This window comes from Pseudomonas corni, assembly GCF_057128765.1.
On the sequence record NZ_JBSKHW010000011.1, the window covers coordinates 130805 to 186378 of the forward strand.

Annotated in this window: 51 protein-coding genes and 2 pseudogenes (1 of these 53 cut by a window edge); 32 read left to right on the forward strand and 21 right to left on the reverse strand. The window is 59.6% G+C overall.

Annotation, left to right across the window (positions count from 1 at the left end; genetic code table 11):
- From ACWKV9_RS17815 to ACWKV9_RS17865, 11 genes are all read left to right on the forward strand, one after another.
- Positions 1-118 carry the 3' portion of a chemotaxis response regulator CheY gene (locus ACWKV9_RS17815; protein WP_483837452.1) on the forward strand. It extends 257 nt beyond the left edge of the window, so the window shows 118 of its 375 coding nt (coding positions 258-375); its start codon lies off the left edge, out of view; it ends in the stop codon at positions 116-118.
- Between the two features lie 19 nt (positions 119-137).
- Positions 138-926 (forward strand): protein phosphatase CheZ, encoded by a 789-nt coding sequence (locus tag ACWKV9_RS17820; RefSeq protein WP_483837453.1) that lies wholly within the window; start codon positions 138-140, stop codon positions 924-926.
- Positions 927-1045: 119 nt separating this feature from the next.
- Positions 1046-3301, forward strand: coding sequence for a chemotaxis protein CheA (locus ACWKV9_RS17825; RefSeq protein ID WP_483837454.1), 2256 nt, complete (start codon positions 1046-1048; stop codon positions 3299-3301).
- 49 nt (positions 3302-3350) lie between these two features.
- Complete coding sequence (locus ACWKV9_RS17830) at positions 3351-4514, forward strand: protein-glutamate methylesterase/protein-glutamine glutaminase (RefSeq protein ID WP_483837455.1); 1164 nt, start codon at positions 3351-3353, stop codon at positions 4512-4514.
- On the forward strand, positions 4514-5254 hold the full coding sequence (locus ACWKV9_RS17835) for a flagellar motor protein (RefSeq protein ID WP_483837456.1): 741 nt from the start codon (positions 4514-4516) through the stop codon (positions 5252-5254). Before ACWKV9_RS17830 ends, ACWKV9_RS17835 begins: the two co-directional genes overlap by 1 nt.
- A gap of 10 nt (positions 5255-5264) precedes the next feature.
- Positions 5265-6146 carry a flagellar motor protein MotD gene (gene motD / locus ACWKV9_RS17840; protein WP_483837457.1) on the forward strand — a complete coding sequence of 294 codons (882 nt, stop codon included), beginning with the start codon at positions 5265-5267 and terminating at the stop codon, positions 6144-6146.
- Positions 6147-6186: 40 nt separating this feature from the next.
- Positions 6187-6975: a ParA family protein gene (locus ACWKV9_RS17845; protein WP_483837458.1), complete on the forward strand. Its 789-nt coding sequence runs from the start codon at positions 6187-6189 to the stop codon at positions 6973-6975.
- A 114-nt stretch (positions 6976-7089) separates the two neighbouring features.
- A complete protein-coding gene (locus ACWKV9_RS17850; RefSeq protein WP_483837459.1) occupies positions 7090-7983 on the forward strand; it encodes a CheW domain-containing protein in 894 nt (297 codons plus the stop codon).
- Positions 7984-8055: 72 nt separating this feature from the next.
- Positions 8056-8535 carry a chemotaxis protein CheW gene (locus ACWKV9_RS17855; protein ID WP_349798945.1) on the forward strand — a complete coding sequence of 160 codons (480 nt, stop codon included), beginning with the start codon at positions 8056-8058 and terminating at the stop codon, positions 8533-8535.
- Positions 8536-8931 (forward strand): DUF2802 domain-containing protein, encoded by a 396-nt coding sequence (locus ACWKV9_RS17860; protein ID WP_483837460.1) that lies wholly within the window; start codon positions 8536-8538, stop codon positions 8929-8931.
- 195 nt (positions 8932-9126) lie between these two features.
- Complete coding sequence (locus tag ACWKV9_RS17865) at positions 9127-9261, forward strand: hypothetical protein (RefSeq protein WP_483837461.1); 135 nt, start codon at positions 9127-9129, stop codon at positions 9259-9261.
- 387 nt (positions 9262-9648) lie between these two features.
- Here ACWKV9_RS17865 and ACWKV9_RS17870 read toward each other — a convergent pair whose 3' ends face one another.
- Both ACWKV9_RS17870 and fliK read right to left on the reverse strand, forming a co-directional pair.
- Complete coding sequence (locus ACWKV9_RS17870) at positions 9649-9969, reverse strand: EscU/YscU/HrcU family type III secretion system export apparatus switch protein (RefSeq protein ID WP_483837462.1); 321 nt, start codon at positions 9967-9969, stop codon at positions 9649-9651.
- The gene (gene fliK, locus ACWKV9_RS17875) at positions 9969-11564 is read right to left on the reverse strand and encodes a flagellar hook-length control protein FliK (RefSeq protein ID WP_483837463.1); all 1596 of its coding nucleotides are present in this window, start codon (positions 11562-11564) and stop codon (positions 9969-9971) included. Before fliK ends, ACWKV9_RS17870 begins: the two co-directional genes overlap by 1 nt.
- A 167-nt stretch (positions 11565-11731) precedes the next feature.
- On the opposite strand from fliK, the gene ccmA reads away from it, so the two are divergent.
- The 10 genes from ccmA to ACWKV9_RS17925 all read left to right on the forward strand — a co-directional run bounded on the left by ccmA (position 11732) and on the right by ACWKV9_RS17925 (position 19295).
- The gene (gene ccmA / locus ACWKV9_RS17880) at positions 11732-12367 is read left to right on the forward strand and encodes a cytochrome c biogenesis heme-transporting ATPase CcmA (RefSeq protein WP_483837464.1); all 636 of its coding nucleotides are present in this window, start codon (positions 11732-11734) and stop codon (positions 12365-12367) included.
- On the forward strand, positions 12364-13035 hold the full coding sequence (ccmB, locus tag ACWKV9_RS17885) for a heme exporter protein CcmB (RefSeq protein ID WP_483837543.1): 672 nt from the start codon (positions 12364-12366) through the stop codon (positions 13033-13035). Before ccmA ends, ccmB begins: the two co-directional genes overlap by 4 nt.
- A gap of 101 nt (positions 13036-13136) precedes the next feature.
- Entirely contained in the window at positions 13137-13925 is a 789-nt protein-coding gene (locus ACWKV9_RS17890) for a heme ABC transporter permease (RefSeq protein WP_483837465.1), read from the forward strand.
- The gene (gene ccmD / locus ACWKV9_RS17895) at positions 13922-14098 is read left to right on the forward strand and encodes a heme exporter protein CcmD (RefSeq protein WP_483837466.1); all 177 of its coding nucleotides are present in this window, start codon (positions 13922-13924) and stop codon (positions 14096-14098) included. The genes ACWKV9_RS17890 and ccmD overlap by 4 nt, the downstream gene beginning before the upstream one ends.
- A complete protein-coding gene (gene ccmE, locus ACWKV9_RS17900; RefSeq protein WP_483837467.1) occupies positions 14095-14562 on the forward strand; it encodes a cytochrome c maturation protein CcmE in 468 nt (155 codons plus the stop codon). Before ccmD ends, ccmE begins: the two co-directional genes overlap by 4 nt.
- 5 nt (positions 14563-14567) lie before the next feature.
- The gene (locus ACWKV9_RS17905; RefSeq protein WP_483837468.1) at positions 14568-16541 is read left to right on the forward strand and encodes a heme lyase CcmF/NrfE family subunit; all 1974 of its coding nucleotides are present in this window, start codon (positions 14568-14570) and stop codon (positions 16539-16541) included.
- The gene (locus ACWKV9_RS17910; RefSeq protein WP_483837469.1) at positions 16538-17074 is read left to right on the forward strand and encodes a DsbE family thiol:disulfide interchange protein; all 537 of its coding nucleotides are present in this window, start codon (positions 16538-16540) and stop codon (positions 17072-17074) included. Before ACWKV9_RS17905 ends, ACWKV9_RS17910 begins: the two co-directional genes overlap by 4 nt.
- A gap of 140 nt (positions 17075-17214) precedes the next feature.
- Positions 17215-17661: a cytochrome c-type biogenesis protein gene (locus tag ACWKV9_RS17915; RefSeq protein ID WP_483837470.1), complete on the forward strand. Its 447-nt coding sequence runs from the start codon at positions 17215-17217 to the stop codon at positions 17659-17661.
- Positions 17658-18863, forward strand: coding sequence for a c-type cytochrome biogenesis protein CcmI (gene ccmI, locus ACWKV9_RS17920; protein WP_483837471.1), 1206 nt, complete (start codon positions 17658-17660; stop codon positions 18861-18863). Before ACWKV9_RS17915 ends, ccmI begins: the two co-directional genes overlap by 4 nt.
- A gap of 24 nt (positions 18864-18887) precedes the next feature.
- A complete protein-coding gene (locus ACWKV9_RS17925) occupies positions 18888-19295 on the forward strand; it encodes a hypothetical protein (RefSeq protein WP_483837472.1) in 408 nt (135 codons plus the stop codon).
- 283 nt (positions 19296-19578) lie between these two features.
- On the opposite strand, the gene ACWKV9_RS17930 is transcribed toward ACWKV9_RS17925, so the two are convergent.
- The 5 genes and pseudogenes from ACWKV9_RS17930 to ACWKV9_RS17950 form a co-directional block, all read right to left on the reverse strand.
- Positions 19579-20577: a sulfate ABC transporter substrate-binding protein gene (locus ACWKV9_RS17930; RefSeq protein WP_483837473.1), complete on the reverse strand. Its 999-nt coding sequence runs from the start codon at positions 20575-20577 to the stop codon at positions 19579-19581.
- A 103-nt stretch (positions 20578-20680) separates the two neighbouring features.
- Entirely contained in the window at positions 20681-21547 is an 867-nt protein-coding gene (locus tag ACWKV9_RS17935) for an ion transporter (RefSeq protein ID WP_483837474.1), read from the reverse strand.
- 26 nt (positions 21548-21573) lie between these two features.
- Positions 21574-22471, reverse strand: a pseudogene (locus tag ACWKV9_RS17940) (urea transporter); the annotation flags it as partial.
- A 156-nt stretch (positions 22472-22627) separates the two neighbouring features.
- Complete coding sequence (locus tag ACWKV9_RS17945; protein ID WP_483837544.1) at positions 22628-23362, reverse strand: methyl-accepting chemotaxis protein; 735 nt, start codon at positions 23360-23362, stop codon at positions 22628-22630.
- A gap of 120 nt (positions 23363-23482) precedes the next feature.
- Positions 23483-24259 (reverse strand): annotated as a pseudogene (locus ACWKV9_RS17950) (cache domain-containing protein); the annotation flags it as partial.
- 606 nt (positions 24260-24865) lie between these two features.
- On the opposite strand from ACWKV9_RS17950, the gene ACWKV9_RS17955 reads away from it, so the two are divergent.
- Positions 24866-25258, forward strand: a complete 393-nt coding sequence (locus tag ACWKV9_RS17955) for a response regulator (protein ID WP_483837475.1) — start codon at positions 24866-24868, stop codon at positions 25256-25258.
- Between the two features lie 30 nt (positions 25259-25288).
- Here ACWKV9_RS17955 and ACWKV9_RS17960 read toward each other — a convergent pair whose 3' ends face one another.
- A complete protein-coding gene (locus ACWKV9_RS17960) occupies positions 25289-25897 on the reverse strand; it encodes a TetR/AcrR family transcriptional regulator (RefSeq protein WP_483837476.1) in 609 nt (202 codons plus the stop codon).
- Between the two features lie 137 nt (positions 25898-26034).
- On the opposite strand from ACWKV9_RS17960, the gene ACWKV9_RS17965 reads away from it, so the two are divergent.
- The 3 genes from ACWKV9_RS17965 to ACWKV9_RS17975 all read left to right on the forward strand — a co-directional run bounded on the left by ACWKV9_RS17965 (position 26035) and on the right by ACWKV9_RS17975 (position 27801).
- Complete coding sequence (locus ACWKV9_RS17965) at positions 26035-26976, forward strand: DUF808 domain-containing protein (RefSeq protein ID WP_483837477.1); 942 nt, start codon at positions 26035-26037, stop codon at positions 26974-26976.
- A 27-nt stretch (positions 26977-27003) separates the two neighbouring features.
- A complete protein-coding gene (locus tag ACWKV9_RS17970; RefSeq protein ID WP_483837478.1) occupies positions 27004-27231 on the forward strand; it encodes a hypothetical protein in 228 nt (75 codons plus the stop codon).
- Positions 27232-27477: 246 nt separating this feature from the next.
- Positions 27478-27801, forward strand: a complete 324-nt coding sequence (locus ACWKV9_RS17975) for a hypothetical protein (RefSeq protein WP_483837479.1) — start codon at positions 27478-27480, stop codon at positions 27799-27801.
- A 56-nt stretch (positions 27802-27857) separates the two neighbouring features.
- On the opposite strand, the gene ACWKV9_RS17980 is transcribed toward ACWKV9_RS17975, so the two are convergent.
- The 7 genes from ACWKV9_RS17980 to puuE all read right to left on the reverse strand — a co-directional run bounded on the left by ACWKV9_RS17980 (position 27858) and on the right by puuE (position 35104).
- Entirely contained in the window at positions 27858-28646 is a 789-nt protein-coding gene (locus tag ACWKV9_RS17980; RefSeq protein WP_483837480.1) for an outer membrane protein OmpK, read from the reverse strand.
- Positions 28647-29017: 371 nt separating this feature from the next.
- A complete protein-coding gene (locus ACWKV9_RS17985; protein ID WP_483837481.1) occupies positions 29018-30373 on the reverse strand; it encodes a nucleobase:cation symporter-2 family protein in 1356 nt (451 codons plus the stop codon).
- Positions 30374-30572: 199 nt separating this feature from the next.
- A complete protein-coding gene (locus ACWKV9_RS17990) occupies positions 30573-31886 on the reverse strand; it encodes a urate hydroxylase PuuD (protein ID WP_483837482.1) in 1314 nt (437 codons plus the stop codon).
- A gap of 47 nt (positions 31887-31933) precedes the next feature.
- Positions 31934-32437, reverse strand: coding sequence for an ureidoglycolate lyase (locus ACWKV9_RS17995; protein ID WP_483837545.1), 504 nt, complete (start codon positions 32435-32437; stop codon positions 31934-31936).
- Between the two features lie 182 nt (positions 32438-32619).
- Entirely contained in the window at positions 32620-33615 is a 996-nt protein-coding gene (alc, locus tag ACWKV9_RS18000; protein WP_483837483.1) for an allantoicase, read from the reverse strand.
- 41 nt (positions 33616-33656) lie between these two features.
- A complete protein-coding gene (gene uraD / locus ACWKV9_RS18005) occupies positions 33657-34172 on the reverse strand; it encodes a 2-oxo-4-hydroxy-4-carboxy-5-ureidoimidazoline decarboxylase (protein ID WP_483837484.1) in 516 nt (171 codons plus the stop codon).
- The gene (gene puuE / locus ACWKV9_RS18010; RefSeq protein ID WP_483837485.1) at positions 34169-35104 is read right to left on the reverse strand and encodes an allantoinase PuuE; all 936 of its coding nucleotides are present in this window, start codon (positions 35102-35104) and stop codon (positions 34169-34171) included. The genes uraD and puuE overlap by 4 nt, the downstream gene beginning before the upstream one ends.
- Before the next feature lie 384 nt (positions 35105-35488).
- Here puuE and uraH point away from each other — a divergent pair, with 384 nt between their 5' ends.
- Positions 35489-35842, forward strand: coding sequence for a hydroxyisourate hydrolase (gene uraH, locus ACWKV9_RS18015; RefSeq protein ID WP_483837486.1), 354 nt, complete (start codon positions 35489-35491; stop codon positions 35840-35842).
- Positions 35843-36041: 199 nt separating this feature from the next.
- Here uraH and ACWKV9_RS18020 read toward each other — a convergent pair whose 3' ends face one another.
- Together ACWKV9_RS18020 and ACWKV9_RS18025 are read right to left on the reverse strand one after the other, a co-directional pair.
- Positions 36042-36668, reverse strand: a complete 627-nt coding sequence (locus ACWKV9_RS18020) for a LysE family translocator (protein WP_483837487.1) — start codon at positions 36666-36668, stop codon at positions 36042-36044.
- Between the two features lie 165 nt (positions 36669-36833).
- Complete coding sequence (locus ACWKV9_RS18025) at positions 36834-38180, reverse strand: NCS2 family permease (protein ID WP_483837488.1); 1347 nt, start codon at positions 38178-38180, stop codon at positions 36834-36836.
- Between the two features lie 344 nt (positions 38181-38524).
- On the opposite strand from ACWKV9_RS18025, the gene ACWKV9_RS18030 reads away from it, so the two are divergent.
- Positions 38525-39289, forward strand: a complete 765-nt coding sequence (locus ACWKV9_RS18030) for a GntR family transcriptional regulator (RefSeq protein ID WP_483837489.1) — start codon at positions 38525-38527, stop codon at positions 39287-39289.
- Between the two features lie 192 nt (positions 39290-39481).
- Here the strand turns inward: ACWKV9_RS18030 and guaD are convergent, their stop codons facing one another.
- From guaD to xdhA, 4 genes are all read right to left on the reverse strand, one after another.
- Entirely contained in the window at positions 39482-40795 is a 1314-nt protein-coding gene (guaD, locus tag ACWKV9_RS18035; protein WP_483837490.1) for a guanine deaminase, read from the reverse strand.
- Positions 40796-40948: 153 nt separating this feature from the next.
- Entirely contained in the window at positions 40949-41788 is an 840-nt protein-coding gene (gene xdhC, locus ACWKV9_RS18040; RefSeq protein WP_483837491.1) for a xanthine dehydrogenase accessory protein XdhC, read from the reverse strand.
- Positions 41789-41933: 145 nt separating this feature from the next.
- Positions 41934-44339, reverse strand: coding sequence for a xanthine dehydrogenase molybdopterin binding subunit (xdhB, locus tag ACWKV9_RS18045; RefSeq protein ID WP_483837492.1), 2406 nt, complete (start codon positions 44337-44339; stop codon positions 41934-41936).
- The gene (gene xdhA, locus ACWKV9_RS18050) at positions 44332-45795 is read right to left on the reverse strand and encodes a xanthine dehydrogenase small subunit (protein ID WP_483837493.1); all 1464 of its coding nucleotides are present in this window, start codon (positions 45793-45795) and stop codon (positions 44332-44334) included. The genes xdhB and xdhA overlap by 8 nt, the downstream gene beginning before the upstream one ends.
- Positions 45796-46089: 294 nt before the next feature.
- Between xdhA and ACWKV9_RS18055 the strand changes: the two genes are divergently transcribed.
- The 5 genes from ACWKV9_RS18055 to ACWKV9_RS18075 all read left to right on the forward strand — a co-directional run bounded on the left by ACWKV9_RS18055 (position 46090) and on the right by ACWKV9_RS18075 (position 55232).
- The gene (locus ACWKV9_RS18055) at positions 46090-46749 is read left to right on the forward strand and encodes a GntR family transcriptional regulator (protein WP_483837494.1); all 660 of its coding nucleotides are present in this window, start codon (positions 46090-46092) and stop codon (positions 46747-46749) included.
- 3 nt (positions 46750-46752) lie between these two features.
- Positions 46753-50241 (forward strand): chromosome segregation protein SMC, encoded by a 3489-nt coding sequence (gene smc / locus ACWKV9_RS18060; RefSeq protein WP_483837495.1) that lies wholly within the window; start codon positions 46753-46755, stop codon positions 50239-50241.
- A gap of 254 nt (positions 50242-50495) precedes the next feature.
- The gene (gene zipA, locus ACWKV9_RS18065) at positions 50496-51344 is read left to right on the forward strand and encodes a cell division protein ZipA (RefSeq protein ID WP_483837496.1); all 849 of its coding nucleotides are present in this window, start codon (positions 50496-50498) and stop codon (positions 51342-51344) included.
- Between the two features lie 173 nt (positions 51345-51517).
- Entirely contained in the window at positions 51518-53881 is a 2364-nt protein-coding gene (gene ligA / locus ACWKV9_RS18070) for an NAD-dependent DNA ligase LigA (RefSeq protein ID WP_483837497.1), read from the forward strand.
- A 184-nt stretch (positions 53882-54065) separates the two neighbouring features.
- Complete coding sequence (locus ACWKV9_RS18075; protein ID WP_483837498.1) at positions 54066-55232, forward strand: zinc-binding metallopeptidase family protein; 1167 nt, start codon at positions 54066-54068, stop codon at positions 55230-55232.
- Positions 55233-55574: the final 342 nt, after the last annotated feature.

A 55574-nucleotide genomic window follows, 5' to 3' on the forward strand; every position in this document is an offset into this window, starting at 1 on the left:
GCGTGAGCAGATCATCGAAGCCGCCCAGGCCGGGGTAAACGGCTACGTGGTCAAGCCTTTCACAGCGCAAGTGCTGAAAGAAAAAATCGAGAAGATATTCGAGCGCGTCAATAGCTGATGTTCGCTGCGAGGGCGCTATGGATTCCAAAGATTCGACAATGGGTGACTTTGAGTCGACCCTGAAGAAACACGCACAAGAGCTGGTCGCAAGCCTTGAAAAAGGTAAGTTCGGCGAAGCCGTGCAACTGATCCATGAGCTGAACCAGACCCGCGATCGCGGCCTGTATCAGGAAGTCGGCAAGCTGACGCGTGAGCTGCACAGCGCCATCGTCAACTTCCAGATCGACCCGACCATGCCCCAAGCCGAAGAAGTGTCGCAGATCACCGACGCCACTGAACGCTTGTCGTACGTGGTCCGGCTGACCGAAAACGCGGCCAACCGCACCATGGATCTGGTGGAGCAAAGCACCCCCTTGATGAACGGACTCACGGCCGACGCCAAAGCGTTAAGCGCCGATTGGGGCCGCTTCATGCGTCGCGAAATCGGTGCCGAGGAGTTTCGCGATCTGGCTAAACGTGTCGACGGTTTCCTGACACGCAGCGAGCAGGAAACCCACGAGGTTGCCGGCCACCTGAACAACATCTTGTTGGCTCAGGATTACCAGGACCTCACCGGTCAGGTGATCAAGCGCGTGACCCAGTTGGTGACCGAAGTCGAAAGCAATCTGCTCAAGCTGGTGCTCATGGCCAGCCAGGTCGACCGCTTTGCCGGCATCGAACACGACCAGGAATTGTTCCGTCAGCAAAAAGAACAAGAAAAACTTCATTCCAAGGGTGAAGGTCCGCAGATTCATGCCGATAAACGTGAAGACGTCGTATCCGGTCAGGATGATGTAGACGATCTGCTATCCAGCCTGGGTTTCTAGGTTCTGAGTCAGAAAGCGTTGTGAGCCTGTTGCCTGTTGATTGACCGCACGGCTCACCCGCTGACGACTTCGCGCATGACCTGGATCGGTTGACGGTTAATTTTAGGAGCACCCCCCCAATGAGCTTCGGCGCCGATGAAGAAATCCTTCAGGATTTTCTGGTTGAGGCCGGCGAGATTCTGGAGCAACTGTCCGAGCAACTGGTCGAGCTGGAAAGCCGACCGGATGACGCTGACTTGCTCAATGCAATTTTTCGCGGTTTTCACACTGTAAAAGGGGGCGCCGGCTTCCTCCAGCTCAACGAGCTGGTTGAATGCTGCCACATCGCGGAAAACGTCTTCGACATCCTGCGCAAAGGTGAGCGCCGGGTCGATTCCGAGCTCATGGACGTGGTGCTTGAAGCGCTGGATGCGGTCAATGCGATGTTTGGCGAAGTGCGCGAGCGCACCGACGTCACCCCAGCAACGCCTGAGCTGCTCGCCGCACTGGCGCGTCTGGCCGAACCTGCGTCTGCTGATCAAGTCGCGGCTGCACCGGTGGTGGCCGAGCCTGTGGCTGAAGCGTCCGATGACATCACTGACGACGAATTCGAACAACTGCTGGACTCGCTCAATGCGGTCAAGGCACAGGCTGCCGGCGGCAATGTGTCTGCGCCGATTGCTGCACCTGTCGCCCCTGCTGCGCCCGCCGCAACTGCCGCAGCTGCGAGCGACGACATCACCGACGCTGAATTTGAATCGCTGCTCGACCAGCTGCACGGCAAAGGTCAGTTCGCCGTAGACGCCGTTGCGGCCCCAGCGCCCGCTGCTGCGGTGGCCCCGGTCGCCAATACTTCGTCGGATGAAATCACCGACGACGAATTTGAAGCGTTGCTGGATCAGTTGCACGGCAAGGGTAGTTTTTCCGCCGAGCCCGTCGCGAGTGCCCCGGCGGCTGCGTCTGCACCCGCCACGCCTGTTGCCCCCGCTGCGCCTGTCGCTGCCAGTGGCAAGCCGTCGGACGAAATCACCGACAACGAATTCGAAGACTTGCTCGACCAACTGCACGGCAAAGGCAAGTTCGAGCCGGATGCCATCGTCAGTGCCCCAGCTCCCGTCAAGAAAGCTGAGCCTGCCAAGGTCGAACCGGCAAAAGCTGCTGCTCCCGTTGCCAGACCTGCTGTGGCACCGGCGAAAGCCGCCGCGCCGGTTGCCGAGAAGTCAGAGGCCGAAACCACCGTGCGCGTCGACACCGCGCGGCTGGACGAAATCATGAACATGGTCGGCGAACTGGTGCTGGTGCGTAACCGCCTGGTGCGCCTGGGTGCCAACAGCTCCGACGAAGCCATGTCCAAGGCCGTGTCCAATCTGGACGTGGTCACCGCTGATTTGCAGACCGCCGTGATGAAGACGCGGATGCAGCCGATCAAGAAAGTCTTCGGCCGCTTCCCGCGACTGGTTCGCGATCTGGCACGTCAGTTGAAGAAAGAAATCGCCCTGGAATTGGTGGGTGAAGAAACCGACCTGGACAAGAACCTGGTTGAAGCGCTGGCCGACCCGCTGGTCCACTTGGTGCGCAACGCCGTCGACCACGGTATCGAGTCGCCGGAGGAGCGCGAGGCGTCGGGCAAGCCCCGAGGCGGCCGCGTCATTCTTTCGGCCGAACAGGAAGGCGATCACATCCTGCTGTCGATTTCCGATGACGGCAAAGGCATGGACCCGGCTGTGCTGCGGGCCATTGCCGTCAAGCGCGGCGTGATGGACAAAGACGCTGCCGACCGCCTGAGCGACAGCGACTGCTACAACCTGATTTTCGCGCCGGGCTTCTCGACAAAGACCGAGATCTCCGACGTGTCGGGCCGTGGCGTGGGCATGGACGTGGTGAAAACCAAGATTGCCCAGCTCAACGGCTCGATCAACATCTACTCGACCAAGGGCCAGGGCTCGAAGATCGTGATCAAGGTGCCGTTGACCCTGGCGATCATGCCGACGCTGATGGTGATGCTGGGCAATCAGGCGTTCGCGTTCCCACTGGTCAACGTCAACGAAATCTTCCACCTGAACCTCTCGACCACCAACGTCGTCGACGGTCAGGAGGTGGTCATCGTCCGCGACAAGGCGCTGCCATTGTTCTACCTCAAGCGCTGGCTGGTCAGCTCTGCCGCTCACGAAGAGCAGCGCGAAGGGCATGTGGTGATCCTCTCGGTGGGTACGCAACGCATCGGCTTTGTCGTCGATCAGTTGGTGGGCCAGGAAGAGGTGGTCATCAAACCGCTGGGCAAGATGTTGCAGGGCACGCCGGGCATGTCGGGCGCCACCATTACCGGTGACGGACGCATCGCGTTGATCCTCGATGTACCGAGCATGCTCAAGCGTTACGCCACGCGGCGTATTTGATTCTGGGCGAACGGGCCTCTCAAAGGTCCGTGGGCTCTATGGAGTGTTTATGGCAGTCAAGGTTCTCGTCGTCGACGATTCAGGGTTTTTCCGTCGCCGTGTCTCGGAAATTCTCTCGTCGGATCCGACCATCCAAGTGGTCGGTACAGCGACTAACGGCAAGGAAGCCATCGAACAAGCCTTGGCGCTCAAGCCTGACGTGATCACCATGGATTACGAGATGCCAATGATGGACGGCATCACGGCGGTGCGTCACATCATGCAGCGCTGCCCGACACCGGTTCTGATGTTTTCCTCGCTGACTCACGAAGGGGCGCGCGTCACTCTTGATGCGCTGGACGCCGGTGCGGTGGATTTCCTGCCGAAAAACTTCGAAGACATCTCGCGCAACCCTGACAAGGTCAAGCAGATGCTCTGCGAAAAGGTCCATTCCATTTCGCGCAGCAATCGCCGCTTCGGCGGTTATTCCAGCACGCCAACACCGGCTGCCATGTCTGCGCCCGCGACGGCCTCGCCGTCAACGACCAGCTCGCTGCACAGCGCTCCCGCTACAACACGCCATGTGCCAACGCCTGCGCCACGTTCAACTGGCCACTCCGCCCATGGCGCATCGGCGCCTCACGCGCCGTCTTCGCCCGCACCTAAACGCAAGGCCTACAAGCTGGTTGCAATTGGCACCTCCACTGGCGGTCCGGTGGCGCTGCAGCGGGTGCTGACGCAACTGCCAGCGAACTTCCCGGCGCCCATTGTGCTGATCCAGCACATGCCGGCGGCATTTACCAAAGCGTTTGCCGAGCGTCTGGACAAGCTGTGCCGCATCAGCGTCAAGGAAGCCGAGGATGGCGACATCCTGCGTCCGGGCCTGGCTCTGCTGGCGCCGGGTGGCAAACAGATGATGGTGGACGGACGCGGCGCGGTGAAAATCCTGCCGGGTGACGAGCGCTTGAACTACAAGCCGTGCGTGGACATCACTTTCGGCTCTGCTGCCAAATCCTATGGCGATAAAGTGCTTGCGGTGGTGTTGACCGGCATGGGCGCAGACGGCCGCGAAGGCGCTCGTCTGCTCAAGCAGGGCGGCGCTCACATCTGGGCTCAAGACGAGGCCAGCTGCGTGATCTACGGCATGCCGATGGCCATCGTCAAAGCCGATCTGGCGGACGCGGTTTACAGCCTGGATGACATCGGTCGCCACCTGGTTGAGGCCTGCATCTGATGGACGTTTTAAGCCTGATCGGGATCATCCTCGCGTTCGTCGCCATCATCGGCGGCAACTTCCTGGAAGGCGGGCATCTGGGCGCGTTGCTCAATGGCCCGGCGGCCTTGATCGTGCTCGGTGGCACCTTGGCGGCTTGCCTGTTGCAGACGCCCATGAGCGCGTTCAAACGGGCGGTCCAGATTTTGATCTGGGTGCTTTTTCCGCCGCGCGTGGACATGGCCGGCGGCATTGATCGTGTCATCAACTGGAGCCTGACGGCGCGCAAGGAAGGCTTGCTGGGTCTGGAATCCATCGCCGATTCCGAACCCGACCCTTACTCGCGCAAAGGCCTGCAACTGTTGGTAGACGGCGCCGAGCCAGAAGCCATTCGCGGCATTCTGGAAGTGGACTTCATCACCCAGGAAACCCGCGATATCCAGGCCGCCAAAGTCTACGAAAGCATGGGCGGCTACGCGCCGACCGTGGGCATCATCGGCGCCGTCATGGGTCTGATCCATGTCATGGGCAACCTGGCCGATCCCAATCAACTGGGCAGCGGTATTGCCGTGGCATTCGTCGCCACTATTTACGGCGTGGCATCGGCCAACCTGATCCTGCTGCCGGTGGCCAACAAGCTCAAGGCCGTTGCGATTCGTCAGTCGCGCTATCGCGAAATGCTGCTCGAAGGCCTGCTGTCGATTGCCGAGGGTGAGAACCCGCGCTCCATCGAACTGAAGCTGCAAGGCTTCATGGAGTGATGGACTGACCATGGCCCGACGTCGGCGGCACGAAGAACACGAAAATCACGAACGCTGGCTGGTGTCCTACGCGGACTTCATCACCTTGCTGTTCGCGTTCTTTGTGGTGATGTACTCGATTTCGTCGCTCAACGAAGGCAAGTACAAAGTGCTGTCCGAAGCGCTGGTCGGGGTGTTCAACGAGCCTGAGCGCAGCGTCAAGCCTATCCCCATTGGCGAACAGAAACCCCAGACCGTCAGGCCCGCCGATCCTTTGGTGGTCGACAGCGAGCAGACCGACGCGGCACTGGGGCAGGCCGCGGACGATCCGTTGAAAAAAATGGCCGACGACGTCAACGCCGCGTTCGGCGATCTGATCGCCTCCAAACAGATGACCGTGCGTGGCAACGAGCTGTGGATCGAAATCGAGCTCAACTCCAACATGCTGTTCGGCAGTGGCGACGCGATGCCCAGCGACAAGGCCTTCGACCTGATCGACAGAGTGGCGAAAATCGTCAAGCCGTTCGACAACCCGATCCACGTCGAAGGCTTCACCGACGACCAGCCGATCAATACTTCGCAGTTCCCGAGCAACTGGGAGCTGTCGTCGGCCCGCTCATCAAGCATCGTGCGCATGCTCGCCATGGACGGGATCAACCCGGCGCGTCTGGCGTCAGTCGGTTACGGCGAGTTTCAGCCCTTGACCTCCAACGCGACCGCCGATGGAAGAGGGCGTAATCGTCGCGTGGTGCTGGTGATCTCACGCAATCTGGAGGTGCGCCGCAGCCTGACCGGTTCCGGCACCGCCGCCAACGCAAAACCCGATGCCGCATTGCGCCGGGCTGGCACACAAACTGCACCGGCACCAGCCAAGCCGCCGCAAGGCGTCAAATCTTCGTCATCCGCCCCATAATCAGTCTCGGTCGTGGTTTGACCGGCGGGAAAAACGAAACATGAGAGTGTGGGCAATCGCCAATCAGAAAGGGGGAGTCGGTAAGACCACCACCTCAATCGCCTTAGCCGGTCTGCTGGCTGATGCGGGCAAGCGCGTGGTCGTTGTCGATCTCGATCCCCATGGCTCGATGACCAGCTATTTCGGGCACAACCCCGACGAGCTAGAGCACAGTTGCTTCGATCTGTTTTTGCACAAGGGCGTGGTCCCGGACGGCCTGCCGGGTCAGTTGCTTCTGCCTACCAGCGACAGCCGTATTTCGCTGCTGCCGTCGAGTACCGCGCTGGCGACCCTTGAGCGTCAGTCGCCGGGGCAGAGTGGTCTGGGCCTGGTGGTTGCCAAAAGCCTGGCGCAGCTGTGGCAGGATTTCGATTACGCGATCATCGACAGTCCGCCGTTGCTGGGCGTACTGATGGTCAACGCCCTGGCCGCCAGCCAACAGTTGGCGGTGCCGGTGCAGACCGAGTTTCTGGCGGTGAAGGGCCTGGAGCGCATGGTCAATACACTGGCAATGATCAACCGCTCGCGCAAAGTGCCGCTGCCCTACACCATCGTTCCGACCTTGTTCGACCGCCGAACGCAGGCGTCCATGAGCACCTTGAAACTGCTGCGCGACAGCTTCCCCGAGAACGTCTGGAATGCCTATGTGCCCGTCGATACGCGCTTGCGTGACGCCAGCCGTGCCGGTGTGACCCCTTCGCAGTTCGACAACAAGAGCCGTGGCGTGATGGCCTATCGGGCGTTGCTCAAACATATGCTCACCGAGCAACTCGTCGGGCAGGTGGCTTGAAGTGGCCGCTGATCATTTATCGCTGCGCAACGTCATGCGCCATTCAAGTCAGCCGACCCTCCAGCCGATACAGCATTCAGGCGGCAATCGCGTTACTTATTTTCGGGCTCCACTATGAACCGCCCCCTGGACATTGCATCACGACCACAACTGGCGCTGCAGAACTACCTTGATGCGTTGCTTCAGGACGCGACCGAGGAACTGCTGGCAGAGCCTGTTGCCGTCGACGATTTTGAAGCGGCCGTGCGCGAAGAGCAGGCCCATGACGCCCGTTTGCGCGCGGTTGTAAAACCGGTGGCGGTGGCTATCTCGGCGGCAACGCCTGCTCCCGTGATGGCGGCGGCCTTGATGACTGACGCCGTTCGTCCTGCTCCGGTCGCTGTTCCGGCTTCGGTGGTCACTCGGACTGTTGAAGAAGCGCCGGTGATCATTAGCCCGGTCCTGCCGGTGATGGAAATACCCGCGCTGATCGAGCCGGTAGCGGATGTTCATCTGCCGTCCCAGCGCAACCCGACGCCTCCGCCTACTCCGGATGCACGCCCGGCGTGGGCCGCCGAGCCGTTTGAATGCCTGTTGTTCGACGTCGCTGGGCTGACATTGGCGGTGCCGCTGGTGTGCCTGGGGTCGATTTATCCGTTGGCCGGTCACGAGCTGACGCCATTGTTCGGGCAGCCGAACTGGTTCCTGGGGATTTTGCCCAGTCAGGCCGGCAACCTGAAGGTGCTGGACACGGCGCGCTGGATCATGCCGGATCGCTACCGCGACGATTTCCGTCAGGGACTGCAATACGTGATTTCGGTGCAGGGCTACGAATGGGGGCTGGCGGTGCATCAGGTCAGCCGTTCGTTGCGCCTGGACCCGAACGAGATCAAATGGCGCTCCCATCGCGGGCAGCGGCCATGGCTGGCGGGCACGGTGATTGAACACATGTGCGCGCTGCTGGATGTTTCCGAATTGGCCGAGCTGATCGCCAGTGGTGCGGTCAAGCAGATGCACACCATTAAGTAAACACAATCAAATACACACAGGCCGGCATGTTGAATGCCGTCCGCACCGCACAATACGCAAGGGGTTGGGGTTATGAATAAGTCGTCAGCACAGGGTTCCGAAGATCCGATTCTGCAGTGGGTCACCTTCCGCCTGGACAACGAGTCGTACGGCATCAACGTGATGCAGGTCCAGGAAGTGCTGCGTTACACCGAGATCGCACCGGTCCCGGGAGCGCCGAGTTACGTGCTGGGCATTATCAACCTGCGCGGTAACGTCGTGACGGTGATCGATACCCGTCAGCGCTTTGGTCTGCCGCCGGTTGAAGTCAGCGATAACACGCGTATCGTGATTATCGAGGCCGACAAGCAAGTGGTCGGGATCATGGTCGATAGCGTCGCTGAAGTGGTTTATCTGCGTCAGTCGGAAGTCGAAACCGCGCCAAACGTGGGCAACGACGAGTCGGCCAAATTCATCCAGGGCGTGTGCAACAAGAACGGCGAACTGCTGATCCTCGTCGAACTGGACAAAATGATGTCCGAAGAAGAGTGGTCCGAGCTGGAGAGCATCTGATTGATTCTTGAGGTTGCGGTAATTTTTCTGGCGGTGTTGTGGGTCGCGAGCGTCGTGATGTTCATGGCCCACACCAAACGCCAGCGCATATTGGCTACGCAGCAGCTCGAAGCCGATTCGCTGCGTGACCAACGCATCCGCGAATTGGCGCGACGCCTGGAAAACTACCAGGGTGGCACGGTCAGAATGGGTGAAGAACTCCACGAGCTGCGTGCCATCGTTGCGCCGTTGCCGGACAAAATCACTGTCCTCGAACAGCGCGATCCCTCTACTTTGTCCTTCGCCCAGGCCGCCCGCCTGGTCACCATGGGCGCCAGCATCGACGAACTCACCCAATCCTGCGGCCTGACCCAGGCCGAGGCGCAGTTGATGACTAAGGTGCATGGGAAGGGGTAATCGGTGGGAATGCATCCCTGGACGCTCCGCGTCCGATCCGAGCACTGGGATTGGGTGAATATCCGTTATCGCGGGTGTTGCTGATATCGGTTCCGCCCTCACGGCGGGTCACTTTTTTTTCGGAAAAAGTAACCAAAACCATTTGCTCCCGGTTTGGCCCGACTTCGTCGGGTTCCCTCACTCCGGCGACGCTCCGTGGGCACGCGCCGAACGGGCATCCATGCCCTGACGGCGCTTGGCGGGCGTCCTGCCGGCCAGCCCACTGCGCATCGCCTGCGTTCGGCCTGCACCCAGGTCGCGATTGGCAGTGTCTGGACTGGTGTGGACTAAGATCAAAAGCAAATAAGAAAGCTCGATCGTTCCTCACGCTCCGCGTGGGAATGATCAAAAGTGCTTAACGGCCGATTAGCCAGACGCTGATCTCAATGCCTACCTGTAGGAGCTGACGAGCAACGCGAGGCTGCGATGCGGAACATCTGACCCACCGCAATCCGTCGAGCGCGACCCCGGAGCCTTCGGCAGCTCCTGCAACTATGTTGTGTTGACCACCAGGCCCACACAAACCCGTGGGAGCGGACCTGTCCGTGAAGGGGTCGGTACAGCCGACGTATCTGTGGCGTCTGTTCCCCAGTCTCGCGGACAGGTCCGCTCCCACGGTTATTTGGTGAGTTGTGGCCGTCTCGCGAACAAGTTCACTCCTACAGAGAGCTGCATCGCTCACCCCGGCGTGATATCCCGCTCCACCGGCCCGGCGTTAGGGTCGAATCCCACCGGGAATTTGCCTTTGAGCTGCCAGGCGAACGCGATGATTTCGGCGATGGTCAGGTACAGGGCTTCGGGGATGCTGTCCCCCAGCTCCATGCGAGCCAGCAGTTTTACCAGTTCGGCGTTCTCGTAGATCGGGACTTTGTATTCCCGGGCGATGGCCAGGATCGCTTCGGCCAGGGCGTCGTCACCTTTGGCGGTCAGCGTTGGCGCTTGTTGGCCGTCGTAGTTGAGGGCGACGACCTGGCGGGGTGGGGCGTTAGGTGTACTCATCAGGCGTTCTCATCGACCCAGCGTTGTTCAAGCACGGTGCGCGTGCCTTGGGGCGGTACGCCGGGATTGCATGCCAAATCGCCGACGTTCAAACCGCAAGCCACCAGACGCGCTCTCAAATTCCCCAGTTCGCTGTCGATCAGCGCTGCACTGGTTTCGCGCTCGGCCCACATCTGGCTCGACAGACTGCCGCCCACCAGTTGCGCCTGAACCTGCAACGGCCCAAGCGGCTCAAGATCGAAGGCCAGCTCAACGCGCCAGAGTTTTTCTTTCTCTTTCGCCTCGCGCTCGTCCTTGGGGGACTCGCGTTCCGGGGTGTCTTCGCGCTGCACTTTTACCTGCAACGGCACGATGTCATGGGCGTTGCGCATCGGGATCTCCAACTGCCAAGTCGTGACCTGCGTGCCATCGGCGGTGGTGCGGGTCTGTTCCAACCCGCCCAGTTGATGACTTTGCAGGCGCGACACCGCCGCCGCTGCCAGTTTGAGCAGGGTTTCCAGATCGTCTTCGTTTTCCGGACTGCCCAGCGAACGGGCCGGCAATGGAAAGCTGGTGGGCGGTGTGCGTGCAGCGACCTGGCCCAGCATGCCCAGCGCGCTTCTGACCATGTTGGGCATCGCACGCGCCAGTGTGTTGGCGGCTGCGGCGGCGTTGTAATTCACGTTGTCTGGCAGCCCCGGCAGAATTTGCGAAATCAGCCGCAGCAGGTTGGCCTTGGTGTCAGGCACCAGCGTGGGGTTGAGCCCGGCCAGCAAGCGCGATTCCATGAACAAGCCACTGCCGTTGAGCGCCTGAGCCACCCCCTTGGGCGTGGTCATCTGCTGGACATCCGGCAAGTCGGCCAGCAGTTGGTCGATGCTCGCCCGCAGCGCCACGGGCATGTCGCTGGTCTGCGACAGATTCTGCAACGCCCCCAGCAAACCCTGCAGCGAGCCCTGACGGCTTTGCTGAGTGGACAACTGCTGCGCCAGCGCCAATTCATCGAAACGGTTGGGCAGGGCGACGAAATTCAGCGCCTGGCTGTTCTGCACCTGAGCGCTGAGCAGACTCCCCGCTCTGAGCGGCTGCGGGCTTTCGATGATCAGGTTGCTGCCCGCCAGCGCGCTGTTGAGCAAGGTAACGATCGAACGGTACGCCCCCGGCTGACCGGAATTGGCTGGCAGTGGCTGCCCGTTCAACGGATTAATGAGTTGCGTGGTCAGCACCTTGGCCTGCAGCAACGTGCCCACCGGCAGTTGTTGGGTATTGATCGTGGTCAGGCTGTTGGCAACGGATTTTTGCAGGTCAAGGGGGCTGATGGTCAGCGTGCCCGCCGAGCCCTGGGCGACGTTGACGCTGGTGCCCGGGGATAGCGGCAGCGTGCTGGTGACGGGAAACGTGGTCTGCCGGCCATTGTTCAACGTCAGTTTGAGCAACAGTTGAAAGTCCTGATCGAGCTGTTTGAGGCTCACAACCTCGGCGTCGGCCGTCTGTCCGGCAGGCAGCAGCCCATCGCGCGGCTGCAGCAATTGCAGCACTTGCGCCGGCGGCACACCGGCGCGCAACAAGGCCGTAGCAGCAGTCACCGGGGAGAGATTGGGAATATCGCCTGTCATCGAATACCGACCTGTGAAAAATTTGCCATCTTGGTGGCCGCAGATGGCATGTATAATCGCGCCGGCCGTCGCCAGCGCAGGCAATGTCAGCCTGCACCAGTATAACGGCCGCCCCGATGGCTACTTGAACCGCTGTTGAATACCCGCGATCAGAAAAGAAGGTCCGCATGCCGATCCCTGTCCTGGAAGCCTCGGCGCTTGCTTGCGAGCGCGACTGGCGAATGCTGTTCGAGAACCTCGAACTGCGGGTGACGGCGGGCGACATGCTCCAGATCAGTGGCCCCAACGGTAGCGGCAAAACCAGCCTTCTGCGCCTGTTGTCCGGCCTGATGCAGCCCACTTCGGGCGATGTGCTGTTCGACGGTCAACCGCTGACCCGGCAAAAAGCGCAATTGGCGCACAACCTGTTATGGATTGGCCACGCCGCTGGCATTAAGGATTTGCTCACCCCCGTTGAAAACCTCACCTGGCTGTGCGCGCTGCACACTGGCGCGGCCACCGAGGCCATCTGGCAAGCGCTCGATGCCGTGGGGTTGCGCGGCTTTGAAGACGTGCCGTGCCACACCCTGTCGGCAGGGCAGAAGCGTCGAGTCGCGTTGGCCCGCCTTTATTTGCCGGGACCGGCGCTGTGGATTCTCGACGAGCCCTTCACGGCCCTGGATAAACAAGGCGTCTCGCAACTGGAGCAGCATCTGGCTGAACACTGCGAACGAGGCGGAGCGGTGGTGCTCACCACCCATCACACATTGAGCCGCGTGCCCGCCCGTTACAAAGATATCGATCTGGGGCAATGGGCCGTATGAGTCATGTGTTTACCCTGCTGATCGCCCGCGAAGCGCGCTTGCTGTTTCGCCGTCCTGCCGAGCTGCTCAACCCCCTGGTGTTCTTCGCCATCGTGATCGCGCTGTTCCCGCTGGCGGTCGGCCCCGAGACCCAATTACTGAAAACCATCTCGCCGGGACTGGTCTGGGTCGCGGCCCTGCTGTCCGTGCTGTTGTCGCTCGATGGGCTGTTTCGCAGTGATTTCGAAGACGGTTCACTTGAACAGTGGGTGCTTTCGTCGCACCCTCTGGCGCTGCTGGTGCTGGCAAAAGTGCTGGCACACTGGGCGTTTTCCGGTCTGGCGCTGGTGTTGCTGGCCCCGGTGCTGGCGCTGATGCTCGGCTTGCCGACTGAGTGCCTGCCGGTGCTGTTGCTCTCGTTGCTGCTGGGCACGCCAGTGCTGAGCTTGCTCGGCGCGGTCGGCGCAGCGCTGACGGTCGGGCTCAAGCGTGGCGGCCTGTTGCTGGCGCTGGTGATTTTGCCGCTGTACATCCCCGTCCTGATTCTGGGCAGCGGCGCCTTGCAGGCCGCCCTTCAAGGCATGCCCGCGACCGGTTATCTGCTTTGGCTTGGCAGCCTGACGGCACTGGCGGTAACCCTGACACCTTTTGCAATTGCTGCTGGCCTGAAGATCAGCGTCGGCGAATAATCGGGCTTTGACTGAGCGGACAACTTTTCCCGCTCGTCGCCTTAATAAAGCTTCAGCCAAAAGAAGCGCTTTCAACGAACACCGTGATCAAAGGCAGCGTGATGAACACAAGCGCCAAAGCTAAAAACGGCATCAGTTGGGCCTGGTTTAACAAGCTGGGCTCACCGAAATGGTTCTACGGCATCAGCGGCCGTCTGTTGCCGTGGCTGAGCATTGCCGCCGCGTTGCTGATCGGCATCGGCGTGGTCTGGGGCCTGGCCTTCGCGCCACCGGATTACCAACAAGGCAACAGCTTTCGCATCATTTATATCCACGTGCCATCAGCCATGCTGGCGCAGTCCTGCTACGTGATGCTGGCGGTCTGCGGCGTGGTCGGTCTGGTCTGGAAGATGAAGATGGCTGATGTCGCGCTGCAATGCGCCGCCCCCATCGGCGCCTGGATGACCGCCGTAGCTTTGGTGACCGGCGCGATCTGGGGCAAACCGACCTGGGGTTCGTGGTGGGTCTGGGATGCGCGCCTCACATCGATGCTGATCCTGCTGTTTCTGTACTTCGGTCTGATCGCCCTGGGCAACGCAATCACCAATCGCGACAGCGCCGCCAAGGCCTGTGCGGTGCTGGCAATCGTCGGCGTGATCAACATCCCGATCATCAAATACTCGGTGGAGTGGTGGAGCACGCTGCATCAGGGTGCAACGTTCAGCCTGACCGAAAAGCCAGCGATGCCTGCTGAAATGTGGCTGCCGCTGCTGTTTACGGTGCTGGGGTTCTACTGCTTCTTCGGCGCCGTGCTGTTGCTGCGCATGCGCCTGGAAGTGCTCAAACGTGAAGCCCGCGCCAGTTGGGTCAAGGATGAAGTCGTCAAAAGCCTGAAAGGACGCGCCTCATGAGTTTCGATTCATTGGGCGATTTCCTCGCCATGGGCAAACACGGTCTGTTCGTCTGGAGCGCTTACGGCATCTGTCTGGCCGTGCTCATCATCAATGTGGCGCTGCCGATAACGGCGCGTCGGCGTTACCTGCAACAAGAGGCGCGTCGTTTGCGCCGGGAGAGCTCCAAGTGAATCCGCTGCGCAAAAAGCGACTGTTGATCATCGTAGCGATTCTCGCCGGTGTCGGCATCGCCGTGACCCTGGCCCTCAGCGCCCTGCAAGAAAACATCAACCTGTTTTATACCCCGACGCAGATCGCCAGCGGCGAAGCGCCCCATGACACGCGGATTCGCGCCGGTGGCATGGTGGAGAAGGGCTCGCTGGAACGTTCCGGCGACTCGCTGGACGTCAAATTCGTGGTCACCGATTTCAATAAATCAGTGACCATCACTTACCGTGGCATCCTTCCGGACCTGTTCCGTGAAGGGCAGGGCATCGTCGCCCTCGGCAAGCTCAACGCAGATGGCGTGGTGGTTGCCGATGAAGTGCTGGCCAAGCACGACGAGAAATACATGCCGCCCGAAGTCACCAAAGCCTTGAAAGACAGCGGCCAACCAGCGCCGGGTTCGTCTTCCATGCCAGCCAAACAGGGTTAAAAACGATGATTCCTGAACTCGGCCATCTGGCCATGATTCTGGCGCTGTGCTTCGCCATCGTGCAGGCCGTCGTGCCCTTGATCGGCGCCTGGCGCGGCGATCGTTTATGGATGAGCCTGGCGCAACCAGCGGCGTGGGGGCAGTTTGCGTTCCTGTTGTTCTCGTTTGGCTGCCTGACCTACTCGTTCATGGTCGATGACTTTTCCGTCGCCTACATCGCCGAAAACTCCAACAGCGCTTTGCCTTGGTACTACAAGTTCAGCGCGGTGTGGGGCGCTCACGAAGGTTCGTTGCTGCTCTGGGCCTTGATTCTCGGTGGCTGGACTTTTGCCGTGTCGATATTTTCCCGGCAGTTGCCGCAAGTGATGCTGGCCCGGGTATTGGCCGTAATGGGCATGATCAGCATCGGTTTTCTGCTGTTCCTGATCCTCACCTCCAACCCGTTCAACCGCATCCTGCCGCAGATTCCACAGAACGGTCGTGACCTCAATCCATTGCTGCAGGATATCGGCCTGATCGTCCACCCGCCGATGCTGTACATGGGCTACGTCGGGTTTTCCGTGGCCTTTGCCTTCGCCATTGCCGCGCTGCTCGGTGGTCGGCTTGACGCGGCGTGGGCACGCTGGTCACGGCCGTGGACCATTGTCGCGTGGGCGTTCCTGGGTATCGGCATCACCTTGGGTTCGTGGTGGGCGTATTACGAACTTGGTTGGGGCGGCTGGTGGTTCTGGGACCCGGTGGAAAACGCCTCGTTCATGCCTTGGCTGGTGGGCACCGCGCTGATTCATTCGCTGGCGGTGACCGAGAAGCGCGGCGTGTTCAAAAGCTGGACCGTGCTGCTGGCAATCGCAGCGTTTTCCCTGAGCCTGCTGGGCACCTTCCTTGTGCGCTCGGGGGTGCTGACGTCGGTGCATGCGTTCGCTTCGGACCCGGCGCGCGGCGTGTTCATTCTGATCTTCCTGCTGATGGTGGTCGGCGGATCGCTGACGCTGTTCGCTATCCGCGCCCCGGTGGTCAAAAGCCACGTCGGCTTCGGCCTGTGGTCGCGAGAAACGCTGCTACTGGGCAACAATCTGGTGTTGGTGGTGGCCGCGTCGATGATTCTGCTCGGCACGCTGTATCCGTTGGCGGTCGATGCCCTGAGCGGGGCGAAGATGTCGGTGGGTCCTCCTTATTTCAATGCGTTGTTCGTGCCGCTGATGGGGCTGTTGATGGCCGTCATGGCCGTGGGCGTGCTGGTGCGCTGGAAAGACACACCGGTCAAATGGCTGCTGGGCATGCTGGCGCCGGTGCTGGTTGGCAGTGCTGTGCTGGGCACAATCGCCGCTTTTGCCATGAGCGATTTTCACTGGGCGGTGCTGGCGGTGTTTATGCTCGCCGCATGGGTGTTGCTGGCCGGTGTGCGTGACTTGCTGGACAAGACCCGACACAAGGGCCTGATCAAAGGCGCGCGCTCGCTGACCCGCAGCTATTGGGGCATGCAATTGGCGCACATCGGCATCGCAGTGCTGGCGCTGGGCGTGGTGCTGTCGAGCCAGAACAGCTCGGAGCGCGACCTGCGTCTGGCCCCTGGCGAGTCCATGGAACTGGGCGGTTACATGTTCGTGTTCGAGGGCGCCCAGCATTATCAGGGCCCGAACTTCACGTCTGATCGCGGGACAATCCGGGTGCTGGAAGACGGCAAGGAAGTCACCGTACTGCACCCGGAAAAACGTTTGTACACAGTGCAGCAATCGATGATGACCGAAGCCGGTATCGACGGCGGTTTCACTCGCGATTTGTACGTCGCACTGGGTGAGCCGCTGGACAACGGCGCCTGGGCGGTGCGGGTGCACGTCAAACCGTTCGTGCGCTGGATCTGGTTCGGCGGACTGATTACCGCGCTGGGCGGTTTGCTGGCAGCGCTGGATAAACGTTATCGGGTCAAGGTGCGCAGCAAGGTGCGTGACGCGCTGGGCATGTCGGGAGCAGCGGTATGAAGCGTTGGGTGTTGTTGATTCCGCTGGCGTTGTTTCTGGGGATGGCGGCGTTTCTGTATCGTGGGATGTATCTGGACCCGACGGAGCTGCCGTCGGCGCTGATCGACAAGCCGTTCCCAGAGTTTTCGCTGCCAGCGGTGCAGAGCGACAAGCTCATTACCCGCGCCGATCTGCTGGGCAAACCGGCGCTGGTCAACGTCTGGGGCACTTGGTGTATTGCCTGTCGCGTGGAGCATCCGGTGCTCAACAAGCTAGCGCAACAGGGCGTGGTGATTGTCGGGATCAACTACAAAGACGTGAATGCCGATGCCTTGAAGTGGCTGAGTGAATTTCACGATCCGTACCAGATGAACATCCGCGATGAAGCCGGCAGCCTGGGGCTGAACCTTGGGGTCTACGGCGCGCCGGAAACCTTCCTGATCGACAGCAAGGGCATCATTCGCTACAAGCACGTCGGCGTGATCGACGAAACCGTCTGGCGCGACAAGCTGGCCGGTCAGTATCAGGGTCTGGTTGATGAGGCCAAGCCATGAAGCGGGTGCTGCCATTTAAGAATCGTGGGAGCGGACCTGTCCGCGAAGAGGCCCGTGAGCCCAAAACATCTATGGGGGGCGGTAGATGGCATTCGCGGACAGGTCCGCTCCCACGGATTTATCGCGTCGTACTTGCGGGCATGTTTGCATTGGTATTTGCGGGCGCAGCCCACGCCGCCATCGATGCCTACACTTTCAAAGATGAGGCTGAGCGCGCGCGATACAGCGAGCTCACCAAAGAGCTTCGCTGCCCCAAATGCCAGAATCAGGACATCGCTGACTCCAACGCGCCTATCGCTGCCGATCTGCGCAAAGAGATCTACCGCATGCTCGGTGAAGGCCAGAGCAATCAGCAGATCATCGATTTCATGGTCAACCGCTATGGCGAGTTCGTGCGTTACAAGCCCGAATTGACCGCGCGCACCTGGCTGTTGTGGTTCGGGCCTGCCGGGTTGCTGCTGGGCGGTATGGTGGTGATCGGCGTGATGGTCAGACGTCGTCGCGCCAAACGCACTACCGAAACCGATGAGCTTTCCGACGAGGAGCGTCAGCGCCTCGCCCACCTGTTGGATAAAAACCACGAATGATTGATTTCTGGCTAGCCGCTGGCCTGCTGTTGCTGGTCGCCTTGGGCTTTCTGCTGATTCCCGTTCTGCGTGGTCGTCGCCTGCAAAGCGAAGAAGACCGCACCGCCCTCAACGTCGCGCTTTATCAAGAACGCGTGGCTGAACTGCAAGGTCAGCAGGAGGAGGGCGTGTTATCCGGCGCGCAAATGGACACCGGTCGTGCTGAAGCTGCCCGTGAATTGCTTTCGGACACCGAAGGCGTGGGCGCCGAGCGTGTTTCGCGCTTGGGCAAACCGTTGCCGCTGCTCGCCGCGTTGCTGGTACCGATATTGGGGTTTGCGCTGTATATGCATTTCGGCGCCAGCGACAAGGTTGAGCTGACGCGGGAGTTTTCCCAGCCACCGGGGTCGCTGGTGGAAATGACCAGTCGTCTTGAGCGTGCTGTGAAGGCGCAGCCCGATTCCGCGGAAGGGATTTATTTCCTCGCGCGGACCTACATGGCCCAGGACCGACCGGCCGATGCCGCTGCAATGTTCGAGCGCGCGGTAAACCTTGCCGGACGTCAACCCGAGCTGCTGGGACAGTGGGCGCAGTCGCTGTATTTTGCCGGGAACAAGCATTGGTCGCCGCAGATTCAGGCGTTGTCCGATGAGGCGTTGAAGCTTGATCCGAAGGAAGTGACCAGCCTTGGACTCAAGGGGATTGCTGCGTTCGAGGGGCAGCGTTATCAGGAGGCGGTGGATTACTGGAAGCGATTGCTGGCGGTGCTACCGGCGGATGATCCTTCGCGTTCGGCCCTTGAAAGCGGTATCGCCAGGGCTGCAGACAAGGTCACGCAGAACGGCGGCAAGCTCACTGAAACGCCAGTGGTCGCAGCCAAAAGCGCCACTCTAAAAGTGCACGTGGCGCTGTCGGACGCACTCAAGGCCAAGGTGCTGCCGACCGACACGGTGTTCGTCTTCGCCCGCGCCGTTTCAGGGCCGCCTGCGCCGTTGGCGGTCAAGCGCGTGACTGTGGCTGATCTGCCGGTGGACGTGGAATTGAGTGACGCCGACGCAATGATGCCGCAGCTGAAACTGTCCAACTTCCCCGAAGTCCAACTGATGGCCCGGGTCTCCCGCGCAGGCCAGCCCACCGCCGGTGAGTGGATCGGTCGCAGTCAACCGCTGCCCAGCAATGTGACTGCCCGTCAGGCTTTGACCATCGATAGCCCCGATAAGTAGCCCTTACAGTTGAGAGTTTCGCTTATGTATCGCGTCGCACGTTTTGCCTTGTTAAGTTTGGTTGTGGCGTTGAGCGCCGCTTGTGCCGTTCAGCGCCCCGGCCCGCAGAGTTCCGAGCCGATTCAGACCATCCCCGGCGGCCCTTCGCCGACCCCGCAACCGGGCACGCCGCGCACCACGCCGAAGCCATCTGCGCCCAAGCCTGCGCCGAAGACCTCTTCACACTTCGCCCCACCACCCGGCGGCAATAGCCATTGGGACGCCAGCCTGGGCGTGCACGTGCTGGATAACGTGCCAAACACCTTCTACCGCCAGCGCACTTATTACCGCTGGAACAACGGCTGGACCTGGGCCACCTCGCCCAGCGGCCCGTGGCAGGAAACAGACTCCAGCGGCGTGCCTCCGGGGTTGACCAAGCAATTCGGTAATTAACGGCGTCCTGTAGGAGCGCGCTTGCCCGCGAACGCATTATGTCAGTCGATGATTTGTCGCTGACACACCGTAATCGCGGGCAAGCGCGCTCCTACAGATTTAGCTGCGCACGCAAAAACCTGTGGGAGCGGACTTGTCCGCGAAGGCACCTGTCCAGGCGATAAAGATGTAGGGTATGCGCCGGCCCCTTCGCGGACAGGTCCGCTCCCACAAGTCAGTGCTACGCAGCACAAACAAAAACGGCGACCTCTTCAGGTCGCCGTTTTTTGGTCATCGGAACTGGTTACTTGCCCGGATAAATCTGGTCGAACACGCCGCCGTCGATGAAGTGGGTCTTCTGCACGGTGCGCCAGTCGCCGAAGGTTTTTTCGACCGAGAGGAAGTCGACTTTCGGGAAACGGTCGGTGTATTTCGCCAGCACGGCCGGGTCACGCGGGCGCAGGTAGTTGGCGGCGGCGATTTCCTGGCCTTCGGGTGACCACAGGTATTTCAGGTAATCCTCGGCCAAGGCGCGGGAGCCTTTCTTGTCGACCACTTTATCCACAACGGTCACCGGTGGCTCGGCTTCGGCGGAGACGCTTGGGTAGACGACTTCGAACTGATCGCGGCCAAACTCGCGAGCAATCATTTCGGCTTCGTTTTCAAACGTGATGAGTACGTCGCCGATCTGGTTGGTCATGAACGTGGTGGTTGCGCCCCGACCGCCGGTGTCCAGCACTGGAACGTGGGCGAACAATTGACCGACAAACTTCTTGGCCGCTGCCTCGTCGCCGCCGTTCTTCAGCGTGTAACCCCACGCCGACAGATAGGTGTAGCGACCGTTGCCCGAGGTTTTCGGGTTAGGCACGATCACTTCCACGCCGTCCTTTACCAGGTCATTCCAGTCTTTCAGCGCTTTCGGATTGCCCTTGCGCACGATGAACACCGTGGCCGAGGTAAAAGGCGCGCTGTTATTCGGCAGGCGCGTCACCCAGTCGTTCGGCACCAGTTGGCCGTTGTCGGCGAGAGCATTGATGTCGGTGGCCATGTTCATGGTGATCACATCAGCCGGGAGACCGTCGATAACCGAACGCGCCTGTTTGCTCGACCCGCCAAAGGACATTTGCACCGCGACCTTTTCCCGATGCTCGGACTCCCAGTGCTTCTGGAACGCGGCGTTGTAGTCTTTGTAGAAATCACGCATCACGTCGTAGGAGACGTTGAGCAAAGTAGGTGCGGCTTGAGCGGCGCTGCCAAAAGCCAGTCCTGCGGCGAGCAGAGAGGCGGCGAAAAGTTTGTTCACTGCAAATTCCTTGTGGTGGTCAGCGTGTTGTTGTTATCGGTACGGGATGGCGAATTGCCCGCGACTATAACCAAAGTCCATCAGGCGTTTAAAGACTAAAAACTCATGTGCTTATGTCCGGTTTGCCATGTTCGCCAGCCGCGATGGCATCGACCTTTGGGAACAGCGCATTGCCGCATCGCGAGCAAAACGCAGCAGCCGGTTCGTGACTGTCTTTGGCGCACACCGGGCAGTCGTGCTGCTGCTGTTTGCCGCGCATGGCGTTGGACAATTCGGCCGTGAAGATCCCGGTCGGCACGGCGATGATCGAATAACCCATGATCATCACCAGCGAGGACAGGATTTGCCCCAGCGGCGTCTTCGGCACGATGTCGCCAAAGCCGACGGTGGTCAGCGTGACAATCGCCCAGTAAATGCCTTTGGGAATGCTCGAAAAACCATGCTCCGGGCCTTCGATGACGTACATCAACGTGCCGAACACCGTGACCAGCGTCGAAACGGTCAGCAGGAACACCGTGATCTTCTGCCGACTGCCGCGCAGGGCCGAGAGTAGGTAATTGGCTTGCTTGAGATACGGGCTGAGCTTGAGCACGCGGAAGATCCGCAGCATCCTCACCACCCGCACGATCAACAGGTACTGCGCATCGGCGTAATAGATCGCCAGCACGCCGGGCAGAATCGCCAGTAGATCGATCAGCCCGTAAAAGCTGAACGCGTACTTCAGGGGCTTTTCCGAGGCATACAAGCGCGCCATGTATTCGAGCGCGAAGATGGCGGTGAAGAACAACTCCAGGTAACTGAAGAACACGCCGAAGTCACGATGGACCGATTCGATGCTGTCGATGACCACCGTGAACAGGCTGCAGAAAATCGTCACCAGCAGAATTTTGTCGAAGCGCCTGCCTGCGGTGGTGTCGCTTTGAAAGACGATGATGCGTAAGCGTTCGCGCCAGCTTGTGTTGCTGTCCATGGGGATTTCCGATTGATAGATCGGGTGAGCCTAGGAGCATTCGGTTCAGGAGCGCAACCGATGATCGATTGCCGATTGGCGCAATAGCCGGCTGCTCGCCTGCACCAGCCAGCAGGCGAGGATGAAAGGCGCGGTGAGTGTCGCCAGTCCGAGCCCTGAAAACCCCGGTTGCAAGAGGATCGCGAGCGTTACGGCAATCGCTGGCAGCCACGGTTTATGGCGCTTGTCACTGAATGCCAGCGCGGCCAGTGCCGGGTTGTAACCGGCAAGCCCGAGCAACGCAGCGCTGGTTTCATGCTGCCAGACGGCGAACGCGATACCGGTGATGCAGCCCAGCGTCGCCCACAGTGCAGCGGCGCGATTGGCGAAAAGCAAGCCTGCGCCAATCAATACGCCCGCCAGCGGATGATCCAGCAGAAACACCTGCCCCAGTCCTTGGGGTAGCGCGTGCAGCAGATCAACGCGCGCGGGCACTGCTGTGGTCGAAAGCGGATCGGCGAACATCAGCAAGAGCCAGCTCAGCAGCACGAACGGCGCGGTGTAAGCCTTGAGGCACGTGGCGCGCGGGGTTCGTTTCAGCCAGGCGTGCATCAGCATTGCGCTCAAACCGCCGCAGGCCATGACCAGCAACGGCAACAGCGGCGACCACGGCAAGCGGTAGCTGATGAGCAGCCCCAGCAGTACACCGTTGTAACTGTAGAGCCCGGCCTGCCGTTCGGCTTTGGGGTATCCCCGTCGTTGGGCGGTGAGCAGCCCGGCGACAGCGCCCAGTAACGCACTGCCCAGCAGCGAAGGTGCGGTGATCAGGATCGCAATTACGCAGAACACGCCACACAACGGACTGCGTTGCAGCAGCACCTGGCTGAAGCCGTTGAGCAGCGACTCTGCCCAGTCAGGGCAGTGGGATGAGGGAACTGGTTTCATGGATATGTATTCAATAATTATAATTATTGTATACATAGTGGCGAAAGCTAAAGCTGGATTCAAGCCTTGCCTGTAGGAGCGAACTTGTTCGCGAAGTGATGTCCTTGCCACACCGCATCAATCCTCGCCAACAAGTTGGCTCCTACAGATGCCGGTTCACACCCGAAACTGCCTCAGCAACCCGTTCAACTGCTCACTCAGCCCTTTCAGATGAACACTCGCCGCAGTGGATTGCTCGGCCGCCAGCGCGGTGCTTTGCGACAGTTGCGCTGCCTGGGTGACGTTTTGATTGATGTCCTCGACCACATGGGACTGCTGCAACGTGGCGCTGGCAATCGACGCATTCAGGCCGTTGAGGTTGCGCAGGGCCTGGCTGATGGATGTCAGGCTCTTGCCTGCCAGATGTGCCTGCTCGATGGTCAGTTGCGAGGCGCGGCTGCTGTCGGCGATCACCTTCACGGCGGCGTCGGAATGGGTCTGCAAGCGTTCGATCATCGTCTGGATTTCGGCGGTGGATTTCTGCGTGCGCTGGGCCAGTAACCGCACCTCGTCCGCCACCACTGCGAACCCTCGTCCCTGATCACCGGCGCGGGCTGCCTCAATGGCCGCGTTCAACGCCAGAAGGTTGGTTTGCTCGGCAATCGAACTGATCACTTCCAGCACCCCGCCGATCTGCGTGCTCTCGCTGGACAAGGTGCGAATCACATCTACGGCCTGATTGATGGTGCCCGACAGGTGATCGATCTGCTTGAGGCTGCTGTCGATGTTGGCCTGGCCTTGCTGGGCCTGGGACTCGGCGTCGCGCATCTCGCTGGCCGCGTGCTCGGCGTTTTTGGCCACGTCCTGCACGCCGTAAGTCACCTCATTGACTGCCGTCGCCACCAGTTCCATCTGTTGCGATTGCTGCTGACTGCGTGCCTGGGCCTGATCAGCATTGCTGCCCAGATCAGCCGACGCCTGACCAAGCCCGACCGCCGACAGCTGCAACTCGGTAATCACCTGGCGCAGCTTGGCCGTGAAGGCATTGAAGTGCCGGGCCAATTGCGTGACCTCGTCATTGCCTTCGGTTTGCAGGCTGCGCGTCAGGTCGCTTTCGCCGCTGGCGATGTTGGCCATGGCCTCGACCGTGGCATTGAGCGGGCGGACGATGCTGCGGGCAATCAGGATCACCAGCAATGCCATGATCACGACAATGCCCAGGCTGATGGACGACGCCTTGATCACCTGTTGCTGGAATTCGGCCTGAACGTCATCTACGTAAACGCCTGAACCGATGATCCAGCCCCACGGCGCAAACAGCGAGATGTATGAGGTTTTCGCGACTGCCTCGCTGGCACCCGGTTTGGGCCAGCGATAATTGACGATCCCGGCACCCTTGGCTTTGGCTAGGGTGACCATTTCGTTAAACACCTGAAAACCGTCCGGGTCCTTGATGGCGGACAAATCCTGGCCCACCAGCTTGGGGTTGGCCGGGTGCATGATCATCACCGGGCGCAGGTCGTTGATCCAGAAATAATCGGTCTGGTTGTAACGCAGGCCACGCAGGGCATCCATCGCCTGCTTCTGCGCCTGTTCAGTGTTCAGCGTGCCGGCAGTTTCCAGACCATGGTAGTAATCGAGCAAGCCGCTGGCGGTCTGTACCACGTGCATGGTCTTCAGCGCTTTGGCGTCGTACAGGTCGTCGTGGACCTGTTTGAGCATGGCCGCTGCCAGGGTAAAGAGCATCAGCACAGCGACGATAAGGATCAGCCATAGCCGCCGACTGATCGAAAGGTTGCGCATATTCATAACCGTCACTCCGTCTGTTTTCTTGTTGTTGTGCCTTGGGCGCGCCCGATGGTGCGTCAGCCGCCTCAAGCCCCTGCGCCATTCGCTCAGTCCTCTACAGGCTCTCGGCGTTGGGTGAATAAACGTGAGGTCGGCGCGAGGCTTTTCTTGCGAAATTCCTGGCAATGGCGGATTTGTCCTACGTGCTTATGAAATTTCAGGGTGAAAACGCTGAGGTATGGCGAAAGGCTTACACGAAGACGAGAGGTTCGCTCTATGGCGCACGCCAGCAAATCGGTAGATTTGGATCCATCAACTGCAGCGACGGAATGACTGCAGGATCAAGGATGATCGACCATGGCCCGGAGGGCTGCCGACAGGATGTTGGGATGGTCTTGGAAAAACCCGCTTCGGCGGGTTTTTTGTTGCCTGCGCAAAACTCCCGCTCGACGCATCTACAGCCGAAAAAACGGACCATCCACCGCTCTGTTGCACGCCTTCCGACCAATTGTTGACGGGAAATGGAATTTCCTGACTTTCTGCTGCTCACAGTACGGACACAACCCGAGTCCAGGACAGGGCCGGCCGGGCAGGCAATGGGAAGAATTTATTGTGGATGCGACGTCAATGGCAGCATTAGAGCAGAACAAAGGACTCATTCTGGTGGTCGAGGACGAGTCGATCATTCGCGATTTCGTGTGTGAAATCCTCGGTGACGAGGGCTTTACCACCTACGCGTTGGAGAGTGCCGACGCTGCTGCGCAGTACCTCGACGAGCACGCAGCCGAGGTGTCGTTGTTGCTGACCGATATCCTCATGCCGGGCAGCATCAATGGCGCCGATCTGGCAAATCTTTCCGGCAACAAGTGGCCGCAGATTCCGATCTTGATCATGTCCGGCCACGAGACGCCCGAGAGTTCGGGCGTCGTCCACGAAGTCACGTTCATCCGCAAACCCTGGAGTTTTGGCCAGTTGCTTGATGGCGTCGACAAAGCCTTGCAGATGCAGAAGATCGTTTAAGCCGCTGGATGGCAGTCAGCGCACTTGCGGTTATTGGTCGGGCTCGCATCCTTTGAGCACCAGACGAATGATCGTTTCCGCCGCCGCTTCATAATCGCTGTCTTCGAGTCTGGCTTTGCCGGTAACGGTGGAAATCTGCCAATCGAAGTCGGCGTAGGTCTGGGTAGCGGCCCAAATGGTGAACATCAGGTGATGAGGGTCAAGCGGCGCAATGAGACCGCTGTCGATCCAGCCCTGAATGCACTCGATGTTATGCCTTGCCTGAGCGTTTAGCTGCTGAACCTGATCGGTCGTCAAATGCGGCGCGCCGTGCATGATTTCACTGGCAAAGACTTTCGAGGCAAAGGGCAGATCCCGTGAAATACGAATCTTCGATCGGATATAGCCGCTTAATACCTGCGCAGGAACGCCGTCGGCGTTGAAGGGCGTCGAGGCCTGCAAAATGGGCTCGATGATGCTCTCCAATACCTCGCGGTACAGGTTTTCCTTGGATTTGAAGTAGTAATAGACGTTGGGCTTGGGCACACCGGCCTTGGCGGCGATGTCGCTGGTCTTGCTGGCGGCGAAACCCTTATCAGCGAACTCTTCACTGGCCGCGCGCAGGATCAGTTCTTTGTTGCGCTCGCGAATGCTGCTCATAGACCGGATTGTTCCTTGCCTGTACGGCGGTCGCGCATGGTAGCACCGGCCTCGCGGCGGGCTCAAGATTGGTGCATGAGCAGACCTGCAGCACTCCACGCGTTATTCTCGCGTCTACTCAATTCAGGAAAACCCCCATGGCAGGAAGCAGTTTGCTAGTCTTGATCGACGATATCGCCACCGTGCTGGACGACGTGGCGCTCATGACCAAAATGGCAGCGAAGAAGACCGCCGGCGTATTGGGCGATGACCTGGCGCTTAATGCCCAGCAAGTCTCCGGGGTGCGGGCCGAGCGGGAACTGCCGGTGGTGTGGGCGGTTGCCAAAGGCTCGTTTCTTAATAAATTGATTCTGGTGCCTGCAGCGCTCGCGATCAGTGCCTTCATCCCTTGGGCGGTCACGCCGCTATTGATGATCGGCGGCGCCTATCTGTGTTTCGAGGGCTTTGAAAAGCTCGCGCACAAATACCTGCATAGCCGGGCTGAAGATGAGGCCGGTCATGCCAGGTTGACCGAGGCCGTTGCCGATCCTGCGACTGACCTGGTGGCTTTCGAGAAGGACAAGATTAAGGGCGCGGTGCGCACTGACTTCATTCTCTCGGCGGAAATCATCGCCATCACCCTCGGTACGGTGGCCGACGCGCCGTTGATGCAACAAGTGATCGTGCTGTCGGGCATCGCCATTGTCATGACCGTCGGCGTTTACGGCCTGGTGGGCGTTATCGTCAAGCTCGACGATGGTGGTTTGTATCTCAGCGAGCTCAAGGGTGAAAGCGCGGTACGTCGCGGACAGCGGGCTTTCGGACGTGGCGTGCTTATTGCTGCGCCGTACATGATGAAAAGCCTGTCGGTGATCGGTACTGCGGCGATGTTTCTGGTGGGCGGCGGGATTCTTACCCATGGCGTGCCAGCACTGCATCACTGGATCGAGCAGGTGACGCTGGCGACAGCGGGAGCGATTGGTGGATTTTCGGTGATCATCCCGCCGTTGCTCAACGCGGTAGCGGGCATTATTGCTGGTGCTGTGGTATTGCTGGGCGTCTCGGTCATCGGCAAAATCTGGCGCGGTATCAAAGCGTAACCCTGTAACGGCGAGGATTGGACATCAATGACGAGTAACAGCCCTTTGTTTTCCAGCGTGGTTGCCTATGCTCAACATTGCGAGCGCCAGTTGGTGGAAATCCTGCATCGCCGACCCACCCTGGACCGGCAGCAGGTAATGACGTGGGTTGACGAGCAAAGCCATGCCATGAAAGACCGTGATCCCCTGGATCTGCTGCGCTCGATCAATGCGAAGGTCAGGGCTGGCAAGCTGTTGCCGTGGGAAGGGGATTAGCCTGCCCGCTTAAGGGAAACTCAGTACCTGTGGGAGCGGACCTGTCCGCGAAGACGTCAGCTCATGCAATGAAAATGTATGCGGTGTACTGGCCTCTTCGCGGACAGGTCCGCTCCCACGAAATCTGCGCAATCCTGACTGCGGTGCATCGATCCGGAGATCTGACGCGCAGCGCGAGGCTAAGGAGTCGCGCCCGACCGATGGAATCGGCCCGACACACCGTACTATTCAAGGAGCGAAAACCCAATGCACGGATATGGAATGTTCGGCGATCTGCTGCATCTGGCGCTGTATCTGTTGATCATCGCGCTGTGGATCTATTTTTGGCTGGTCTGCATGTTCAGTGTGGGCGGTTCGCTCAAGCGCTATCTCGGCTCACACGCTCAACTCATTTGCGCGTTGGGTATTCCTGCTATGGCGGGAGGTCTGGTAGGCGCCGCGATTCTTTACTATGGCGTCAACTCAATCGTTTGGGCACTGTCGGTCACCGGGATTGCCTTGCCACTGCTCGGGCTGACAGTGCTGCGGCGGACCCGACGTCAACGCTATTACTTCGACAAGCGCCGATGAACACCAGAGTCGGTGGGCAGCGCAGCCACCGGTAAAGGTGCTGCGCCGTGAAGTGATCAGAAGAACACTTTCACCAGCAAACTTGCGGTGTTCTGGTCGGTGTCGAAATAGCGCGTGTCGTTGATCCCGTACTTGTTGCTCCAGTAATCATATTCAATACCCACATACAGTTGGCGCTCTGGCAGATTGATTGCCTTGCCCAGGTCGTATTTGATCTGCGGGTTGAAGTGCAGGTTGGAGTGGTAATCGCCATGTTTGGCCGACGACTTGTTGTCCACCACCCAGTCCATGAACCCATCGATCAAGATGTCCGATTTGCCCACAGGGATGGTGTAAGACCAGACCGGGGTAATCTGCCAGGCGTTATTGCCAGCGCGGTGCCCATCGTTATAACGCTTGTAGAAGTTGAGCTGGAAGTAGTCGAAACCGGGGACGCTCAAATCGAAGCCAGGCCCGATCAAGTAGGACTCGACGTCACCTTCTCCGAACTCGTAAGTGGTCGCCAGCAATACGTCCTTGATCGGACCCAATTCAAACTTTCGGTCGAAAATCTTGCCCATCGACAAGCGCGGGGATATCTCGCCGTAGGTAGTGGCGTTGCCGACGCCTGCATCTTTTTTGCCGTTGTAACTGATGTAATCGAGGAACACGAAGTTGTCGCCGTACTTCCAGCCGTCGGCATGTTCGAAAGTAAAGGTCTGCTGTGTCTCCGGGTTGACTTCAAAGTTCTTGCCGTAGAGATACGTCAGGCTGTTGCTTTGCCATTGCAGTAAGTCGGCAGCCATAGTCGGGCCGGCTGCCAGCACACTGCCGGCGACCATCAGGCTGGAAAACGTACGGTTCATGCGGTGCTCCCTTGGGTGATATGAGTTGTTTTTTCTTTGATTGGCGTTCTGTTCCGACGCCTTGTTTGTTGCGGTTATTTCTGTCTAATCGGTCAGCTTTATATGCATAGCAAGAGCTACGCCAATACCTTGAAAAAAGACGAAAAAGCTCTGCCGTCCACTGTAAGAAGGGACGATTCAACGGATTTTTCGAACTATTGCGGCGAGCGTTATGCGAATCGGTTAGTTGTCTGGTCAGTCAACATATTCCAGTCGGTCAAACTGCCCCGGTTTCGAGCGGCGGCGGAGGATACCGGCGCGCAGCGAAGTGCTCAAGTGCTCTGCGACAGAGCACTCATGACAAAAACGGGGCAGGGTGACCGAGTAGTCGCCTAGTGATTGTGTGCAGGCCCGGCTATCGCTGCGCGTTCAGCGCCGCCGAGCACGTTGAACAACAGGTTCAGCAGGACCGCGCTTAAAGTCGCCATGGCAATGCCGCTGTGGGTAATCGGGCCCATCCACAGCGGCAAGTGGCTGAAGAATTCCGGTCGAACCACCGGGATCAAGCCCATGCCGATGCTCACCGCCACCAGCAACTGGTTGCGACGGTCGCCGATGTCGGCTTCTTGCAGGATCTTGATCCCTGTCGCGGCGACCATGCCGAACATTGCGATGGCCGCGCCGCCCAATACCGCTGGCGGTATCGAGGCCACCAGGTACGCCGCTTTGGGCAGCAGGCTCAGCACGATCAGAAAGCCGCCCGCCACAATCGTCACCGAGCGGCAACGCACGCCGGTCATCTGCACCAGGCCGATGTTCTGCGCGAACGAGGAGTGGGTGAAGGTATTGAGGAAACCTGCGAGAAACGAGGCCGCCGCATCGCACAGCAAACCGCGCCGTAGCATGCCGGGTGTGACCTCGCGATCAGTGATCTTGCCCAGCGCGAGAAACATCCCGGTGGACTCGACGAAGATGATCACCACCACCAGACACATCGACAGGATCGGCGCCAGGTGAAACTGCGGCATGCCGAAGTGCAGCGGCGTGACTACCTTGATCCACTCCGCTTGAGCCAGACCGCTGAGGTCAACCATGCCGATCAGCCCGGAAAGGATGTAGCCCAGACCCATGCCGATCAGCACCGAAATGTTGACCCAGAAACCGCGCATGAAGCGATTGATCAGCAGGATGGTCAGCAGCACCAGTGCTGCAACGCCCAGGTACAGCGGGTCACCGAAACTGGTTGCCTTGCTGCCGCCTCCGGCCCAGTTCACGGCGACCGGAAACAGCGACAGTCCGATGGAGGTAATGACCGTGCCAGTCACCAGTGGCGGAAAGAAGCGCACGATTTTCGACATGAACGGCGCGACCAGCATGCCGAAGAACCCGGCGGCGATGGTCGCGCCGAAGATACCCGGCAGACCGACCCCGTCCATGCCGGCCATCGCCACCATGCTGCCCACGGCGGCGAAACTGGCGCCCATCATGATCGGCATGCGAATGCCCAACGGGCCGATGCCCAACGATTGCACCACCGTGGCAATGCCCGCGACGAGCAGGTCGGCGTTGATCAGAAAAGCGATTTCTTCACGGGAAAGACCAGCGGCCTGACCGATGATCAGTGGCACAGCGACCGCGCCGCCGTACATCAACAGGACGTGTTGCAGGCCCACCAGAATCAATTGCGCAAGGGGCAGGGGCTGTCGTGGTGGCGCAGCAGGGATGCGCGCGTGAGTTGACTCGGACATGCAACACCTCGGATTTTGTTTTTGTTTTTTGAGTACGCCCGTTGCGATAGGGCGGTGGAACGGGTGACTCATTTTAACCGCGGACCCTTGTAGGAGCGCGCTTGCCCGCGATTGCGGTGGATCATTAACAGATTCATCAACTGATACAACGCAATCGCGGGCAAGCGCGCTCCTACAGGTCTTTCATTCGGCCTTTCAATCAGTTCGTCTGCGCTCCCTTATCAATCCACTGCCCGATCAGGTCACGCTCTTGCTGGGTCATCTGGGTGATGTTGCCCAGTGGCATGATCTGCGACACCACGGCTTGGGCCTGGATGCGCGGTGCCTGTTGCTGGATCTGTTGCGGGGTGTCGAACATCACTCCCGCCGGTGCAGCGCTAAACAGCGGGCTGGTAGGTTTGGCCGAATGACACACCGCGCAGCGTTCCTGAATCACGCTATGGACCTTGTCGAAATCCGCGCCGCCGCCAGCTTGGGCAACCGCAGGCTGAGCAGGCGGTTGTGCGGGCGCTGCCACTTCAGGTTTCGGCTCATCAGCGCGATGGCCGCCAATCGCAGTACCCGGCAACGGCTGATATTCGATCTTCGCAGGACCTGCGGTTTCCGGGCCGCGCGGCATTTGCGCAGGGCCTGTGACGTAGGCCAGACAAATCATCCCCAATGCGCCGACTGGCAATGCCCAGGCATATTTATGGCTGTTGTGACGGGTGTTGAAATAATGACGCACCACTACCGCGACCACTGCAATCCCGGCCAGGATCAGCCAGTTGTAGCGGCTGCCGTAGGTGCTCGGAAAGTGGTTGCTGATCATGATGAACAGCACCGGCAGGGTGAAGTAGTTGTTGTGACGCGAACGCAGCAAGCCTTTGGCAGGGAGTGATGGGTCCGGCGTGCGGTTCTCGGCAATCGCCGCTACCAGTGCGCGCTGGGCGGGCATGATGATGCGGAACACGTTGCCGACCATGATGGTGCCGATGATCGCGCCGGTGTGCAGGTAAGCGCCTCGTCCGCTGAACACCTGGCTGAAGCCGAAGCAGGCCGCGATGATCAGCACGAACAACACCAAGCCCAACAGGCCAGGGCGCTTGCCCAGTGGCGAATCACACAGCACGTCGTAGATGAACCAGCTGGCGATCAGCGAGCCGATGCCGATGGCCACGCCTTCCGGACCGGTCAACGTGCTGCCGGGTGCCAGCAAATACAAAACAGGGTTGGCATAAAAGACCACGCACAGCAGCGCGACCCCTGACATCCAGGTCCAGTAGGCTTCCCATTTGAACCAGTGCAGGTTGTCCGGCATGGTCGGTGGGGCGAGTTTGTATTTTTCCAGGTGGTAGATGCCGCCGCCGTGAATCGCCCACAAATCACCGGACAAACCATCGCGCGGGTTGACCCGATTGAGGTTGTTCTCCAGCCAGACGAAGTAAAAGGATGCGCCAATCCAGGCGATCCCGACGATCATGTGAACCCAGCGCACGGCCAGGTTCAGCCATTCCATCAGATGTGCTTCCACAGTACTTACCTCAGCCTGTCGCTACTTGCGAGCGCTCAAGCCCTTTCTTATAAATGGGGATCGAGCATCATCAACTGATGCTCTTCGAAGAAATGCTCATCGCAGTTATTGCCTGATCCACTGCGATCAACCACCAGGAAGTCATCCCGCTTTTCGATCGTCAGCACCGGGTGGTGCCAGACGCCGCGATGGTAATTAACACCCTGCCTGCCATTGGTGATGAAGGCGCGGGTCAACTCTGGTTCAGGTGCATCGCCAAGTGGCGCGACCACGACCAGAAAAGGGTTGCCGAGCAGCGGAATGAAGGCCTGGCTGCCCAGCGGATGGCGTTCCAGCATGCGAACGGTCAACGGCATATCCAGCGCATCGGCGCGAAAGATGCTGATGATCGCCTTGTCGTCCGGCGTAGCCGTTTCAACCTCGGCCAGACGATGAAAGCGCATGGTCGAGCCGTTGTTGATCATGAAGTGATCGCTGCCATCGGTTTCGATGACATCACCGAAAGGGGCGAAAGCTTCTTTGGTCAACGGCTCGATGGTCAGTGTGCGCATGTCGGAGTCTTCTGTTTTCATGATTAGTTGATAAACACCTGTAGGAGCGTGGCTTGTCCCGCGATCTGCCGCGCAGCGGCAGCAAACCGGTGAACGCGTTGTGTCAGCGACAACGCAATTGCATGTTTTACGACCGGTCCCCGGCCGATCGCGGGACAAGCCACGCTCCTACAGGCCAAGCATTACTTGGCGACCTTCCCCAACACCCTCAACCGGCTCACGCCGCCATCCGGGAACACGTTCAGGCGAATGTGGGTAATCGGCCCCAGCGCTTTGATCTGCTCGGCGAAGCTGTGTTCGGCGTGCATTTCAAGCTTCTGGCTTGGCAGCAGTTCACGCCAGAACAGGCTCTGGGTTTCGATCTGGCTGTCGGTGCCGCCCTTCACGAACGCGCCCTGAATCGAGCAGCTGTCCGGATAGTTGCCCTTGAAGTGCAAGGTATCAACGATGATTTTTTCCACTTCACCGGCATGGCCCAGGGCGACGATCACCCAGTCATTGCCTGGCGTGCGGCGACGTGCAGTTTCCCAGCCGTCGCCCATGTTCACGCCACGGCCCGGATTGAGGATGTTGCTCATGCGCCCGAAATGCTCGTCGGAACAGGCCAGCGCACGGCCGCCATTCAAGGCCGCAACGAGATCGATCTGCTCGTTGTCGCCCACAGTGGACCAGTCGCGATGCGGCACGCCGTACACGCGCAAACGCGCCACGCCGCCGTCCGGGTAAATGTTGAAGCGCAAGTGGCTGTACGCCTGTTTGTCGCTGATCTCGTGGTAGTGATGGCTGTCGCCTTTCAACTCCACGGCAGACAAAACTTCAGTCCACTGGGTGTTGTCATCCGGTTCGCCCGAGGCCAGGAAGCACGCTTCCAGCGACGCCGATGGCGGGTAGTTACCGGTGAAAAACGAAGTGTCGATATCCACGCCCTTGATCGAACCGGCCACGCCCAGGCGGATCACCGCACTGTCATAACCTTCGAAGCGCTTGCGGCGGGATTCCCAGCCGTCCATCCACTTGCCGTTGTCGTCGAACACACCCTCCTTGAACACGGCCGGGGTCGGCTGGAACAGGCGGTTGGCATCGGCGAACCAGTCGTCGGTGACGGAAATGATCTTGGTGCCCAGGCGCGCGTCGGCCAGGTTCACGAACTTCTCGAAAGGTACGGCGTAAGCTTTCATTCTTTTTGTCTGCCTTTTTCAGGTGGCGTGGGAGAGGGCGGTCAGAGGGTTTGCAGGCGAAACAGGGCAATCTTGTTGATCTCGGCCAGCGCGCAGGCGAACTCGGTGTCGACCGAATTGTGAATGCGCGTCTCGAAGGCCGCGAGGATCTGATGCCGGTTGCTGCCTTTCACCGCCATGATGAAGGGGAACGCGAACTTCGCTTTGTAGGCGTCGTTCAGCTCGGTGAAGCGTTGGAACTCTTCAGTCGTGCATTGGTGGATACCGGCGCCAGCCTGTTCATTGGTGCTGGCTTCGGTCAGTTGGCCCTGCACGGCGGCTTTGCCGGCAAGGTCCGGGTGAGCGTTGATCAATGCCAGTTGCGAGGCGTGATCAGCGCTCAACAGGATGTCGCTCATTCGGGCGTGAAGCACTTCGATATCGTCGAGGTCGCTGGCATGACCCAAGTCGAAGGCTTTCTCAGCGACCCACGGCGAGTGCTCGTAGATGTCGGCGAAGGTTTCGACGAACGCTTCGCGGCTCAGGCTTGATGGAGTAATGCTCTGGAAGCGGCTCATTGCGCGGCTCCTTTTGTGTCAGTGAAAGGATGCACGGTGTGCCAGTGACGGGCGATATCCACGCGGCGGGCGATCCACACCTGTTCATGGCCTTTGACGTATTCGAGGAAACGTTGCAGCGCAGCTAGCCGGGCAGGGCGACCAATCAGGCGGCAGTGCAGACCGATGGAAAGCATCTTCGGCGCTTCGGCACCTTCGGCGTACAGCACATCAAACGCGTCTTTCAAATACTCGAAAAAGTCGTCGCCCTTGTTGAAGCCCTGCACCTGAGTGAAGCGCATGTCGTTGGTGTCCAGCGTGTACGGGATCACCAGGTGGGCCTTGCCGGTAGGGTTGTTCGGCTCCCAGTACGGCAAGTCGTCGTCGTAGGTGTCGCAGTCGTAGAGAAAACCGCCTTCTTCCATCACCAGACGCCGGGTGTTAGGTCCGGTGCGGCCGGTGTACCAACCCAGCGGGCGCTCGCCGGTCAGTTCAGTGAGGATGCGAATGGCTTCGAGCATGTGTTCGCGTTCCTGCGCTTCGTCCATGTACTGGTAGTCGATCCAGCGATAGCCGTGGCTGCAAATTTCGTGGCCGGCAGCGACCATGGCGCGGATCACGTCCGGGTGACGTTCGGCTGCCATGGCCACTGCGAAGACAGTGAGTGGGATATCAAATTGCTTGAACAGCTTGAGAATGCGCCACACGCCAGCGCGGCTGCCGTATTCATAGAGCGATTCCATGCTCATGTTGCGCGCGCCTTGCAGCGGTTGGGCGGACACCATTTCAGAGAGGAACGCTTCGGATTCTTTGTCGCCGTGCAGAATGTTGCGCTCGCCGCCTTCTTCGTAATTGAGGACGAAGGACAACGCGATCCGGGCATTGCCTGGCCAGTGGGGATGGGGCGGGTTATTACCATAACCGATCAGGTCGCGAGGGTAGTCGGCGCTCACTGCGAGATTCCTTCTGTACGTGTTGTCTGTTGCAGTGGCGGTCTGACATTGCAGGAACGGATGCAGTGGACTGCCGTTGCGGTGAAAAGATTGTATACAACTTTATCCGCGTTTTGTAAGCCTGTTTTTTTCTTTTCTTACGAAGTTTTGTACTGCAAGAAACCTGCCTGAGTGGTCAGGATATGCAGAAAAATCCTAATGCTTTCCTGCCTGCGCCGCAAATCGCTGTTTATCCGGACGCGACAAGTTAGGTGGACTAATTAGCGATATTTATTGTGTACAATCTACAGAGAAAGTGTCTTAATCGTTCATCGCTCGCAACCGATGAGCCCTATATCGGTGCGAGCAACTGACTTCCATTTCTCAAGCGAGGCACCGACAAGCATGGGACGACTGACCACACACGTACTGGACGCCGCTCATGGCTGCCCCGGCAGCTCCATTCACATCGTGCTGTATCGGGTTGAAGGCGAGCGGCTGGAGAAAGTCGCCGACGCCGTTACCAACTCCGACGGCCGCTGCGACGCGCCATTGTTGCAGGGCGATGATTACCGTTCTGGCGTCTACCAGCTGCAATTCCAGGCAGGGGATTACTACCGCGCCAAAGGCGTTCAGCTGCCCGCCACCGCCTTTCTCGATGTTGTCGTTCTGCGCTTTGGCATCGACGCTGCGCAGGATCACTACCACGTCCCGCTGCTGATCTCGCCCTACAGCTACTCGACCTATCGCGGCAGCTAACTCACGTATTCAGCCATACCAATTTCCTCTTGCCCGCCCCACACTGCGGGCTTTTTTTCGTCTGCAGTTTCTAAGTGCTAAATGACGATCACTTTAAGGTCTGCAACGCACATCCCTGTAAACGCAAATCCATGTAGGAGCTGACGAGCAACGCGAGGCTGCGAAGCGGTCTGTCTGACCCCACACAGCCTCGAATCCATCAGCGACTAAGCAACGAAACCGTCCCCGCCGTTCCGAACAACGCCGCGCTCACGCGGTTGAACCAGCTCTGACCCTTGCCACTGCGCAAGTAACGCGAAGCACCCTGAGCACTCAATCCATAAAACAATTTGCACGCCAGATCCAGTACGGTCCAGGTGATGATCATGGTGACCAACTGACCAAGAAACGGCTGATCGGCCTTGAGAAATTGCGGCAGAAACGCTGCGAAAAACAGGATGTCTTTCGGGTTGCTGCCCCCCAGTACGAACGCGCGCCAGAACAGTGAGCCGAAGCGTGGTTGGCTTACCGCAACCGGCACGTCGGCAGCGCTGACCGGCTCCCGCGATTGCTTCCAGCTTTGCCATGCCAGATAAAACAAGTACATCGCGCCGACGATTTTCAGCGCGCTGAACAGTTTTTCCGACGCCATCAATAACGCGCCCAAACCCAGTGCCGAAGCGCTGAGCAGGCAGACCGAGGCCACGACCCCGCCAAGGAAGGCCGGGTATGAACGCAGCAGGCCGTAATTGAGGCTGTTGCCGATCATCAACAGGGACAACGGCCCCGGTATCAAAATCACCACCAGCGCCGCGCCGCTGAACAGCAGCCAGGTTTCCAGGGTCATGCGGGTTCTCCTTGAATGAAAACGCCCCGAATGTCGGGGCTTTTTTGCGGGTAGAGCATGCGTTGATTCTGTAGGAGCCAACTTGTTGGCGAGAGGGCCGACGCGGTGAGTCAGTCACAACGCCTCGCGAACAAGTTCGCTCCTACAGGTGTCGCGTCTGGTGCTCTACAAAAACACAAACTTGGCAATGAATATCACGCACAGCGCCCACAGGCTCACGGAAATTTCCTTGTGCTTGCCAGTCCCGGCTTTCAACACGACGTAGGTGATGAAACCCAGGGCAATCCCGTCCGCCACCGAAAACGTCAGCGGCATCATGATCGCCGTGACAATCGCCGGAATGCTGTCGGTTGCCTCGTCCCAATTGATGTGGGCCATGCCGCCCATCATCAGCATCGCCACGTAAATCAACGCCCCTGCGGTGGCATAAGCGGGAATCATGCCAGCCAGTGGCGCGAAGAACATCGCCGCCACGAACAACACGCCCACGGTGACAGCGGTCAGACCAGTCCGACCGCCAGCCGCCACGCCGGACGCGCTCTCCACGTAGCTCGTCACCGGTGGCACACCGACCATCGCGCCGAACACGCTGGACGCACTGTCGGCCTTGAGTGCCCTGGAAAGGTTCTCGATTCGACCGTCTTCGCGCACCAAACCGGCGCGCTGCGCCACTCCCATCAGCGTGCCTGCGGTGTCGAACATGTGCACGAACAGGAAGGCCAGCACCACGCTGATCATGCTGACGTTGAACACCCCGGCAACGTCCATCGCCATCCAGGTTGGCGCAAGGCTGGGCGGCATCGAGTAAATGCCGTTGTACTGCACCAGCCCCAAACCCCAGCCGGCGAGGGTCACAGTGATAATGCTGATCAGGATGGCGCCGAACACCCGGTGATAACTGAGCACGGCAATCATCAGAAAACACACCGCCGCCAGCAGCGGGCCAGGTTCACGCAGCGAGCCGAGCTTGATCAGCGTGGCGGGGCTGTCGACCACGATGCCCGCTGTCTTCAGGCCGATCAGCCCGAGGAACAGCCCGACCCCCGCACCCATGGCGTAACGCAGGCTCACCGGAATGCTGTTGAGCAGCCATTCACGAATGCGCGACAGGGTCAGGAACATGAAGATCACGCCCGAAACGAACACCGCACCCAGCGCTGTTTCCCAGCTGTAGCCCATGGTGCCGACCACGGTGTAGGTGAAAAACGCGTTCAGCCCCATGCCCGGCGCAAGGCCCACCGGCCAGTTGGCGTACAGCCCCATCAACAGACAGCCCAGTGCCGCCGCGATGCAGGTGGCGACGAAGGCCGCTCCGTGATCGATGCCAGCGTCGGCCATGATGTTGGGGTTGACGAAGATGATGTAAGCCATGGTGATGAAGGTGGTCAGGCCCGCCAGCAGCTCGGTTCTGACGGTGGTGCCATGCAGGCTCAGCTTGAAGATGCGCTCAAGCAGACCGCTGCGCGGCGGCGTGAGATCCAGCGGCGAAGCTTCGGATTTGCGGCTTTCCACAGTGAATTCCTCGGAACGTTTTTGTTGTTTTTTTCAGAGCCGGTAACTGCTCCGTGAGGCGAGACTTCCTTTCAGTTTCGATTTTTTGACTGAAAGGTCAGAAACGTGCACGAGTCGGATTATGCTTTTGTATACAAAAAATGCAAATAATGTTTTCGTTTTTGTCGTGATGATTTTTGAGATTGTGTGCATAACGAGGGGATCACTGGGGACGTGTTCAGACTTTGATCACTGTGTACAATGCGCCAGTACCTTCACTGTGACTTTGCCGCGATATCTGCTATTGATTCGCACCACAGATCACAGTCACGGCCCAGCGCCGGATTCAGTTCCCACGAGTGCCCATGAACGAACAGTTGCAGCCCCTCAAGAAACAGCCGCGCACCGTCAAAGCAGGTCGCAGCGGAACCCAGGACGATATCGTCTACGCCCACATTTTCGAGGCCATTCTCGAGCAGCGACTGGCGCCCGGTACCAAGCTGAGCGAAGAAGCGCTGGGCGAGATTTTCGGGGTCAGCCGCACCATCATTCGTCGCGCATTGTCGCGACTGGCTCACGAAGGTGTTGTGTTGTTGCGGCCCAATCGCGGTGCCGTGGTGGCGAGCCCCAGCGTTGAGGAAGCGCGTCAGGTGTTCTTCGCCCGTCGTATGGTCGAGAAGGCCATCACTGAACTCGCTGTCGAGCACGCAACGCCTGAGCAATTGGCGGAGCTGCGCAAGATGGTTAGCGATGAGCGCGACAGTTTTTCCAAGGGGGATCGCGGGGCGGGGATTCGTCTGTCCGGGGAGTTCCACCTGAAACTGGCGGAAGCGGCGAAGAATGCACCACTGATCAGCTTCCAGCGCAGTCTGGTGTCCCAGACCTCATTGATCATCGCGCAGTACGAAAGCGGCAACCGTTCGCACTGCTCCTACGATGAACACACCCAGTTGATCGACGCCATCGAAGCGCGGGACGCGACCTTGGCCGTGAACCTGATGATGCATCACATGGATCACATCGACAGCAAGCTCAACCTCGATGAAGACAGCGCTTCGGACGATCTGCACGCCGTGTTCTCGCATCTGATGCTGCCCAAGAAAAAGCCGGGGCGCAGCCCGGCGGTTTGATCCAGCGCGAGTCTGGCTTCTGCCCGAAGGGCGTAGGAGCCTTGCTTGCAGGCGATGGGCAGCGAAGCGGCCCCAAAACCTGCCACCTCGATTCGATCAGATACACCGCGAGCTCAGGTTTTACGACCGGTACCCGGCCGATCGCTGGCAAGCCAAGCTCCTACGCCTGCGGCAGAAACGACCGCGTTCCACTTAGCGCTTGTGTACGAGCGCCCCCGCCGAGTAGGTCTCACTCACCGTTCGGTCATCCCCCAGCGTCATCAGCACAAACAATCGCTCCTCGATGCTTTGCGCCTGCTTCATGCGGTACGACAGCAGCGGCGTTGCGTTGTAATCCAGCACCACGAAATCCGCCTCGTTACCCGCCTGCAAACTGCCGATCTTGTCCTCCAGCCGCAGTGCCCGCGCGCCGCCCAGTGTTGCGAGGTACAGCGACTTGAACGGACTCAGCTTCGCACCCTGCAACTGCATCACTTTGTACGCCTCGTTCAGCGTTTGCAGGATCGAGAAGCTGGTGCCGCCGCCTACATCCGTGCCCAATCCCACATTGACCTTGTGCCGCTCGGCCATTGGCAGGTTAAACAGCCCACTGCCGAGGAAGAAGTTCGACGTCGGACAGAAGGCAATCGCTGACGCGGTTTCAGCCAGTCGCGCACATTCGTCGTCGCACAAATGCACGCCGTGAGCGAACACCGAGCGCTCGCCCAGCAGCTTGAAGTGGTCGTACACGTCCAGATAGTTCTTGCGCTCCGGAAACAGCGCTTTCACCCACTCGACTTCTTTCAGGTTTTCGCTGATGTGGGTCTGCATGTACAGGTCCGGGTATTCGGTCAGCAGTTGACCGGCCAGCGCCAATTGTTCCGGGGTGCTGGTAGGTGCGAAGCGCGGGGTGACGGCGTAGTGCAGGCGGCCCTTGCCGTGCCAGCGCTCAATCAGTGCCTTGCTGTCGACATAGCTCGATTCAGCGGTGTCCACCAGATAGTCCGGCGCGTTGCGGTCCATCATCACCTTGCCAGCGATCATCCGCAGATTGAGCTTTTCGGCGGCACTGAAAAACGCTTCCACCGACTCCTTGTGCCGACTGCCGAATACCAGCGCGGTGGTAGTGCCGTTGCGCAGCAGTTCTTCAAGAAACAGGTCAGCCACTTCGGCCGAATGCGCAGGGTCTTCGAACTGCTTCTCGCAGGGAAAGACGTAGGTGTTGAGCCAGTCCAGGAGCTGTTCGCCGTAGGACCCGACCATGCCGGTTTGTGGCAAATGGATATGGGTGTCGATGAAACCGGCGCTGATCAGGGCGTCTTTGTAGGTGAGCACCTGTACATCATCGCCGAGCGTACCCAACAAGTCGGCAGCATGGCCCACAGCGGAAATCTTGCCGTCGTCGACGATCATCAAGCCGTCTTCGAAATACGCGTAAGAGTCCTCAACAGCCACTTCGGCTGGGTCACCGAGGCTGTGGACGATTGAGGCGCGGTAGGCTTTTTTGCTGGCAGAATCGGAAGTCATGGGGTTCTCGTTGGATATTTAATAGCGTGCTGATTGTGATCAACCCGTGGGAGCGGACCTGTCCGCGAAGACAAGCTGTCAGGTGATAGACCTATATCAGGCACACCGGCCTCTTCGCGGACAGGTCCGCTCCCACGGGGTTTGCGTTGATTCTTACAACGCGTTCTGACGCCGCGACACGGGCATCAACTTGGCAATCGGCTCGGCCCCCGAGCTTTGCTCGCCGAAATTGGCGTTGTAGGTGGCGATGACTTCAGCGGCGATGGACACGGCGATCTCAATTGGCAGTTTGCCTTTCACTTCGGTCAGGCCCATTGGGCAGCGCATGCGTTGCACCAGCGCGGCATCGAAGCCTCGATCGCGCAGGCGGTGTTCGAATTTTACCCGTTTGGTTTTAGAACCGATCAAGCCGAAGTAGGTGAAGTCGCCGCGCTTGAGAATGGCGGCGGTCAATTCCAGGTCCAGCTGATGGTTGTGGGTCATGACGATGCAATAACTGCCAGCGGGCAGGTTGTCGACTTCATCGATCACTTCGTCGTTGATGATGCGTGTCACGCCTTGAGGCAGGTGTTCGGGGAACTCCTGCTCACGGGAATCGATCCAGCGCACGCGGCAGGGCAGGCTGGCGAGGAGGGGCACCAACGCTCGACCGACGTGACCGGCGCCAAACACCGCAATCTGCGCCTGGGGTTGGCCCATGGGTTCGAACAGCAGCACGTTCACCCCGCCGCAGCACTGACCCAGGCTGGCGCCGAGGCTGAAGCGTTCGAGTCGGGTTTGCTGGCTGCCGCTGGCGAGCATCTCGCGGGCGATTTCCATGGCCTTGTATTCCAGATGGCCGCCGCCAATGGTGTCGAAAATCCGCTCGGCGCTGACCACCATCTTCGAGCCGGCATTGCGCGGCGTCGAGCCACGCTCCTCGATGATCGTCACCAAAACGCAGGCCTGGCCCTGGGTTTGCAGATCGGCGAGGGCACTGATCCAGTTGTTCATGTGTGTCTCCTGATCGTTGTTGTCACGATCAAAATCTGTGTTGTCTGTGCTGGCCTCATCGCGGGCAAGCGCGCTCCTACAGTCGGAATGCGGTCTTCTGTAGGAGCGCGCTTGCCCGCGAAGGCGTCATCTGCGCTGGCGAAAATCAAACCGGCGAAACCGTCAATTCATGGGCGACGCCAACCGCCGCAGCCTCAGCCAGTTTCAACTGGCGCATCTGCTCACACCCCCACAACACCCGTTCCGGAGTGGCGGGCGCGTCGATCTTCGGCTGGTGTTTGTAATCGCCCAGACTCGCCACCGCATCCTTGATCGCGCACCACGCCGCGATCCCCAGCATGAACGGCGGCTCGCCCACGGCTTTGGAATGGAACACCGTGTCTTCCGGGTTCTTGCGGTTTTCTACCAGCTTGACCCGCAGATCCAGCGGCATGTCCGCCACGGCCGGGATCTTGTAGCCCGCCGGCCCGTTGGTGACCAGTTTGCCCTTGGCGTTCCACACCAGTTCTTCGGTGGTCAGCCAGCCCATCCCCTGAATGTAGCCGCCCTCGACCTGGCCGATATCGATGGCCGGATTCAACGATGCGCCGACGTCGTGCAGGATGTCCGTGCGCAGCATTTTGTATTCGCCGGTCAGGGTGTCGATGATCACTTCGGTGCAGGCCGCGCCGAACGCGAAGTAGTAGAACGGATGGCCGCGCGCCTGGCTGCGGTCGTAGTAAATCTTCGGCGTTTTGTAATAGCCGGTGCTCGACAGCGACACCTGGCCCATCCACGCCTGCTGCGCCAAGGTCTCGAACGAGATCACCTGATCACCGACCCGTACATGGCCGTTGCGGAACTCGACCTCTGAGGCCTCGACCTTGTAATGCCGCGCCGCGAACTCGACCAGCCGCGCTTTGATGATCTCTGCTGCGTTCTGCGCCGCCTTGCCGTTCAAATCCGCGCCGCTGGAGGCAGCGGTGGGCGAAGTGTTCGGCACCTTATCGGTATTGGTGGCGGTGATCTGCACGCGGTCGATGTCCACCTGGAACACCTCGGCCACCACCTGCGCGACCTTGATGTTCAACCCCTGGCCCATCTCGGTACCGCCGTGGTTCAGGTGAATGCTGCCGTCGGTGTAAATGTGGATCAGCGCACCGGCTTGGTTGAGGAAGCTGGCGGTGAAGGAAATGCCGAATTTGACCGGGGTCAGCGCAAGCCCTTTCTTGAGAATCGGGCTGTGAGCGTTGTAGGCCGTGATCGCCTTGCGTCGCTCGGCGTACTGGCAGCTTTCTTCCAGCTCGGCGGTCATTTCTTCGAGCATGTTGTGCTCGACGGTCTGGTAGTAGTGCGTGACGTTGCGCTCGGTCTTGCCGTAGTAATTAACCTTGCGCACCTCCAGCGGGTCTTTGCCCAGATGCCGGGCGATGGCGTCCATCACTTCCTCGATGGCGACCATGCCCTGTGGGCCGCCGAAACCGCGATAGGCCGTGTTCGACGCGGTGTTGGTCTTGCAGCGGTGCCCGTTGATCGTGGCGTCGCCCAGGTAATACGAGTTGTCGGCGTGGAACATCGCGCGGTCGACGATGGACGCCGACAGGTCCGGCGAATAACCGCAGTTGCCTGCCAGCTCCAGATTGATGCCGTGCAGGCGACCGGTGTCATCGAAACCCACGTCGTACTCGACATAGAAGGGGTGGCGCTTGCCCGTCATCAACATGTCTTCGACGCGAGGCAGGCGCATTTTGGTCGGTTGACCGGTCAGCCGCGCAACCACCGCGCACAGGCAGGCGGGGCTAGCCGCTTGAGTTTCCTTGCCGCCGAAACCACCGCCCATACGGCGCATGTCGACCACGATCTTGTTCATCGACACGTCCAGCACTTCGGCCACCAGCTTCTGCACTTCGGTGGGGTTTTGCGTAGAGCAGTAAACGATCATCCCGCCATCTTCGGTCGGCATGACTGACGAGATTTGCGTCTCCAGATAGAAGTGTTCCTGGCCGCCGATGTGCAGCGTGCCCTGAATCCGCTTCGGCGCGCTGTTCAACGCCGACACCGAATCACCACGCTGGTGGGTATGGCTGTCGAGCACGAAATGCTTTTTGCGCAGGGCCTCCACCACGTCCAGCACCGGCTCCAGATCTTCGTATTCGATGATCGCTGCCATCGCTGCTTTGCGCGCGGTTTCAAGATCGCGCGCCGCCACGGCAATCACCGGCTGACCGACGAACTCGACCACATCGATGGCCAGCAGCGGGTCGCCTGGCAGTAACGGGCCGATGTCTTTCAGGCCGGGAATGTCTTCGTGGGTGATGACGATGCGCACGCCTTCGAAGGCGTAACACGGCGCGGTGTCGACGTTGAGAATGCGCGCGTGGGCGCGGTCCGACAGGCGCGCGTAAACGTGCAGTTGATTGGGGAATTCCAGGCGGTCGTCGATGTAGATCGCTTCGCCGGACACATGCTTGTCGGCGCTGTCATGCTTGATGCTGCGGCCGACGCCGGTGGTCAGCTGCTGAAACAGCGCGACCATTTCTTCCTGCGATTTCTGAGGGGCGTGATTAGACATAAGAGGTCACCCGCGTCTCGATGTGTGGCGTTTGCAACTCGATGAAGTATTTGCGCAACAGATTCTGCGCACTGAGCAGGCGGTATTCCTTGCTGGCGCGAAAATCCGACAGCGGTGTGAAGTCGTCGGAAAGCGCTGCGCAGGCGCGCTCAACCGTGGCGGATGTCCACGGCGCTCCGATCAGCGCTTTCTCACAGGCCGTCGCGCGTTTTGGAATCGCTGCCATGCCGCCGAAAGCTGCGCGGGCATCGACGATGGCGCCGTTTTCCACCTGAATACGGAAGGCCGCGCACACCGCCGAAATGTCGTCGTCCAGCCGTTTCGACACTTTGTAGGCGCGGAACACCTGTTTGCCGTTGGCCTTGGGCACGATGATCTTCTCGATGAACTCGCTTTCCTGGCGGGCCGTCACCCGGTAATCGATGAAGTAGTCCTCAAGCGCCAGGGTGCGGGTTTGCTCGCTCTTGCGCAGGACGATCTTCGCGCCGAGGGCGATCAGCAGGGGAGGCGAGTCGCCAATCGGCGAGGCGTTGCCGATGTTGCCGCCCAACGTGCCTTGATTGCGGATCTGCAACGATGCAAAACGGTGCAGCAATTCGCCGAAATCCGGGTATTGCTCGCTCAGGGCGCCATAGCAGTCGGTCAGCGCAGTGGCGGCGCCGATCTCGATGCGGTCATCGAAGTGCTCGATTTTCTTCATCTCGGCGACGTTGCCGACGTAAATCATCACCGGCAGCGGGCGATGAAATTGTGTGACCTCCAGCGCCAGATCCGTGCCGCCTGCCAGCAGCCGCGCCTGGGGATAGGAATCGTACAAATCGGCCAGATCTGCCACGGTCAATGGCACCAGGCAGCGCTTGTCGCCGCTGTTCAGCTCGCCGGTTTCGGACGGGGCGATGGCTTTCAGGCGAGTGATGGTCTGCGCCTGACGTTGATCGAACTGATCGGGCTGGCGCTCACTGCATGCCTGTTCAGCAGCCGCCAGGATTGGACGATAGCCGGTGCAGCGGCAGAGGTTGCCGGCGAGGGCTTCGTGGGCCTGGGCTTTTTGGTCGGTAGCGGTTTGAGAGCTGTTCTTTTGCAGGGCAAACAGCGACATGACAAAACCTGGCGTGCAGAACCCGCACTGCGACCCGTGACAGTCGACCATGGCTTTCTGCACGCTGTGCAGTTGGCCCTGGTGCTTGAGGTCTTCGACGCTGATCAGCTGTTTGCCGTGCAACGAGGCCACGAACGTCAGGCATGAATTAAGGCTGCGATAGCTCAGCGCGTCCTTGCCGTCGGCATCCACCGTGAGCTCGCCGACCACGACCGTGCAGGCGCCGCAATCACCGCTGGCGCAGCCTTCTTTGGTGCCGGACTTGTGCACGTGCTCACGCAGGTAATTGAGCACCGTCACATTCGGGTCCAGAGCGTGCTCGGTTTTGAGCTCTTGGTTCAGTAAGAACTGGATCACGGGTTATGCCTCGTTTCTTGTAATAAGAGTAGTCGTGCCGAGTGGTCATCGAACGTGTCGATGAATCTATCAGCTCTGACTATTGGGTCAATAATTTTCTGACCTTTAAGTCAGGAAATTTCGAGTTTTTTCTTTTTGCCGATTAACGGCGTACAAGCGATGAAATAAAACCGCGCTCTGACGCTCCAACTTTTGCTTATTTCGTGCCAGTTTCCACACACGTGGCCCTGCGCCATGGGGATGCAGTGCGATACACTTCGCCGCTTGTGTGCAGTTAGGGTTTAAAGGAAAGAAATGACGTTCAAGGCACCGGACAGCCTCGCCGAGCAAATCGCTCACCACCTTGCCGAGCGCATTATTCGCGGCGAGCTAAAACCTGCCGAGCGGATCCAGGAACAAAAGGTCACGGCCGCACTGAATGTCAGCCGTGGATCAGTGCGCGAAGCGCTGTTGATTCTTGAGCGCCGCCACCTGATCGTGATCCTGCCGCGCCGTGGCGCCCAAGTCTCGGTGCTGACGCCGCATAACGTCGAAAGCCTCTGCGCGCTGATGAGCGAGCTGTACATCCTGCTGGCAATTGCCGTGGGTGAGCGCTGGAAAGAAGAGATCGAACTGGCGCCATTCCTGCAAATTCAACAGCGTCTGATCGCCAGTTGCGAGCGCCAGGACGTGAAAGCCTTCGTCGAAGACAGCTTCAATGTGATGCGCGCCGCTTATCCGTTCGCCAACAACCCCTATCTGGAAGAAACCATCGAGAACCTGCAGCCGTCCATGAGCCGCTTCTATTTCCTGGCGCTGGAGCAACGCAAGGCCGAGATGAGCGAGTACCTGACCCTGTTCGGCCAATTGCTTGAAGCAGTGATCGCCCGTGACGTCCTGCAAATCCGTGCGGTGCTCACCAGTTACGGCCAGCGCAGTTGCCAGTCGGTCCTCGCTGCCTTGGCGGCCGGCTAACCGATGCGCCTTAAATGCATCAAGCTGGCGGGGTTCAAATCCTTCGTCGACCCCACGACGGTGAACTTCCCCAGCAACATGGCGGCCGTGGTCGGCCCCAACGGATGCGGCAAATCCAACATCATCGATGCGGTGCGATGGGTCATGGGCGAAAGCTCGGCCAAGAACCTGCGCGGCGAGTCGATGACCGACGTCATCTTCAACGGCTCCACCAGCCGCAAACCGGTGAGCCAGGCCAGCATCGAGCTGGTGTTCGATAACTCCGACGGCACCCTGATCGGCGAATACGCCAGTTACGCGGAAATCTCCATCCGCCGCAAAGTGACCCGCGACAGTCAGAACAGTTATTACCTGAACGGCACCAAATGCCGTCGCCGGGACATCACCGACATCTTTCTCGGCACCGGCCTGGGCCCGCGCAGCTACTCGATCATCGAGCAGGGCATGATCTCCAAGCTGATCGAAGCCAAGCCCGAGGACCTGCGCAATTTCATCGAAGAAGCCGCTGGCATCTCCAAGTACAAGGAGCGCCGTCGCGATACCGAAAACCGCATCCGCCGCACCCATGAAAACCTCGCGCGCCTGACCGACCTGCGCGAAGAGCTCGGCCGTCAACTGGAGCGTTTGCAGCGCCAGGCCCAAGCCGCCGAGAAGTACCAGGAATACAAAGCCGAAGAGCGCCAGCTCAAGGCGCAACTGTCGGCGTTGCGCTGGCAGGCGTTGAATGAACAGGTCAGCCAGCGCGAAGGGGTGATCGGCAATCAGGAGGTCGGCTTCGAAGCGCTGGTGGCCGATCAGCGCAGCGCCGATGCCGCCATCGAGCGTCTGCGCGACGGTCATCACGATCTGTCAGAGCGATTCAATCTGGTGCAGGGCCGCTTTTATTCAGTGGGCGGCGACATCGCCCGGGTCGAGCAAAGTATTCAGCACGGCCAGCAACGCTTGCGCCAGTTGCAGGACGATTTGCGCGAAGCCGAGCGCGCCCGCCAGGAAACCGAATCCCATCTGGGCCACGACCGCACGTTGCTGGCGACCTTGGGTGAAGAGCTGGAAATGCTTGAGCCCGAACAGGAAATGACCCTGGCCGCCGCGGAAGAATCCGCAGCGTCCCTGGAAGATGCCGAAACCCTGATGCACGGCTGGCAGGAGCAGTGGGACAGTTTCAACCTGCGCTCCGCCGAACCTCGGCGCCAGGCCGAAGTGCAGCAGTCGCGCATCCAGCAGCTGGAAACCAGCATGGAACGCCTGGGCGAGCGTCAGCGCCGTTTGGGCGAAGAACGTCAGTTGCTGGCGGCCGACCCGGAAGACGCGGCGATTCTGGAACTCAGCGAAGACCTTGCCGCCCGCGAGATGACCTTCGAAGAGCTGACCGCCGAAGAAGAACAACTGATCGAGCGTCTGGAGCAACTGCGCCTTGAGCTGCAACAGGCTAATCAGTCCCAGCAGCAGGCTCAGGGCGACTTGCAGCGGCTGAATGGTCGACTGGCTTCGCTGGAAGCGTTGCAGCAGGCCGCCCTTGATCCCGGCACCGGCACCGCCGAATGGCTGCGCGATCAGCAATTGAACGAGCGCCCGCGTCTGGCTGAAGGTTTGCGCGTCGAGTCCGGTTGGGAGTTGGCGGTGGAGACTGTGCTCGGTGCTGACCTGCACGCTGTTCTGGTCGATGACTTCACGGGGCTTGATCTGGCTGGCTTCGAGCAGGGCGATCTGCGCCTGGTCAGGCCGTCCGCCGACATCGCGCGCATTCCTGGCAGCCTGCTGGACAAGGTCGAGACCGGTGTCGATCTCACCAGTTGGCTGGGGCCGGTCCAACCGGTTGAAACCCTTGATGACGCGCTGTCGCTGCGCAGCCAGCTGGCCGCCGGGCACAGCCTGATCAGCCGCGACGGTTACTGGGTCGGGCGTGACTTCTTGCGGGTCCGCCGTGCCAGCGAGGCGGAAAGCGGCGTGCTTGCCCGAGGTCAGGAGCTGCAGCGCCTTGAGCTTGAGCGCCAAGAGCGCGAAGCCACCCTGATGGCGCTTGAAGAACAGTTGCTGACCCTGCGCGAGCAACAACGCGTGCAGGAAGACACCCGCGAGCAGTTGCGTCGTCGCCTGCAGGACGAAGCCCGCCAGCAGAGCGAGTTGAACGCCAAACTGTCTGCCGCCAAGGCCAAGGTCGAGCAACTGACCCTGCGTCGCACACGTCTGGATGAAGAACTCACTGAGCTGGGTGAGCAGCGGGCCATCGAGCACGAAAGCGTCGGCGAAGCGCGGCTGCAATTGCAGGACGCGCTGGACGCCATGGCGCTGGACACTGAACAACGCGAATTGCTGCTGGCCCAGCGTGACAGCCTGCGCGAACGGCTGGATCGTGTGCGTCAGGAAGCTCGTCAGCACAAAGACCACGCCAACCAATTGGCCGTGCGCCTGGGTTCGCTCAAGGCCCAGCACGATTCGACGCGTCAGGCGCTGGAACGTCTGGAAATGCAGTCCGAGCGCCTGACCGAAAAGCGCGAGCAACTGGATCTGAATCTGGAGGAGGGCGCGGCACCGCTGGAAGAGCTGCGCCTGAAACTCGAAGAACTGCTGGAAAAACGCATGGTCGTCGACGACGAAATGCGTACCGCGAAAATCGCTCTGGAAGACGCGGACCGCGAACTGCGCGATGCCGAGAAACGCCGTACTCAGGCCGAACAGCAGTCGCAATTACTGCGTGGCCAACTCGAACAGCAACGTCTTGAATGGCAATCGCTGACCGTGCGCCGCAAAACCCTGGAAGATCAGTTACTCGAAGACGGCTACGATCTACAGGGCGTGCTGGCGACGCTGACCGATGAGGCCAACGAGAAAGCCGCTGAAGAAGAACTCGAACGCATCGCCGCGAGGATTCAGCGCCTGGGCGCAATCAACCTGGCGGCGATTGATGAATATCAGCAGCAGTCCGAACGCAAAAACTACCTGGATGCGCAAAACGCGGATCTGGTGGAAGCGCTGGACACGCTTGAAAACGTCATCCGCAAGATCGACAAGGAAACGCGCAATCGCTTCAAAGAGACCTTTGATCAGATAAACAGCGGAATTCAGGCACTTTTTCCAAAAGTTTTCGGTGGCGGCAGCGCTTATTTGGAACTGACGGGCGAAGATTTACTCGATACAGGGGTGACAATCATGGCGCGTCCCCCCGGCAAGAAGAACAGCACGATCCATTTGCTGTCCGGCGGGGAAAAAGCCCTGACGGCACTGGCTCTGGTTTTCGCGATTTTCAAGCTCAATCCCGCACCGTTCTGCATGCTCGACGAAGTCGATGCGCCGCTGGACGATGCGAACGTAGGACGCTATGCCCGACTGGTGAAGGAGATGTCGCAGACCGTGCAGTTCATCTACATCACCCACAACAAGATCGCCATGGAAATGGCCGATCAACTGATGGGCGTCACCATGCATGAACCGGGGTGTTCGAGGTTGGTTGCGGTGGACGTAGAGGAGGCGATGGCGCTGGTGGACGCGTAGTCGAGCGAAGAATTAACAGGGAAAAGTGGCGTTTTGGCAGCTCGGTACAGGCAAGCGTGCAGGGCCAGTACAGAACCCTTGGCATGGCAGATGTAAGAGACGGTGTAAAGTTGCCTTTGGTCGTGCTAGCTTAATGACCACTTTTCTTTTTTTCACGTGGGAAAACGCCATTCAGAACAGAGAGTTGGCGCCACGTTTTAAAGGGGTTTAACGCCCTTAATTTTCAGATTTTTTCACTAGAGGCACGGGATTACATGGAAATCGGTCTGCGCGAGTGGCTGATCGTCATCGGCATTATTGTCATTGCCGGTATTCTTTTTGATGGCTGGCGCCGGATGCGCGGCGGCAAAGGTAAGCTGAAATTCAGGCTGGACCGCAGTTTTTCGAACCTGCCGGACGACGAAGAGCCTTCCTCCGCCGAGGTGCTGGGTCCGGCGCGTGTGCTGGACAACCAGAAAGAACCCAAGCTAGACGAGCATGATTTGCCGACGATGAGTGCCGCCCGCGAGCGCCCCGAACGCGAATCCAAGCGCGGCAAGCGCAAGGATGAACCTCAGCAGGGCGACCTGAATCTGGACATGGATGGCCCAAGCCTGTTCTCCGGCCGCGATGATGATTTTCCGGACGATAAGCCTGCCCAACGCATCACCGAAGACAAAGATCTGCCACCGGTGGAAGAAGTGCTGGTAATCAGCGTGATTTCCCGTGACGAAAGCGGCTTTAAAGGGCCTGCCTTGTTGCAGAACATTCTGGAAAGCGGCCTGCGTTTCGGCGAGATGGATATCTTCCATCGCCACGAAAGCATGGCGGGTAACGGCGAAGTCCTGTTCTCGATGGCCAACGCGGTCAAGCCAGGCGTGTTCGACCTGGACGATATCGATCACTTCAGTACTCGGGCTGTGAGCTTCTTCCTCGGCCTGCCAGGGCCGCGTCACCCGAAACAGGCTTTCGACGTGATGGTCGCAGCGGCGCGCAAGTTGGCCCATGAGCTTAATGGCGAACTGAAGGATGATCAGCGCAGCGTCATGACCGCGCAGACCATCGAGCATTACCGCCAGCGTATCGTCGAATTCGAACGCCGCGCCCTGACTCAGCGTCGCTGATCTGCACGCTGAACGATCTGTAGGAGCCAACTTGTTGGCGAGGCGATATGTCAGGCAAACCTCATATTGCCATCGCCAACAAGTTGGCTCCTACAGAGGGTCTTCCGGCCCTCACATCGCATTAACACATTGAGCAGCCACGGCTGCTCTTTTGCTTTCCGAGAACACACCGTATGAACGCCGCCGAAACCCGAATCCTGGAACTGCGTACCGAGCTGGATCAGCACAATTACCGCTATCACGTCCTTGATGACGCCAGCATCCCCGACGTCGAATACGACCGCCTGTTCCATGAACTCAAGGCGCTCGAAGCCGAAAACCCTCACCTTGTTACCCCTGATTCGCCCACACAGCGCGTCGGCAGCGCTGCGCTGTCGGCGTTCACCCAGGTGCGTCACGAAGTTCCGATGCTCAGCCTGGGCAACGCGTTCGAAGAAACAGACATGCGCGAATTCGACCGTCGCGTGACCGAAGGCCTCGATCTGCCAGTGGGCGACTTGATCGATATTGGCGCCAAGGTTGAATACAGCTGCGAACCCAAACTCGATGGCCTGGCGGTCAGCCTGCTGTATCAAAATGGCGCTCTTGTCCGCGGCGCTACTCGCGGCGACGGGACGACGGGTGAAGACATCAGCGTCAACGTACGCACGGTGCGCAATATCCCGCTGAAGCTGCATGGCAAAGGCTGGCCCGAAACCCTGGAAGTACGCGGCGAAGTGTTCATGTCCAAAGCCGGTTTCGAGCGCCTGAACGCCAGTCAGCTGGAAATCGGCGGCAAGACCTTCGCCAATCCGCGTAACGCGGCGGCCGGCAGTCTGCGTCAGCTGGATTCGAAGATCACCGCCAATCGGCCCCTTGAATTCTGTTGCTACGGTTTGGGCCAGGTCTCCGCAGACTTTTCCGACACCCATATCGGCAATCTCACGCAGCTAAAAGAGTGGGGCATGCCAGTCAGCCGCGAGCTGAAAGTGGCAAACGGCATCGACGATTGCCTGGCGTACTACCGCGACATCGGCGAGCGACGCTTGTCGTTGCCATATGAAATCGACGGCGTCGTGTTTAAGGTCAACAGCATTTCCGCCCAGCGTGAACTGGGTTTCCGCGCCCGCGAACCGCGTTGGGCCATTGCCCATAAATTCCCGGCCCTTGAAGAACTCACTGAACTGCTGGACGTGGAATTCCAGGTGGGCCGCACCGGCGCTGTCACACCAGTCGCACGGCTCAAGCCCGTCAAGGTCGCTGGCGTGACGGTTGCTAACGCGACGCTGCACAACATGGACGAGGTCGCCCGGCTGGGCTTGATGATCGGCGATACTGTGATCATCCGCCGCGCCGGAGACGTGATTCCGCAGGTGGTGCAAGTGGTGCTTGAACGCCGCCCTGATGACGCGCGCAAAGTCGAAATCCCGCAGACCTGCCCGGTGTGCGGCTCCCATGTCGAGCGCACGCAACTGATCAAGCGCAGCAAGGGCAAGGAAACGATCAGCGAAGGCGCGGTCTATCGCTGCATCGGTCGTCTGGCCTGTGGCGCGCAGCTCAAGCAGGCGATCATTCATTACGTGTCGCGTCGGGCGATGGACATCGAAGGGCTGGGCGACAAAACCATCGAACAGTTGGTGGACGAGAAACTCATCGGCTCGCCCGCTGACCTCTACAAACTGAAGTTCGAACAGATCATCGACCTGGAAGGCTTCGCCGAGATATCCAGCAACAAGCTGCTCAAGGCCATCGCCGACAGCAAGAAGCCGACCCTGGCGCGCTTCATCTATGCGCTGGGCATTCCAGATGTGGGTGAAGAAACCGCCAAGGTGCTGGCACGTTCGTTGGCCTCGCTGGACAGGGTCAAGCAGGCGCTGCCGGAAGTACTGACCTATCTGCCGGATGTAGGGCTGGAAGTGGCGCACGAGATTCATAGCTTCTTCGAGGACTCCCATAACCAGCAAGTCATCGGCGCGCTGTTGGGCGAGTGCGGGATGGAACTGCAAGACACCGGCGACCTCAGCGCCGAATTTGCCGCTAGCGCCACCTTGGGCGGGATGCTCGACAAGTTGAACATCCCGTCGGTAGGGCCAGGCGCTGCGCAGAAACTGGCGGACAAGTTCGGCACGCTGGAAGGCGTGGTCAAGGCCGACTGGCTGGACATGCGTCAGGCGTTGCCGGAGAAACAGGCCAAAGCCGTGCGTGATTTCTTCGATGTGAAGGACAACGCCGAGCGCGCTGTCGCTATCGAGCAGCAGCTGCGTGACTTCGGCATGCACTGGCAGAGCGAGAAGAAAGTCGTCGAAGGTCTGCCGCTCGCTGGGCAGACCTGGGTGCTGACCGGCTCGCTGGAGTTGATGAGCCGCGATATCGCCAAAGAGAAGCTGGAAAGCCTCGGGGCGAAGGTCTCAGGCTCCGTTTCCGCCAAGACCCATACCGTGGTGGCCGGGCCTGGCGCAGGATCGAAGTTGACCAAGGCCAATGAGTTGGGTTTGAAGGTGATGGATGAGGAAGGGTTCGTGGCATTCCTGAAAAAACACGGCATTACAGCCGACTGACCTTGTAGGAGCGCGCTTGCCCGCGATTGCGTTTCGTCAGCCGATCCATTTATCGCAGGCTTTCACGGGCAAGCGCGCTCATACAGAGACCGTGTAAACACTTACTCATCTACCCGCCATCAAATCCACGGAACCGCCACAAACGCCGATGATCTAGTGCTTGCAACCTCACAAGGAGATCGTCATGTTCCAGTTCTTCGAACAACTCAGCACAAGAATTGCCGCGCCTTTTGTCGGTGAGAGCAAGCGTAACAACAAGGTCTGGCAATGCCGTTGCGGACAGTCGATCTTCTTTCAAAACACTCAATGCCTGGCCTGCTCGGCTGCGCTGGGCTACCTGCCTGAGCAAGGCAAAGTCGCGTCGCTTGAGCCGGGTCCTGACCTGGGCACCTGGCGGCTCAGCGATGAACCGGGTGCGGGCTTGTATCGACGTTGCGCCAACCTGAACACCCCGGCGGCCTGCAATTGGTTGTTCCCGGCGCACAACTTGGGTGAGTTTTGTACGGCCTGTGCGCTGAACAAGACCATCCCGGATTTGAGCATTCCGGAAAACGGCGGCCACTGGCTAAAGATTGAAACCGCCAAGCGTCGTTTGGTCGCGCAGCTGATTTCACTGGGTTTGCAGGTCATCCCCAAGAGCGTCGATGAAGAGCGCGGGCTGGCATTCGAGTTTCTCGGGGTCAATCTTGAAGGCGAGGCGCCGACGACAGGTCATGCCAATGGGCTGATCACTTTGAACATCAACGAAGCAGACGACGCGATCCGTGAGAAAACCCGGGTACAGATGCACGAACCGTATCGCACGCTGCTCGGGCATTTCCGTCATGAAGTAGGGCATTACTACTGGGATCGTCTGGTAGCCAATACTTACTGGCAGGATGGCTTCCGTAACCTGTTTGGCGACGACCGCGCCAGTTACGCCGACGCGCTCGATCATCACTACAAGAACGGTGCCCCGGCGGACTGGCCGCAGCACTACGTGAGTGCCTACGCCACCATGCATCCATGGGAAGACTGGGCCGAAACCTGGGCGCACTACCTGCACATGATGGATGCGGTCGATACGGCGCTGAGTCTGGGCATGAGCGCGCGGGATATGGATCTGGACTACACGCCATTCCCGCTGGAAACCTTGTACGACCCGCAACATCCGGGTGGCCCGGCGTTCCTGGCGTTCGTGAATGCCTGGATCGAGCTGGCCGGTATGCTTAACGAACTCTCTCGCGCCATGGGGCAACCGGATTTCTATCCGTTCGTGGTGCCGCCTGCGGTGGTGACCAAGCTGCACTTCATCCACCTGGTGATACAGGATGCGGGTGGTAAAGCGGATGATGTGTTGCAGGTGTCGTAACGTGCTCCACCTGTAGGAGCTGCCGAAGGCTGCGATTGCGATGTGTCAGGTAAACCGCTTCGCAGCCTCGCGCTGCTCGTCAGCTCCTACAGGGGTTGGTGTTTAGCCGATCCAAAGCACGCAAACACCGCTGAATCTGTAGGAGCGAACTTGTTCGCGAGACGGCAGGCCTGACACACCGGGTAACCCGCCTCGCCAACAAGTTGGCTCCTACAGGGGTTGGTGTTTAGCCGATCCAAAGCACGCAAACCCCGCCAAGCCTGTAGGAGCGAACTTGTTCGCGAGACGGCAGGCCTGACACACCGGGTAACCCGCCTCGCCAACAAGTTGGCTCCTACAGGG

Bases quoted from the DNA above. Each gene is read 5' to 3' on its own strand.
- ACWKV9_RS17820 (WP_483837453.1), top strand. From the start codon at position 138: ATGGATTCCAAAGATTCGACAATGGGTGACTTTGAGTCGACCCTGAAG.
- ACWKV9_RS17825 (WP_483837454.1), top strand. From the start codon at position 1,046: ATGAGCTTCGGCGCCGATGAAGAAATCCTTCAGGATTTTCTGGTTGAG.
- ACWKV9_RS17830 (WP_483837455.1), top strand. From the start codon at position 3,351: ATGGCAGTCAAGGTTCTCGTCGTCGACGATTCAGGGTTTTTCCGTCGC.
- ACWKV9_RS17835 (WP_483837456.1), top strand. From the start codon at position 4,514: ATGGACGTTTTAAGCCTGATCGGGATCATCCTCGCGTTCGTCGCCATC.
- motD (WP_483837457.1), top strand. From the start codon at position 5,265: ATGGCCCGACGTCGGCGGCACGAAGAACACGAAAATCACGAACGCTGG.
- ACWKV9_RS17845 (WP_483837458.1), top strand. From the start codon at position 6,187: ATGAGAGTGTGGGCAATCGCCAATCAGAAAGGGGGAGTCGGTAAGACC.
- ACWKV9_RS17850 (WP_483837459.1), top strand. From the start codon at position 7,090: ATGAACCGCCCCCTGGACATTGCATCACGACCACAACTGGCGCTGCAG.
- ACWKV9_RS17855 (WP_349798945.1), top strand. From the start codon at position 8,056: ATGAATAAGTCGTCAGCACAGGGTTCCGAAGATCCGATTCTGCAGTGG.
- ACWKV9_RS17870 (WP_483837462.1), bottom strand. From the start codon at position 9,969: ATGAGTACACCTAACGCCCCACCCCGCCAGGTCGTCGCCCTCAACTAC.
- fliK (WP_483837463.1), bottom strand. From the start codon at position 11,564: ATGACAGGCGATATTCCCAATCTCTCCCCGGTGACTGCTGCTACGGCC.
- ccmA (WP_483837464.1), top strand. From the start codon at position 11,732: ATGCCGATCCCTGTCCTGGAAGCCTCGGCGCTTGCTTGCGAGCGCGAC.
- ccmB (WP_483837543.1), top strand. From the start codon at position 12,364: ATGAGTCATGTGTTTACCCTGCTGATCGCCCGCGAAGCGCGCTTGCTG.
- ACWKV9_RS17890 (WP_483837465.1), top strand. From the start codon at position 13,137: ATGAACACAAGCGCCAAAGCTAAAAACGGCATCAGTTGGGCCTGGTTT.
- ccmD (WP_483837466.1), top strand. From the start codon at position 13,922: ATGAGTTTCGATTCATTGGGCGATTTCCTCGCCATGGGCAAACACGGT.
- ACWKV9_RS17905 (WP_483837468.1), top strand. From the start codon at position 14,568: ATGATTCCTGAACTCGGCCATCTGGCCATGATTCTGGCGCTGTGCTTC.
- ACWKV9_RS17910 (WP_483837469.1), top strand. From the start codon at position 16,538: ATGAAGCGTTGGGTGTTGTTGATTCCGCTGGCGTTGTTTCTGGGGATG.
- ACWKV9_RS17915 (WP_483837470.1), top strand. From the start codon at position 17,215: ATGTTTGCATTGGTATTTGCGGGCGCAGCCCACGCCGCCATCGATGCC.
- ccmI (WP_483837471.1), top strand. From the start codon at position 17,658: ATGATTGATTTCTGGCTAGCCGCTGGCCTGCTGTTGCTGGTCGCCTTG.
- ACWKV9_RS17925 (WP_483837472.1), top strand. From the start codon at position 18,888: ATGTATCGCGTCGCACGTTTTGCCTTGTTAAGTTTGGTTGTGGCGTTG.
- ACWKV9_RS17935 (WP_483837474.1), bottom strand. From the start codon at position 21,547: ATGGACAGCAACACAAGCTGGCGCGAACGCTTACGCATCATCGTCTTT.
- ACWKV9_RS17945 (WP_483837544.1), bottom strand. From the start codon at position 23,362: ATGGAACTGGTGGCGACGGCAGTCAATGAGGTGACTTACGGCGTGCAG.
- ACWKV9_RS17955 (WP_483837475.1), top strand. From the start codon at position 24,866: ATGGCAGCATTAGAGCAGAACAAAGGACTCATTCTGGTGGTCGAGGAC.
- ACWKV9_RS17960 (WP_483837476.1), bottom strand. From the start codon at position 25,897: ATGAGCAGCATTCGCGAGCGCAACAAAGAACTGATCCTGCGCGCGGCC.
- ACWKV9_RS17965 (WP_483837477.1), top strand. From the start codon at position 26,035: ATGGCAGGAAGCAGTTTGCTAGTCTTGATCGACGATATCGCCACCGTG.
- ACWKV9_RS17970 (WP_483837478.1), top strand. From the start codon at position 27,004: ATGACGAGTAACAGCCCTTTGTTTTCCAGCGTGGTTGCCTATGCTCAA.
- ACWKV9_RS17975 (WP_483837479.1), top strand. From the start codon at position 27,478: ATGCACGGATATGGAATGTTCGGCGATCTGCTGCATCTGGCGCTGTAT.
- ACWKV9_RS17980 (WP_483837480.1), bottom strand. From the start codon at position 28,646: ATGAACCGTACGTTTTCCAGCCTGATGGTCGCCGGCAGTGTGCTGGCA.
- ACWKV9_RS17985 (WP_483837481.1), bottom strand. From the start codon at position 30,373: ATGTCCGAGTCAACTCACGCGCGCATCCCTGCTGCGCCACCACGACAG.
- ACWKV9_RS17995 (WP_483837545.1), bottom strand. From the start codon at position 32,437: ATGCGCACACTGACCATCGAGCCGTTGACCAAAGAAGCTTTCGCCCCT.
- alc (WP_483837483.1), bottom strand. From the start codon at position 33,615: ATGAAAGCTTACGCCGTACCTTTCGAGAAGTTCGTGAACCTGGCCGAC.
- uraD (WP_483837484.1), bottom strand. From the start codon at position 34,172: ATGAGCCGCTTCCAGAGCATTACTCCATCAAGCCTGAGCCGCGAAGCG.
- uraH (WP_483837486.1), top strand. From the start codon at position 35,489: ATGGGACGACTGACCACACACGTACTGGACGCCGCTCATGGCTGCCCC.
- ACWKV9_RS18020 (WP_483837487.1), bottom strand. From the start codon at position 36,668: ATGACCCTGGAAACCTGGCTGCTGTTCAGCGGCGCGGCGCTGGTGGTG.
- ACWKV9_RS18030 (WP_483837489.1), top strand. From the start codon at position 38,525: ATGAACGAACAGTTGCAGCCCCTCAAGAAACAGCCGCGCACCGTCAAA.
- guaD (WP_483837490.1), bottom strand. From the start codon at position 40,795: ATGACTTCCGATTCTGCCAGCAAAAAAGCCTACCGCGCCTCAATCGTC.
- xdhC (WP_483837491.1), bottom strand. From the start codon at position 41,788: ATGAACAACTGGATCAGTGCCCTCGCCGATCTGCAAACCCAGGGCCAG.
- xdhB (WP_483837492.1), bottom strand. From the start codon at position 44,339: ATGTCTAATCACGCCCCTCAGAAATCGCAGGAAGAAATGGTCGCGCTG.
- ACWKV9_RS18055 (WP_483837494.1), top strand. From the start codon at position 46,090: ATGACGTTCAAGGCACCGGACAGCCTCGCCGAGCAAATCGCTCACCAC.
- smc (WP_483837495.1), top strand. From the start codon at position 46,753: ATGCGCCTTAAATGCATCAAGCTGGCGGGGTTCAAATCCTTCGTCGAC.
- zipA (WP_483837496.1), top strand. From the start codon at position 50,496: ATGGAAATCGGTCTGCGCGAGTGGCTGATCGTCATCGGCATTATTGTC.
- ligA (WP_483837497.1), top strand. From the start codon at position 51,518: ATGAACGCCGCCGAAACCCGAATCCTGGAACTGCGTACCGAGCTGGAT.
- ACWKV9_RS18075 (WP_483837498.1), top strand. From the start codon at position 54,066: ATGTTCCAGTTCTTCGAACAACTCAGCACAAGAATTGCCGCGCCTTTT.